Origin of the sequence: Pseudoxanthomonas winnipegensis (assembly GCF_004283755.1) — a bacterium.
Lineage (GTDB): Bacteria > Pseudomonadota > Gammaproteobacteria > Xanthomonadales > Xanthomonadaceae > Pseudoxanthomonas_A > Pseudoxanthomonas_A winnipegensis.
The window spans coordinates 1-57,671 of record NZ_SHMH01000005.1; the positions used below are offsets into that span (position 1 = coordinate 1).

The 57,671-nt window shown below is 68.5% G+C and carries 44 protein-coding genes and 2 pseudogenes (1 of these 46 running past the window's edge); 33 read left to right on the forward strand and 13 right to left on the reverse strand.

Translation table 11 applies throughout. The features are described from left to right. Window positions 1-132: 132 nt before the first annotated feature. The 3 genes and pseudogenes from EAT51_RS10385 to EAT51_RS10395 form a co-directional block, all read left to right on the forward strand. A pseudogene (locus tag EAT51_RS10385) lies at window positions 133-990 on the forward strand (3'-5' exonuclease); the annotation flags it as partial. A gap of 418 nt (window positions 991-1,408) precedes the next feature. After that, window positions 1,409-2,008 carry an XAC0095 family protein gene (locus EAT51_RS10390; RefSeq protein WP_130561592.1) on the forward strand — a complete coding sequence of 200 codons (600 nt, stop codon included), beginning with the start codon at window positions 1,409-1,411 and terminating at the stop codon, window positions 2,006-2,008. Between the two features lie 406 nt (window positions 2,009-2,414). Continuing rightward, the gene (locus tag EAT51_RS10395) at window positions 2,415-5,087 is read left to right on the forward strand and encodes a M1 family metallopeptidase (RefSeq protein WP_130561593.1); all 2,673 of its coding nucleotides are present in this window, start codon (window positions 2,415-2,417) and stop codon (window positions 5,085-5,087) included. Window positions 5,088-5,721: 634 nt separating this feature from the next. On the opposite strand, the gene EAT51_RS10400 is transcribed toward EAT51_RS10395, so the two are convergent. After that, complete coding sequence (locus tag EAT51_RS10400; protein WP_130561594.1) at window positions 5,722-6,048, reverse strand: BON domain-containing protein; 327 nt, start codon at window positions 6,046-6,048, stop codon at window positions 5,722-5,724. Between the two features lie 136 nt (window positions 6,049-6,184). Between EAT51_RS10400 and EAT51_RS10405 the strand changes: the two genes are divergently transcribed. The 8 genes from EAT51_RS10405 to EAT51_RS10440 all read left to right on the forward strand — a co-directional run bounded on the left by EAT51_RS10405 (window position 6,185) and on the right by EAT51_RS10440 (window position 15,314). Beyond that, window positions 6,185-7,642, forward strand: a complete 1,458-nt coding sequence (locus tag EAT51_RS10405; RefSeq protein ID WP_228257890.1) for a glycoside hydrolase family 30 protein — start codon at window positions 6,185-6,187, stop codon at window positions 7,640-7,642. 388 nt (window positions 7,643-8,030) lie between these two features. Further along, window positions 8,031-8,498 carry an REP-associated tyrosine transposase gene (locus EAT51_RS10410; protein WP_130561595.1) on the forward strand — a complete coding sequence of 156 codons (468 nt, stop codon included), beginning with the start codon at window positions 8,031-8,033 and terminating at the stop codon, window positions 8,496-8,498. 558 nt (window positions 8,499-9,056) lie between these two features. After that, complete coding sequence (locus EAT51_RS10415; protein WP_130561596.1) at window positions 9,057-10,730, forward strand: FAD-dependent oxidoreductase; 1,674 nt, start codon at window positions 9,057-9,059, stop codon at window positions 10,728-10,730. Between the two features lie 10 nt (window positions 10,731-10,740). After that, window positions 10,741-11,043 (forward strand): UBP-type zinc finger domain-containing protein, encoded by a 303-nt coding sequence (locus EAT51_RS10420; RefSeq protein ID WP_130522851.1) that lies wholly within the window; start codon window positions 10,741-10,743, stop codon window positions 11,041-11,043. A gap of 82 nt (window positions 11,044-11,125) precedes the next feature. After that, entirely contained in the window at window positions 11,126-11,764 is a 639-nt protein-coding gene (locus EAT51_RS10425) for an anthrone oxygenase family protein (RefSeq protein ID WP_130517703.1), read from the forward strand. Between the two features lie 55 nt (window positions 11,765-11,819). Beyond that, complete coding sequence (locus tag EAT51_RS10430; protein WP_130517705.1) at window positions 11,820-13,199, forward strand: DUF763 domain-containing protein; 1,380 nt, start codon at window positions 11,820-11,822, stop codon at window positions 13,197-13,199. Beyond that, window positions 13,196-13,780: a GIY-YIG nuclease family protein gene (locus EAT51_RS10435; protein ID WP_130561597.1), complete on the forward strand. Its 585-nt coding sequence runs from the start codon at window positions 13,196-13,198 to the stop codon at window positions 13,778-13,780. Before EAT51_RS10430 ends, EAT51_RS10435 begins: the two co-directional genes overlap by 4 nt. A 103-nt stretch (window positions 13,781-13,883) precedes the next feature. Beyond that, the gene (locus EAT51_RS10440; RefSeq protein ID WP_130517709.1) at window positions 13,884-15,314 is read left to right on the forward strand and encodes an MFS transporter; all 1,431 of its coding nucleotides are present in this window, start codon (window positions 13,884-13,886) and stop codon (window positions 15,312-15,314) included. A 656-nt stretch (window positions 15,315-15,970) separates the two neighbouring features. Here the strand turns inward: EAT51_RS10440 and EAT51_RS10445 are convergent. Next, on the reverse strand, window positions 15,971-18,739 hold the full coding sequence (locus EAT51_RS10445) for a TonB-dependent receptor (protein WP_130517711.1): 2,769 nt from the start codon (window positions 18,737-18,739) through the stop codon (window positions 15,971-15,973). A gap of 316 nt (window positions 18,740-19,055) precedes the next feature. Beyond that, complete coding sequence (locus tag EAT51_RS10450; RefSeq protein WP_130561598.1) at window positions 19,056-20,663, reverse strand: alpha-glucosidase family protein; 1,608 nt, start codon at window positions 20,661-20,663, stop codon at window positions 19,056-19,058. Window positions 20,664-21,054: 391 nt separating this feature from the next. Between EAT51_RS10450 and EAT51_RS10455 the strand changes: the two genes are divergently transcribed. Both EAT51_RS10455 and EAT51_RS10460 read left to right on the forward strand, forming a co-directional pair. Next, a complete protein-coding gene (locus EAT51_RS10455) occupies window positions 21,055-22,542 on the forward strand; it encodes an MFS transporter (protein ID WP_130517715.1) in 1,488 nt (495 codons plus the stop codon). Further along, complete coding sequence (locus EAT51_RS10460) at window positions 22,539-24,191, forward strand: alpha-amylase family glycosyl hydrolase (protein WP_130517717.1); 1,653 nt, start codon at window positions 22,539-22,541, stop codon at window positions 24,189-24,191. The genes EAT51_RS10455 and EAT51_RS10460 overlap by 4 nt, the downstream gene beginning before the upstream one ends. Window positions 24,192-24,234: 43 nt before the next feature. On the opposite strand, the gene EAT51_RS10465 is transcribed toward EAT51_RS10460, so the two are convergent. From EAT51_RS10465 to EAT51_RS10475, 3 genes are all read right to left on the reverse strand, one after another. After that, window positions 24,235-25,272 (reverse strand): LacI family DNA-binding transcriptional regulator, encoded by a 1,038-nt coding sequence (locus EAT51_RS10465; RefSeq protein ID WP_228257892.1) that lies wholly within the window; start codon window positions 25,270-25,272, stop codon window positions 24,235-24,237. A gap of 163 nt (window positions 25,273-25,435) precedes the next feature. After that, the gene (locus EAT51_RS10470) at window positions 25,436-26,626 is read right to left on the reverse strand and encodes a BaiN/RdsA family NAD(P)/FAD-dependent oxidoreductase (RefSeq protein WP_130517722.1); all 1,191 of its coding nucleotides are present in this window, start codon (window positions 26,624-26,626) and stop codon (window positions 25,436-25,438) included. 2 nt (window positions 26,627-26,628) lie between these two features. Continuing rightward, complete coding sequence (locus EAT51_RS10475; protein ID WP_130517724.1) at window positions 26,629-27,177, reverse strand: YaeQ family protein; 549 nt, start codon at window positions 27,175-27,177, stop codon at window positions 26,629-26,631. Between the two features lie 506 nt (window positions 27,178-27,683). Between EAT51_RS10475 and EAT51_RS10480 the strand changes: the two genes are divergently transcribed. The 3 genes from EAT51_RS10480 (at window position 27,684) to EAT51_RS10490 (ending at window position 30,732) form a co-directional block, all read left to right on the forward strand. Then, a complete protein-coding gene (locus EAT51_RS10480; protein WP_130517728.1) occupies window positions 27,684-27,893 on the forward strand; it encodes a cold-shock protein in 210 nt (69 codons plus the stop codon). A gap of 689 nt (window positions 27,894-28,582) precedes the next feature. Continuing rightward, complete coding sequence (locus EAT51_RS10485) at window positions 28,583-30,139, forward strand: protein adenylyltransferase SelO (RefSeq protein WP_130517730.1); 1,557 nt, start codon at window positions 28,583-28,585, stop codon at window positions 30,137-30,139. A 62-nt stretch (window positions 30,140-30,201) separates the two neighbouring features. Beyond that, complete coding sequence (locus tag EAT51_RS10490) at window positions 30,202-30,732, forward strand: adenine phosphoribosyltransferase (protein WP_130517732.1); 531 nt, start codon at window positions 30,202-30,204, stop codon at window positions 30,730-30,732. 256 nt (window positions 30,733-30,988) lie between these two features. On the opposite strand, the gene aptA is transcribed toward EAT51_RS10490, so the two are convergent. Further along, window positions 30,989-32,299 (reverse strand): omega-aminotransferase AptA, encoded by a 1,311-nt coding sequence (gene aptA, locus EAT51_RS10495; protein WP_165421938.1) that lies wholly within the window; start codon window positions 32,297-32,299, stop codon window positions 30,989-30,991. A 203-nt stretch (window positions 32,300-32,502) separates the two neighbouring features. Here aptA and EAT51_RS10500 point away from each other — a divergent pair, with 203 nt between their 5' ends. After that, a complete protein-coding gene (locus EAT51_RS10500) occupies window positions 32,503-33,051 on the forward strand; it encodes a cupin domain-containing protein (protein WP_130517736.1) in 549 nt (182 codons plus the stop codon). Window positions 33,052-33,185: 134 nt separating this feature from the next. On the opposite strand, the gene EAT51_RS10505 is transcribed toward EAT51_RS10500, so the two are convergent. Beyond that, window positions 33,186-33,665: a VOC family protein gene (locus tag EAT51_RS10505; RefSeq protein ID WP_130517738.1), complete on the reverse strand. Its 480-nt coding sequence runs from the start codon at window positions 33,663-33,665 to the stop codon at window positions 33,186-33,188. Window positions 33,666-33,875: 210 nt separating this feature from the next. Here EAT51_RS10505 and dapA point away from each other — a divergent pair, with 210 nt between their 5' ends. The 3 genes from dapA (at window position 33,876) to EAT51_RS10520 (ending at window position 37,146) form a co-directional block, all read left to right on the forward strand. Beyond that, on the forward strand, window positions 33,876-34,775 hold the full coding sequence (dapA, locus tag EAT51_RS10510; protein WP_130517740.1) for a 4-hydroxy-tetrahydrodipicolinate synthase: 900 nt from the start codon (window positions 33,876-33,878) through the stop codon (window positions 34,773-34,775). Between the two features lie 121 nt (window positions 34,776-34,896). After that, the gene (gene fdhD / locus EAT51_RS10515; RefSeq protein ID WP_130518723.1) at window positions 34,897-35,673 is read left to right on the forward strand and encodes a formate dehydrogenase accessory sulfurtransferase FdhD; all 777 of its coding nucleotides are present in this window, start codon (window positions 34,897-34,899) and stop codon (window positions 35,671-35,673) included. Window positions 35,674-35,859: 186 nt separating this feature from the next. After that, a complete protein-coding gene (locus tag EAT51_RS10520; protein ID WP_130517742.1) occupies window positions 35,860-37,146 on the forward strand; it encodes an MFS transporter in 1,287 nt (428 codons plus the stop codon). 4 nt (window positions 37,147-37,150) lie between these two features. Here the strand turns inward: EAT51_RS10520 and EAT51_RS10525 are convergent, their stop codons facing one another. The 3 genes from EAT51_RS10525 to EAT51_RS10535 all read right to left on the reverse strand — a co-directional run bounded on the left by EAT51_RS10525 (window position 37,151) and on the right by EAT51_RS10535 (window position 40,357). After that, a complete protein-coding gene (locus EAT51_RS10525) occupies window positions 37,151-37,612 on the reverse strand; it encodes a bacteriohemerythrin (protein ID WP_130517744.1) in 462 nt (153 codons plus the stop codon). A gap of 95 nt (window positions 37,613-37,707) precedes the next feature. Continuing rightward, window positions 37,708-39,003 carry an NAD(P)/FAD-dependent oxidoreductase gene (locus EAT51_RS10530; protein ID WP_130517746.1) on the reverse strand — a complete coding sequence of 432 codons (1,296 nt, stop codon included), beginning with the start codon at window positions 39,001-39,003 and terminating at the stop codon, window positions 37,708-37,710. Then, window positions 38,993-40,357: a glutamine synthetase family protein gene (locus tag EAT51_RS10535; protein WP_130517748.1), complete on the reverse strand. Its 1,365-nt coding sequence runs from the start codon at window positions 40,355-40,357 to the stop codon at window positions 38,993-38,995. The genes EAT51_RS10530 and EAT51_RS10535 overlap by 11 nt, the downstream gene beginning before the upstream one ends. 187 nt (window positions 40,358-40,544) lie before the next feature. On the opposite strand from EAT51_RS10535, the gene EAT51_RS10540 reads away from it, so the two are divergent. From EAT51_RS10540 to EAT51_RS10595, 12 genes and pseudogenes are all read left to right on the forward strand, one after another. Next, window positions 40,545-41,309, forward strand: coding sequence for a gamma-glutamyl-gamma-aminobutyrate hydrolase family protein (locus EAT51_RS10540; RefSeq protein WP_130517750.1), 765 nt, complete (start codon window positions 40,545-40,547; stop codon window positions 41,307-41,309). Then, window positions 41,306-42,691: a glutamine synthetase family protein gene (locus tag EAT51_RS10545; RefSeq protein ID WP_130517752.1), complete on the forward strand. Its 1,386-nt coding sequence runs from the start codon at window positions 41,306-41,308 to the stop codon at window positions 42,689-42,691. The genes EAT51_RS10540 and EAT51_RS10545 overlap by 4 nt, the downstream gene beginning before the upstream one ends. Window positions 42,692-42,925: 234 nt before the next feature. Then, window positions 42,926-44,290: an aspartate aminotransferase family protein gene (locus EAT51_RS10550; RefSeq protein WP_130517754.1), complete on the forward strand. Its 1,365-nt coding sequence runs from the start codon at window positions 42,926-42,928 to the stop codon at window positions 44,288-44,290. A 108-nt stretch (window positions 44,291-44,398) separates the two neighbouring features. Continuing rightward, entirely contained in the window at window positions 44,399-45,526 is a 1,128-nt protein-coding gene (locus EAT51_RS10555) for a polyamine ABC transporter substrate-binding protein (protein WP_130517756.1), read from the forward strand. Between the two features lie 140 nt (window positions 45,527-45,666). Further along, entirely contained in the window at window positions 45,667-46,809 is a 1,143-nt protein-coding gene (locus EAT51_RS10560) for an ABC transporter ATP-binding protein (RefSeq protein WP_130517758.1), read from the forward strand. Next, on the forward strand, window positions 46,806-47,756 hold the full coding sequence (locus EAT51_RS10565) for an ABC transporter permease subunit (RefSeq protein ID WP_130561599.1): 951 nt from the start codon (window positions 46,806-46,808) through the stop codon (window positions 47,754-47,756). The genes EAT51_RS10560 and EAT51_RS10565 overlap by 4 nt, the downstream gene beginning before the upstream one ends. Next, on the forward strand, window positions 47,753-48,610 hold the full coding sequence (locus EAT51_RS10570; protein WP_130517763.1) for an ABC transporter permease subunit: 858 nt from the start codon (window positions 47,753-47,755) through the stop codon (window positions 48,608-48,610). Before EAT51_RS10565 ends, EAT51_RS10570 begins: the two co-directional genes overlap by 4 nt. 155 nt (window positions 48,611-48,765) lie before the next feature. Beyond that, the gene (locus EAT51_RS10575) at window positions 48,766-49,974 is read left to right on the forward strand and encodes an HlyD family secretion protein (RefSeq protein WP_130517765.1); all 1,209 of its coding nucleotides are present in this window, start codon (window positions 48,766-48,768) and stop codon (window positions 49,972-49,974) included. Next, window positions 49,971-51,548 (forward strand): MDR family MFS transporter, encoded by a 1,578-nt coding sequence (locus tag EAT51_RS10580; protein WP_130517767.1) that lies wholly within the window; start codon window positions 49,971-49,973, stop codon window positions 51,546-51,548. The genes EAT51_RS10575 and EAT51_RS10580 overlap by 4 nt, the downstream gene beginning before the upstream one ends. Then, window positions 51,535-53,064, forward strand: coding sequence for an efflux transporter outer membrane subunit (locus tag EAT51_RS10585; protein ID WP_130517769.1), 1,530 nt, complete (start codon window positions 51,535-51,537; stop codon window positions 53,062-53,064). Before EAT51_RS10580 ends, EAT51_RS10585 begins: the two co-directional genes overlap by 14 nt. A 288-nt stretch (window positions 53,065-53,352) precedes the next feature. Then, window positions 53,353-54,714, forward strand: a complete 1,362-nt coding sequence (locus EAT51_RS10590; protein ID WP_130517771.1) for an NAD-dependent succinate-semialdehyde dehydrogenase — start codon at window positions 53,353-53,355, stop codon at window positions 54,712-54,714. An 80-nt stretch (window positions 54,715-54,794) separates the two neighbouring features. Then, window positions 54,795-56,055 (forward strand): annotated as a pseudogene (locus EAT51_RS10595) (FAD-dependent oxidoreductase). Window positions 56,056-56,386: 331 nt separating this feature from the next. Here the strand turns inward: EAT51_RS10595 and EAT51_RS10600 are convergent. Next, window positions 56,387-56,815 carry a type II toxin-antitoxin system death-on-curing family toxin gene (locus EAT51_RS10600; protein WP_130517773.1) on the reverse strand — a complete coding sequence of 143 codons (429 nt, stop codon included), beginning with the start codon at window positions 56,813-56,815 and terminating at the stop codon, window positions 56,387-56,389. Window position 56,816: 1 nt separating this feature from the next. Further along, window positions 56,817-57,038 (reverse strand): AbrB/MazE/SpoVT family DNA-binding domain-containing protein, encoded by a 222-nt coding sequence (locus EAT51_RS10605; protein WP_130517776.1) that lies wholly within the window; start codon window positions 57,036-57,038, stop codon window positions 56,817-56,819. Window positions 57,039-57,162: 124 nt separating this feature from the next. On the opposite strand from EAT51_RS10605, the gene lexA reads away from it, so the two are divergent. Continuing rightward, window positions 57,163-57,671, forward strand: partial view of a transcriptional repressor LexA gene (gene lexA / locus EAT51_RS10610; RefSeq protein WP_130517777.1) — the 5' portion only. It continues 97 nt past the right edge of the window; only the first 509 of its 606 coding nucleotides appear in the window; the start codon lies at window positions 57,163-57,165; the stop codon falls past the right edge of the window.

Genomic DNA, 57,671 nt, shown 5'->3' on the forward strand with positions numbered 1-57,671 from the left:
ACTACATCGAGATGTTCTACAACCCGATTCGCCGGCATGGTTCCGCTGGCGGCATGTCACCGGTAGAGTTCGAAAAGCGCTACGCGCAGAGCGGCGACTGAGTGTCTATGGAACTCTGGTCGGTCCAAGGAGCAATTGAAGCAGGCCGGCAAGATCACTGCGGCCGAGATGTTTGCCAAGCTGGTGGGGGCCATGCCGAAGCGCAAGCATCCTGTATTCGATTACATCGTGGTGGACGAGGCGCAGGACATCGGCGTGCAGCAATTGCGTTTCCTTGCGGCGATCGCCGGCGACCGCGCCAATGCCCTATTTTTTGCCGGCGATCTAGGCCAGCGCATCTTCCAGACGCCGTTTTCGTGGAAAGTCCTGGGTGTGAACGTGCGGGGTCGCTCGCGCACGCTCAATATCAACTATCGCACCTCGCACCAGATTCGCTCGCAGGCTGACCGGCTTCTCGGCCCTGAAGCCTCTGATGTGGACGGAAATGTCGAAAGCCGCAAGGGCACGATTTCTGTATTCAATGGGCCAGAGCCGACCATTTGCAGCTACGCCGATGCCGAGGCGGAAAGCCAGGCCGTCGGCGTATGGTTGCAGCAATGCAGTGCCAGCGGTGTGCTGCCGCAGGAAATTGGCGTCTTCGTTCGATCCCACAGCGAACTGTCACGCGCACAGGCGGCAGTCAAGGCCGCAGGCTTGCAGGGGCGGGTGCTCGGTAAGGACATGGCGACAGAAGAGGGCTTTGTCAGTATCACCACCATGCACTTGGCCAAGGGCATGGAGTTCCGCGTGGTTGCGGTCATGGCCTGCGATGATGAAGTCATCCCTTCACAGGTCCGCATCGACACTGCTGCTGACGAGGCCGAGCTGACCGAAATCTATAACACCGAGCGCCAGCTGCTGTACGTAGCTTGCACCCGTGCCCGCGATCAATTGCATGTCTCAGCGGTGGAGCCTGAATCAGAGTTCCTTCGGGACTTGCTGCAAAAGTGATCAGCCGTTTTCTAGTCTCGGTACGGTAAGCAGGCAAACCCACCTTCTCGGCGATAAGAATCAGGGATGCTGATGCAGCAGTGGCTATGCTTATCACTGCCCATCCGACCTTGTAGCCCAGGCTAGGGACCTCACTTCTGCTGCCCGTCGTCTTGACTCATCTGAATTTCAGTAGCAGTCTGATTGCACGGAGCCTCGAAACTCCCCGAACAGCGGTACCCACCTCCGAAAAACCGGTGGGTTTTTTGTGCCTGCATGTTTTGCAGGCGCAGCCGACGCGATGCCTGCGTCGGGAGGGCGGTGAATACAACACCCGCAAGGGGAATAAGCCCGCCGGCTGTTCGCGGTTTCGAGCCTCCCGACTTCCCGTCCGCCGTTGCACGGCGGGCGGCTCCGTTCATGGAACGAGGAGGCACCGATGTCGTACGACCGTTTGGACGAAGAAGACGGCCCCGGCTATTTCCTGCCGGTGGAGGGCCAGGTGCGGTTGGCGCGCTTGGGCGATCACGTCAGGTTTCTGGCACGGCTGCTGGCGCCGCGCACGCAGGCGGAGGAGGACGCGGCCGCACGTGGGGTGCGCATGGGCGAGGTGGCGTTCTGCCTGGAGCTGTTGGCCGATCAGGTGGGGCAGGTGCTGGAGGCGTTGTCGTGGCCGGCGCAGCGCCCTGGGGATGCGGCTGATGGCCTGCCCGATTTCGATGGTGACGGAGCAACGGATGCGGGAGGCGCTGCCTTTCGCGTCACGTTGGCGCAGATCGACCGGCTCAATCTGCTGATCGAGAGTGCCTCGGCGCATGCGAGGGTGGTGGCGGTTGGCGATGCGAGCGGGCGGGCTGGGCGTGCGTTGCCTGAGGTGGGCGAGACGCTTTGCGCGGCGGTCGATGAGGTGCGTGCGTTGCTGGGGCAGGTCGAGCGTCAGCCGCTGCGTGCCGCGTCGTCGGCTCGGGTGCGCGAAGAACAGGCGGTCTATAGGGTGAGGCCGGTGGCACAGGCTGACGAACGCGGGTGGATGCACTGAGCCTCAAGGGAAATGGGTCGGGGCAGCGAGGCTCCGCTTTTGTTGGGGTCGGTTGGAAAAGTCCCTGGATCCCCGCGTTCGCGGGGATGACGACGTGGTGGTTGGAGGAGGTGACCATAGATGGCGCGAAGTCAGCTGGGATGGGCGGCTGGCGATGGGCGTTCTGGCGGGCCTGGTCATGCAAAACAACGGGTTATGGTCAATGTTCCGTATTCCGGAATATGGAATGCGCCGCCCGCCCGCTCCAATGGCAGGTCGCCTTCGCGACACGCGGTAGCGCGGTCTTCACGCTTGAGGGGCTACCTGACAAAACCGACATGACTTTCGGGGGGCGCCGGGCCCGGTGGGGGAGAGGATCATCCGCGGCTTCGGCGCGGGGACGCGCCAGCCACTTCAAGGAATCCGCATGCGCAAGACCCTGGTGACCGCCATCACGCTGGCCCTGGCCGGCACGAGCCTGGCGGCGTCGGCCCAGTCCACCCCGGCCACGCCCGCCGCGCAGGTCGCCGACAGCGCCGCGCAGGTGACCACGCAGCTGCCGCGCACCGCGCGCCCCAGCCACTACGCGGTGCAGATCACCCCGCACGCGGACAAGATGACCTTCGATGGCAAGGTCAGGATCGATGTGCAGGTGCTGGAGCCGACCCAGACCCTGGTGCTGCAGGCGGCCAACCTGACTTTCGGCACCAGCACGCTCAGCGCGGGCAAGGGCAAGCCGCTCACCGCCAAGGTCAGCACCGATGCCGATGCGCAGACGGCGAGCTTCGCCTTCGACAAGACGCTGGCGCCGGGCAAGTACGTGCTGTCCATCGACTACAGCGGCATCATCAACACCCAGGCCAATGGCCTGTTCGCGCTGGATTACGCCACCGCCGACGGCCAGAAGCGCGCGCTGTACACGCAGTTCGAGAATTCCGATGCGCGCCGCTTCATCCCGTCCTGGGACGAGCCGGATTTCAAGGCCACCTTCGACCTCAGCGTGACCGTGCCGGCCGCGCAGATGGCGGTGAGCAACATGCCGATCGCCTCGTCCAAGGACGCCGGCAACGGCATGAAGCAGGTGGTGTTCGCCACCACGCCGAAGATGTCGACCTATCTGCTGTTCTTCGGCCTGGGCGACTTCGACCGCGCCACGCTGGCCGGGCCCAATGGCACCGAAATCGGCGTGATCGCGCAGAAGGGCAAGGTGGACCAGGCCAAGTTCGCGCTGGAGTCCGGGCGCGACGTGCTGAAGGAATACAACGCCTACTTCGGCGTGAACTATCCGCTGCCCAAGCTGGACAACATCGCCGCGCCCGGCCAGAGCCAGTTCTTCAGTGCGATGGAGAACTGGGGCGCGATCTTCACCTTCGAGTACTCGCTGCTGCTGGACCCGGCCGTGTCCAACGTCAACGACGAGCAGCGCGTGTTCACCACCGCCGCGCACGAGATCGCCCACCAGTGGTTCGGCGATCTGGTGACCATGGCGTGGTGGGACGACCTGTGGCTCAACGAGGGCTTCGCCACCTGGATGGAGGGCCGCACCACGGCCAAGCTGCATCCGGAATGGGACATCGACAAGACCGAGGCGGCCTACACCAGCCGCGGCGCGATGGGCCGCGACGCCTACGCCACCACCCATCCGGTGGTGCAGCACGTGGCCACGGTGGAGCAGGCCAGCCAGGCCTTCGACGGCATCACCTACGGCAAGGGCTCGGCGGTGATCGGTATGCTGGAGGACTATGTCGGCTCGGACAACTGGCGCAGCGGCGTGCGCAGCTACATCAAGGCCCACGCCTACGGCAACGCGGTCACCGACGAGCTGTGGCGCGAGGTCGACAAGGCCGCGCCGGGCAAGGACTTCATCCAGGTCGCGCACGACTTCACCCTGCAGCCGGGCGTGCCGCTGATCAAGGCCAATGCGGTCTGCTCCAGCAACAGCACCACGGTGACCCTGGAGCAGGGCGAATTCACGCTGGACCGCCCCAACAAGACGCCGCTGCGCTGGAACGTGCCGGTGACCCTGCGCGGTGCCGACGGCAAGGAAACGCGCGTGCTGGTGCAGAACGGCAGCGCGCGCGTGACGCTGCCGGGCTGCCAGCAGCCGGTGGTGATCAACGCCGGGCAGAAGGGCTACTACCGCACGCTGTATGCGCCGGCGATGTTCCAGGCGCTCAGCGCCAAGTTCGCCACGCTGCCGGTGGTGGACCAGCTGGGCGTGATGATGGATGCAGGCGCGCTATCCAGCGTTGGCCTGCAGCCGGTCGCCGACCAGCTGGACCTGACCGCCAAGGTGCCGCTGGAGGCCTCGCCTGACCTGTGGCTGCAGGTGGCCAGCGTGTTGGACGGCGTCGATGGGCTGTTCGATGGCGATGCCAAGCAGCAGGCGGCGTGGCGCAAGTACGCCATCGCGCGCCTGTCGCCCAAGTTCCAGCAGCTGGGCTGGGACAACCGCGAGGGCGATCCGGCGCGGGTCAAGCAGCTGCGTTCGAGCCTGATCGGCGTGCTCAGCAACATGGGCGATGCGCAGGTCATCGCCGAGGCGCGGCGTCGCTTCGCGGCCTTCCAGGCCGACCCGAAGTCGCTCTCGCCGGATCTGCGCCGCACCGTGCTGGGCATCGTCGCGCGCAACGCCGATGCGGCCACCTGGGACACGCTGCACGCGATGGCCAAGAAGGAGACCTCGTCCATGGTGCGCGACCAGTACTACTCGCTGCTGGCCTATGCCAAGGACCCGGCGCTGGCCCAGCGTGCGCTGGACATGGCGCTGACCGATGAGCCGGGGGCGACCAACGCCGCCAGCATGATCGGCGCGGTGGCCGAGGAGCATGCCGACCTGGCGTTCGACTTCGCCGTCAGCCATCGCGAGAAGGTCGACACGCTGGTCGATTCCACCTCGCGTGCACGCTACTACCCGGGCCTGGGCAGCAGCGCGGACGACCTGAAGATGGTGGACAAGATCAAGGCCTATGCGGACCAGTACATCGCCCCGACCTCGCGCCGCGCGGCCGAGACGGTGATGACCAGCATCCAGACCCGGGTCAAGCTGCAGGCCGAACGCCGTCCGCAGGTAGTGGCGTGGCTGAAGCAGCAGAAGTAAGCGCTGTCTGAGGCATGCCAGGGACTGAGGCGTGTAAGAAGGAAGAGGCCCCGCGATGCGGGGCTTCTTTTTTGTCCCTCGCCGGGGTACGGCGATGCGGGCCACTTGGTGAAGCGCGTGAATGTGCGCCACGCCGCTTGTGGTCGGTGAGCGCTACTTCGGCAAGCGGCCTCGACCCGGGCGGGCACGGCTCCTCGGCTCGGTCCGCCCTCCATGGCGGACTCGCCGCCGCGGGCCATCCTAAGGCCCGCTCTCCGCGCGCCCGCCCGGGTCGAGGCCCTGCGGTGTATGGATCAGGACTTCTTCAAACTTCAAGGCCTCGAGCAGCGCTCTGCCCCCTCCCTTTCGCCGCAGGCGAAGGGGAGGGCCGGGGTGGGGTGCTTTTGCTTCGGTAGCTTTCCCGGTAAAGCCCCGACCCCTCCCCAGCCCTCCCCTTCGCCTATGGCGAAAGGGAGGGGGCCTCAAGTCGATAGTTTCCTGTCACTGATCGTGGTGCGCGCGAGGCAGGGGGTTCGAGTACCCCCTGCGACCCGGAGCCCTATGACCTGACGTGCCCCCACCGAAGTTCCGGCGCTCAGACGCAGTGCTCCCTGGATCGGGCGAAGCTCACTTGTCCGAGGTGTGTCCGGATCTATCACCCATCCTCACGCAGATCAGCCTCTGCCGCCGATCCCGGACCCCCTTCATGGTCCCCATCTCGCACGGCCTGGCCCGGCGGCCCGAAGGACGCGCTGCCGTCGTCGTAGCGGATCAGGTCGCGCACGCCGACCACGCCCTCGATCTGGCGCACACAGGCCACGGCGCGCTGCTTCATGTCGCGCTCGGGCACGTTGCCGGTCAGCGTGACCTGGCCGTCCCGGATCTCGACCAGGATCTCGCCGGCCTCGATGTCCGGCTGCTGCGCCAGGGTGCGGACCACATCGTCGCCGATCAGCTGGTCGGAGCGGGCAGGGGTGCTCATGGTGGAAGTCCTTGTAGTGGGTGAGGCGATGCTGCGCCCGCGCAAGTGAGCGCACCGCCAAGAGCGCGCTCGATGAAGGGCGCGCCCGCCGGTACGCGTATGCTTGTGGGGATTTCGGTTCGCCTGGGAGGGCACGATGAAACAGACGATGCGGGTGTCGCTGATGGGCGCGCTGCTGGCGGCGGCCAGTGCGCAGGGGGCGGAGGTCACAAGCGCGGCCTACACGCCGAGCGGCGGCGCGGTGACGGTCTACACCTCGGCCTCGGGCGCGCCCGCGCAGATGGTGCGCAGCGAGGTGGCCGCCCTGCAGCCCGGTCATGCCCTCACCGAGCGCGAGAACTCGATCTTTGTCGACCCGACCCGGCGCTTCCAGACCGTGATGGGCGTGGGTGGGGCGATCACCGATGCGGCGGCCGAGACCTACGCCAAGCTGAGCAAGGCCAAGCAGGCCGAGTTCATGAAGGCCTATTACGACCCGGACGCCGGCATCGGCTACAGCTGGGCCCGCACCACCATCCACAGCTCGGACTTCTCCAGCGCCAGCTACACCTACATCAAGGAAGGCGACAAGGACCTCAAAACCTTCTCCATCGCGCACGATCGCAAGTACCGCATCCCGATGATCAAGCAGGCGATCGCCGCGGCCGGCGGCACGCTGCCGATGTTCGCAAGCCCCTGGAGCGCGCCGGCCTTCATGAAGGACAACAAGAGCATGCTCAAGGGCGGCCACCTGCTGCCCGAGTATGCCGATGCCTGGGCCAACTACTACGCCAAGTTCATCGCGGCCTACGAGAAGGAAGGCATCCCGATCTGGGGCATCAGCATCCAGAACGAGCCGATGGCGGTGCAGATCTGGGAGTCGATGCAGTTCTCGGCCGAGCAGGAGCGCGACTTCCTCAAGGACCACCTCGGCCCGACCATGGCCAAGGCCGGCTACGGCGACAAGAAGATCATCGTGTGGGACCACAACCGCGACATGATGGTCCACCGCGCCAACGTGCTGTTCGACGACCCGGAGGCGGCCAAGTACGCCTGGGGCATGGGCTTCCACTGGTATGAGACCTGGGCCGGGTTCGACCCGATGTACGACAACGTGGCCGCCGTCTCGCGCGCCTATCCGGACAAGCCGCTGCTGCTGACCGAGGCCTCGATCGAGAAGTTCGACTTCGACCGCATCCAGGACTGGGCCCACGGCGAGCGCTACGGCGCCTCGATGATCCACGACTTCAACAGCGGCGCGGTGGCCTGGACCGACTGGAACATCCTGCTGGACGAGCATGGTGGCCCCAACCATGTGGGCAACTACTGCTTCGCCCCACTGCAGGCCGACACGCGCACCGGCGAGCTGATCTACACCCCGCCGTACTGGTACATCGGCCATTTCTCCAAGTTCATCCGCCCGCAGGCCCAGCGCGTCAGCGCCGCCAGCAGCCGCAGCAATCTGATGACCACCGCGTTCCTCAGCCGGGACAACCGGCTGGCGACCGTGGTGATGAATGGCAGCGACCAGGCGATCACCTACAACTTCTATGTCGGCGAGGCCTCCACCCAGGTGGAGATCCCCGCGCACGCGATCCAGACGCTGGTGTACTGAGCCGGCGCGTCATCCCCGGCCTCTTCGATCGGCATGATCGAAGAAGACGCCCCGCATCCGCGGGATCTCCTGCTTTGGCCGTGGTGTCCACCTTGTAGAGCGGAGCTTGCTCCGCTAGACCGTCCCCGGCGACCCGACCGAAGGGCAGCGGAGCAAGCTCCGCTCTACGGTTCCGGCGACCCGAACGAAAGGCAGCGGAGCAAGCTCCGCTCTACGGTGCCGGTGACCCGACCGAAGGGCATCGGAGCAAGCTCCGCTCTACGGTTTCGGCGATCCGACCGAAGGGCAGCGGAGCAAGCTCCGCTCTACGGTGGGTTGCGATTTTTCCGATGCGATGTCGGGCGAGCTCCTGATGCATTGCGCGAGGCGCGCCGCTCAGGCTGTGGGCATGGCAAGCCCTGCGCTACACATTGGACGGTACTCGGTGATCGGCGCTGTCTATGGGGTGACGACGGTGACGCTTCTGCGTCGTCCCCTCTTCGCCAACCCGGTCGCCGCGCAAGCGATGGCTTCTGAATTGCGTGGGTCGGATGCGTCCGGCGATAGCGACTCCATTGCCTGGGTCGTCATGCCGGATCACGTGCACTGGTTGTTCGAATTGCGGGCCGAGAGCTTGAGCCGCGTGGTGCAGCGATTGAAGTCGCAGGCTGCGCGTGACATCAATATCGCGTGCGGAACACGCGGTGCATTCTGGCAGCCAGGGTTCTACGACCGTCAGATGCGCGGTGACGAGGATCTGCTGACGCAGGGGCGCTACATCCTCGGGAATCCTGTGCGACGTGGATTGGCTGGGGGTTTGGGTGAGTATCCACATGCCTGGTGCCGATATGGCAACGACCTATCGCTGGCGCCATGACCCTGCCCTGTAGAGCGGAGCTTGCTCCGCTGGAGCATTCCAGGCGATCTGATCGAAGGGCAGGGGAGCTTGCTCTGCTGGAGCATTCCAGGCGATCTGATCGAAAAGCAGCGGAGCAAGCTCCGCTCTACAGAGGGTTTGAATTTTTCGGCGCCATGTCGCGTGATGTGCTGATCGCTTGCGATCGCTCGATGATCTGTGCGTTCGGCGATCTGGCAGGTAGCGATATCTGTTGCGCTGGGCATCTTCGGTGATCTGGCCGAAGGGCAGCGGCCATGTAGAGCGGAGCTTGCTCCGCTGGAGCATTCCAGGCGATCTGATCGAAGGGCAGTGGGGTTTGCTTCGCTGATCATTTCCGGGTGATCGGACCGAAAGGCAGCGGAGCAAGCTCCGCTCTACAGAGGGTTTTTGAATTTTTTGGCCCCATGATGCGGGGCAGGCCTTGGGCTTGCCTTGCGTGGTCCGCCGCGCCGCGCAGGCATGCGGTCCCGGATCGACCCAAGATGGTAGAAAGGGCGTTCGGCGGCGGGGTCTGCCGCCTGGACACCGAGCATTCGCATGGCACTGATCGATACCCGGCATCACCAGATGTACCCGGCGCTGGATGCGGCCCAGCTGGCCACGGCGCGGCGGTTCGCCAGCGGGCCGGCGCGGCGGTTCGCGCCGGGCGAGGAGGTGTTCGCCGTCGGCGACCACCCGGCGCCGGTCTGGCTGGTGCTGGAGGGGAGCATCGTCGTGTCGCGTCGCGACGGGTTGGGCCATGAGGAGGTCATCCACGAGCACGGCGTGGGCAGCTTCACCGGCGAGGTCAGCCAGCTGGCCGGGCGTAGTTCGCTGGCCGGTGGCGTGGCCGGTGCGCAGGGCTGTACGGCCGTGCCCCTGGATGCCGCGCATCTGCGCGCCCTGCTGATCGGCGCGGCCGAGCTGGGCGAAATCGTGATGCGCGCGCTGATCCTGCGCCGCGTGGGCCTGATCGAAAGCGAGGCGGTCGGCTCGGTGCTGGTCGGCCAGCCGGGCGAGGCCGAGCTGGTGCGGCTGCAGGGCTTCCTCACCCGCAACGGCTATCCCAACACGCTGCTGGACGCGACCCAGGACGCGCAGGGCCAGGCCCTGGTCGAGCGCCTGGGCATCCACGCCGAAGAACTGCCGCTGATGATCTGTCCCAACGGCACCGTGCTCAAGCGCCCGACCAACCTGGCCGCGGCCAGCTGCCTGGGCATGACGCCGGAGCTGGATCCGGCGGTGGTCCACGACGTGGTCGTGGTCGGCGCGGGGCCGGCGGGGCTGGCGACGGCGGTCTATGCGGCGTCCGAGGGGCTCTCGGTGCTGGTGCTGGAGCAGCGCGCCATCGGCGGGCAGGCCGGTGCGTCTTCGCGCATCGAGAACTATCTGGGCTTCCCCACCGGCATCTCCGGCCAGGCGCTGGCCGGGCGCGCCTACAACCAGGCGCTGAAGTTCGGCGTGGAACTGGCGCTGCCGCTGGATGTGCGCACCCTGCAGTGCGAGGCCAAGGCCGAGGATCCGCATGCGCCGCTGCAGCTGAGCCTGGACAACGGCCAGGTGGTGCAGGCGCGCACGGTGGTGGTCGCTTCCGGGGCGCGCTACCGCCGGCCGGAGGTCGCGCAGCTGGCGCGCTTCGAGGGCAGCGGCGTGTCCTACTGGGCCTCCCCGATCGAGGCGCGCATGTGCGCCGGCGAGGAGATCGCGCTGCTGGGCGGCGGCAACTCGGCCGGGCAGGCGGTGGTCTACCTGGCGCCGAAGGTGAAGAAGCTGCATCTGGTCATCCGCGGCAAGAGCCTGGAGGCGTCGATGTCCAGCTACCTGATCGAACGCATCCAGGCGCTGCCCAACGTGGAGCTGCACACCAATACCGAGCTGCTGTCGCTGGAGGCCGACGATCATGGCGCGCTGTCCGGTGCGACCTATCGCGATCGCACGAGCGGCCAGTCGCACCGTTGCTCGCTGCGGCATCTGTTCCTGTTCATCGGCGCCGACCCCAATACCGATTGGCTCAAGGGCTGCGTGACGCTGGACCCGGCCGGCTTCGTGGTCACCGGTGCCAACGGCGCGGCCTTGCTGGAGACCGACCGGCCCGGCGTGTTCGCCATCGGCGATGTGCGCGCCGGTTCGGTCAAGCGCGTGGCCGCCGCGGTGGGCGAGGGGGCGGCCGTGGTCGCGCAGATCCATCAATACCTGGCGGCCCTGGAGCCGCGTCCTGCCGCAGAGCCCTGAAGGAGCCATCATGTCCCGTTGCACGCATCTGCATGACATCGCCGAGGTCACGCCCAGCGCCAAGGGCTGCGAGGATTGCCTGGCCATCGGCAGCCCGTGGGTGCATCTGCGCCTGTGCCGGATCTGCGGCCACGTGGGCTGCTGCGACGATTCGCCGCACCGCCACGCCAGCGCGCATTTCCACGCCACCGGCCATCCCATCATCGAGGGCTACGACCCGCCCGAAGGCTGGGGCTGGTGCTACGTGGACAGGACCGAGGTCGATCTGCCCGATCAGACGCCGCAGCTGGGGCCGATCCCGCGCTACGTGTAGCGCGGCCGCGGGGCGGCGGTCGAGCGATGCCGAGGCCGCCGGGTCCGGTACGATGCGGTCACCGCAGCCTGAAGGACCGTGCATGTCCAGCCCGAGCGTGGTGCCCGCTTCGCCGTGGCGTCAAAGGATCGTGCGTGGCGCGCTCTGGTTCGCGGCGATCGCGTGGGGCGTCCTGCTGGGGGCCAAGGTCTTCGACCTGGTGGTCCTGGCGGGCGCCTGGAGCGCGGCGCCGCCGGCCTCGTTGCGGCTGTTGCCCTACGGGGCCGCGTATCCGGTCAATACCGGTGATTTCTTCATTCCGCCTTCGGCCTTGCTGCTGGTCGCCACATGGATCGCTGTCTTCGCCGGCTGGCGCACCCCGATGCGATACCGCCGCTGGCTGCTGGCATCGGCGCTGACGATCCTGGTCGTGCTGGTCTTCACCGTGGCGTCGTTCTGGCCCATGAATGCCGCGCTCTGGGCCGTCGCCAAGGGCGCGCCCGGCGCGCTGCAGGATCAGGCAGGTATCGAGGCGCTGGTGCATGCCTGGCTGCGCAACGACTGGCTGCGCGTGATCGCCGCGACGGTGGGGTTTCTCAGCACCCTGCGTGCGATCAGCCTGCCGTTCCCCGACGCACAGGTCATGACCGGCCCCGCATCGCGCGCAAGCAGGCTCGCGTATGCGGGCTGTGTCCTCCTGCTGCTGGCGTTCGTGGCGTACTTCGTGTCCGAGCTGCTCTAGCGGTCTCACACGCTGAGATGGGCGCGTGGCAGGCTGGTGCGGTGAGGCAGGTTCCATGACCCGACGCGGCGGCAGCGCCGATCTTCCCCTGCATGGCGGGCGCGTACCGGCGTGGCTGGGCCAGCGCATGACCCGGCTGGGTGCGGTGATGTGCCAGGCCATCGTCCACAGCTATGGGCGCGACGAGCTGCTGCGGCGGCTGGCCCATCCGTTCTGGTTCCAGTCCTTCGGCGCGGTGATGGGCATGGACTGGCATTCCTCTGGCATCACCACCAGCGTGATCGGCGCGCTCAAGCGTGGGCTGACGCCGCTGTCGGGCGAGCTGGGCATCCATGTCTGCGGCGGGCGCGGCCGGCATTCGCGCGCCACGCCCGACGAGCTGCTGGCGGTGGGTGAGCGCACCGGCGTGGACGGCGCGGCGCTGGCGCGCGCCAGCCGGCTGGTGGCCAAGGTGGACAGCGCGGCGGTGCAGGACGGGTTCGACCTGTACCTGCACGGTTTCATCGTCGGCGACGACGGCCAGTGGGTGGTGGTGCAGCAGGGCATGAACACCGCCAGCAGGCAGGCGCGTCGCTATCACTGGCTGTCCGAAGGGCTGAAGGACTTCGTCGATGCGCCGCATGCGGCCATCGAGGGCCCACGCCAGGGCGCGATCGTCAACCTGGCCGATCGCCGCGCGGCCGGCGCGCGGGCGGCGCAGGTCTCGCTGCTGCAGACGTTGGGCCCGCAGGAGATCGCGCGCGAATACGGGCGCCTGGCGACGCCGACGGCGGCGACGGCCAAGCGCTTGGCCCGCGCGCGGACCGAGGCCGCCTGGCCCGTCACCGGCGACCTGTTCGCCGAGCCGGCGGCGGAGGCCCCCGGTCCGCAGGCCTGGAATCCGGCCTCGCAGCCGCATCTGTTGCTGCCGGACCATCACGATGTGCGCGCGCAGGACATCGTCCTGCGCCGGCTGCACGGCAGCCTGGCCGCGGCGGCCGAGCAGGGGCCGAAGGATTTCACCGCGTTGTTGCAGGTGCCCGGCGTGGGCGCGCGCACCGTGCGCTCGCTGGCGATGGTGGCCGAGGTGCTGCACGGCACGCCGTGCCGCTTCAGCGATCCTGCGCGGTTCTCGCTGGCCCATGGCGGCAAGGACCGGCATCCCTTTCCGGTGCCGACCCAGGTGCTGGACCACACCATCGGCGTGCTCAAGACCGCCGTGCGCCAGGCCCGGCTGGGCAACGAGGAAAAGCTCGAGGCGATCCGCCGCCTGGATGCGCAGGCGCGGCAGCTGGAGGCGCAGGCCGAAGGTCCGTCGCTGGAGGCGTACCTGGAAGAGGAGCGCCGCCAGTCGCATCGCTACGCCGGGCGCAGCGTGTTCGGCTGGGAGCCGGCGCCGGATGAGGCGGCCGGAGTTCCTCCCGCGCCGGCCGCCCCGCAGCGCGCCGCATCATGAGCCGCGCCGCCGAGGCGGCGGTCCCGATCGACGGGCGCTGCTTCACCTATGTCTTTCCGTGCGCCTGGGAGGACTTCTGCAAGATCGGGTTCTCGCGCGATCCGCTGGGGCGGATCGGCGCGCTGCATCCGCGCTGGTTCGAGTTCTTCGACCTGCACAGCGGCGTGCTGATCGAGACCGAGACCGTCCGCGATGCCCGCGACCTGGAACTGCGGCTGCGCGGGCCGCTGCGTGCCCATCGCGCCCCGATGCCGCTGACCATCCGCGATGCGGCCGGCGGCCAGACCGAGTGGTTCCGCGGCGTGGCCGCGCCGCTGGCCACGCATGTGGCCGAGCTGGCGCAGGGCGGTTATCGCGTGCTGCCGCTGCACGGCTGGCTGCGGGCGGCGGCCCTGTCGCGGATCGACCGGCTCTACGACTGGGCCGATGCCCAGCTCAGCGTCGAGGAACGCGAGGGCCTGATCGCCCGCACGCCGGCCGGGCGGGCGCTGGGCGATGTGCTGGACGGCTATCGCAGCCTGGACATCGATCTCACCGATCAGCTGTCGCCGGTGATTGCGCGCTGGTACGGCAAGGTCTGAGGTCGGCGAGTGCCGGTCAGCGGGCCGGGCCGGGCCGCGGCTCACGCGCGAGCAAGGGCGTTTGAGCGAAAATCACCGCTCCCGCTGTCGCCCCACCGGTCCATTGAAGCCCGAACGCCTGCTGCCGCTGATCGTCGCCACCGCCTTGTTCATCGAGAACATGGACTCCACGGCGATCACCACCTCGCTGCCGGCGATCGCCACGGACTTGGGCGTGGAGCCGGTGGCGCTGAAGCTGGCCCTGACCACCTACCTGCTGGCGCTGGCGGTGTTCATCCCGATCAGCGGCTGGGTCGCCGACCGCTTCGGCGCGCGGCCGACCTTCATGACGGCCATCGCGGTGTTCCTGCTCGGCTCGCTGGGCTGCGCGGCCTCGACTTCGCTGGAATGGATGGTCGCCGCGCGCTTCGTCCAGGGCATGGGCGGGGCGATGATGGTGCCGGTCGGGCGGCTGGTGCTGTTGCGCAGCGTGGCCAAGGCCGAGCTGGTGCGGGCGCTGAGCTGGCTGACCATCCCCGCGCTGCTGGGGCCGATCCTGGGCCCGCTGCTGGGCGGTCTGATCACCACCTACAGCCACTGGCGTTTCATCTTCCTGATCAATCTGCCGATCGGCGCGCTGGGCATGTGGCTGGCGTGGCGGCATATCCCGCTGCTCAAGGAGCCGGTGCAGCCGCTGGACTGGACGGGCTTCGCGCTGTCGGGCGTCGGGCTGGCGCTGACGATGTTCGGGCTGGCCACGCTGGGGCGGCACATGGTCAATATCGGCCTGGCGCTGGGATGCGTGGCGGTGGGCGCGGCGGTGATGGGCGTCTACCTGTGGCATGCGCGCCGGGTCGCGCATCCGCTGATCGATCTGAGCCTGCTGCAGCTGCCCACCTACCGCATCGGCGTGCTGGGCGGGTCGGTGTTCCGCATCGGCATCGGTGCGATCCCGTTCCTGCTGCCGCTGATGCTGCAGCTGGGCTTCGGTCTCAATCCGCTCCAGTCCGGTGCGATCACCTTTACCTCGGCGGCCGGCGCGATGTTCATGAAGACGCTGGCGGCGCGCATCCTCAAGCGCTATGGCTTCCGTAAGGTGATGGTGTTCAACGCGGTGGCGGCGTCGCTGATGCTGGCGACTTATGGCTTCTTCCGGCCGGGGACGCCGTATCTGCTGATGGTGACGCTGCTGCTGGTCGGCGGCTGTTTCCGCTCGCTGCAGTTCACCAGCCTCAACGCGATCATCTATTCGGAAGTGGATCAGGCGCGCATGGGGCAGGCGACCAGCCTGGCGGCGATGATCCAGCAGATCTCGCTGGCCCTGGGCGTGACGGTCGGCGGCTATGCGCTCAGCCTGGCCAGCCTGGCCACCGGTCAGCCGACCGGGGTGCCGATCAACTTCACCTTTGCCTTCCTCACCATCGGCCTGATCTCGGCCAGCTCGGTGATCGCCATGCGCAAGCTGGCGCCCGACGCCGGCGCGGAGATGGCCGGCCGCGCCAAGCCGGGCGAGGAAGTGCACGAGCCCAAGGTCGTTGCGCGGCCGGGGACCTGAGTCGACGAAGGTTCTTGGCCTGATCTTGGATCACGCTGCGATGGACCGTGATGCGTGGGCGTCTTCACTTCGGAACGGCAGCGGTCCGGCAGGCGGTGTCCGCTTTTCCCTTCATCAGGGCATCCTGCCCTGAGTCGGGCGCTCGGCGTCCTGCCTCGCTAGGCGCGGCCACCGCCCGCCGGCCCGCTGCCGCGCGCGTTGAGCACATGGGCTTCGGCTCAAAGATGGACCGCGGCGGCGCGCCTGGTGCTCGCCGGCTCCCACTTGTAGAGCGGAGCTTGCTCCGCTGGGGCTTTCCCTGCGAACCGAACGAAGAGCAGCGGAGCAAGCTCCGCTCTGCAACGAGGCTGCGATCTGAGAGACAGCTGCTCGCAGCGCAGCATGAAACCCACTCAGGCCTTTTCCATCCAGACGCCGGCCTTCCAGGAATCAGCGAGCCGAGGCGCCGCGCCCTGCCGGCCCGCCACCCCTCCCAAGAAGCTCGACACGCGCATGCGCCAATCGATCAGTCGAGAGAAGCGACAAAAATGGGCTGCGGTCCATCAGTCGAGAGAAGCAGCAAAAGAAGGGCGCCGGTCCATCAGTCCAGAGAAGCAACAAAAAAGGGCGCCGGATGCGATCCGGCGCCCTTGCTTCATCTTCTCAGGCGAGCCGGGTCAGAACTTGTAGTTCACGCCCAGCACGATGGTGCGGCCCCACTCGATGTACTCCAGCGGGCGGTCCTTGCTGCCGGCGTAGGTGCGGTAGGGGGTGTTGGTGAGGTTGCTGGCCTGCAGCAGCAGGCTCAGGCCATCCAGCCGGCCGCTGCCGAAGGTGTAGCTGACCTGGGCGTCGGTGATGTTCTCGCCGACCACGTAGCGCAGGGTGCGGTTGCCGTTGAAGTTGCCGATCTCGCCGATGAAGTCCGAGCGGCGGCGCTGGCTCACGCGCGCCTCGAAGCCGTTGCGCTCGAAGTAAGCGGTGAGGTTGTACACGCGGTCGGACAGGCCGGGCAGGCTGATCGCGCCGTCGCCGACGCTGGAGGCGCTCTCCGGATCCTTGATCTTCACATCGCTGTCGTTGAACGTGGCGCTGGCCTGGATGCCGAAGCCCTCCAGCGGCGCGAACACCATGTCCAGCGGCAACGAAGCGGTCAGTTCCAGGCCGCGCAGCTTGCCGCCCTTTCCGTTGAACGGCGCGCTGAAGGTGCCGGTGGTCTGCACCGGCACGGTCATGCCAGGCGGGCGCACGTAGCCGGCGACCAGGTCGCTGAAGTCGTAGTTGTCGCGGGTCTGGGTGTAGATATAGCTCTTGAGATCCTTGTAGAAGAACGCGGCGGCCACATAGGCTTTCTCGCCGAAATACTTCTCGTAGGAGATGTCCAGCGCATTGGCGCGCCACGGATCGAGCATTGGATTGCCGCCGCTGGCGCCGGGCTTGCCGGTGGAGGTATCCACGCCGAACTCCAGCGAGGCGCGCATCTGGTCCACGCGCGGCCGCGCGACCTGCTTGGCCAGGGCGAAGCGCAGGGTCTGGTCGGCGGGGAACTGGAAGGCCAGGTTGAGGCTGGGCAGCCAGTCGTTATAGGTCTTGCCGTCGTCGATGGGGCGCACTTCGCTGCCCGCCGGCTGCGAGCCGTCCCAGTAGTTGGCCTGCGAGGACTGATCGGTGTGCTGCAGCTGCACGCCCAGGTTGCCGCGCACGCCCACCTCGCCCCACTGGGTGTCGATGTCCGCGCGCATCCAGGCGGTGGTGATCTTCTCCAGCACGGTCCAGGCCTTGGACACCAGGTAGGAGGCGTCCTCGTTGGGCGAGAACTGCATGTAGCGATCCACCGCGCCGGGCACGTTCCAGGCCGGGATGTAGCCGATGCCGGCGAAGCCCAGGTTGACCGGCGCGTACTGCAGATCGGGGGCGATGGTGGTGTCGCCCTGCGGACCCAGGTTGATGTTGCCTTCGGGCTGGTGCTTGGTCTTCTCGCGGCGGGCGTAGTTGACGCCCACGTCCAGGTCGGAGAACCAGCTCAGCGCCTCGGGCATGGGCAAGCTGGCCTGCAGGCGCGCGCCCTTCAGCTCGTCCTCCACCTGCGGCACCTTGCCGTAGCCCGAGCCGTAGATGGTGTTGGTGATGAACAGCGACTCGGGGTTGGAGTAGTTCAGCCCCGGCGAGATCTGCGAGAAGTCGTTGTTGCGATAGGCCAGGCCGACCGTGTCCAGCTGCGGCATCGGCGTGAGCTGGAGATTGCTCTCCAGGTTTAGCTCCTTGCGGGTGGCCTTGGAGTAGTTGAGGTCGGCGTTGACCTTGACCGCACCGACGTTGAAGGCGTTGTTCCAGCCGAAGGCGTCGATCTTGTCCTTGCGCTTGTTGTACATGCCGCGCACCAGCGGATAGACGCCGCTGGCGGTGCCGCCGGTGAAGGTGTCGTTGCCGTTGACCTGCGGGTTGGCGATGTTCAGGCCCGGGGTGTAGCCGCCGTTGTAGTTGCTGAGGTTGACCTCGAACTGGTTGGCGGTGTCGACCTGCTCGGCCTCGGTGTGGAAGGCGTCCAGCGTGCTGGTCCAGGCGTTGGACGGGCGGTACTGCAGGGTCGCCATCACGCCGTCGCGCTTGGAGTTGCCGGTGCGGCGCAGGGCCTTGATGCCGTCGGAGAAGTAGGTGCCCGGCGCCACGCCGGGGCGGTTGCCACTGTCGGTGTTCTGCGTGCTCCACGGCTCGTACAGGCCGACCTGGTTCTCCTGGATCGGCGTGTCGGTATGCGCATAGCCGATCGACAGGCCCAGGGTCTTGTCGAAGAACTGATCGATGTAGCTGGCGCTGAAGCGGTTGCCGTAAGGATCGACGTTGGCCGCCTTGCCCAGCGAGTTGCGCTGGTAGCGGCCACCGAGCGCGATCACGCGCTCGCCGAAGCTCAGCGGGCGCACGGTCTGCATGTCCACCGTGCCCGACAGGCCCTGGCCGACCAGGCCGGCGTCGGGCGTCTTGTACACGGTCACGCCGTTGACCAGCTCGGACGGGTACTGGTCGAACTCCACGCTGCGGTTGTCGCCGGTGCTCACCACCTCGCGGCCGTTGAGCAGGGTGGTGGAGAAGTCGGGCGAGAGGCCGCGCACGCTGATCACCTGCGCGCGTCCGGCCACGCGCTGCGCGGCCAGGCCGGGCAGGCGGGCCAGCGACTCGGCGATGCTCACGTCGGGCAGCTTGCCGATGTCTTCGGCCGAGATCGCCTCGACGATCGAGGTGGCGTCCTTCTTGACCGAGATCGCGCCCTCGATGCCGCGGCGGATGCCGGTGACCTTGACCCGGTCCAGGTCAGTGGCGTCGGTCTTGACCGCGGCCGGATCGGCCTCGGTGTCGGTCGGCGTGCTCTGGGCCCAGGCCTGGGCGGTGGCCATGCTCATGGCCACGGCGATGGACAGGCACAGCAGGTTGCGCTTGGGAGTCAACATTTTCCCCTCCAGTCAATGTTGGTACTGCATTCGAGTTGATCCGGTGTCCCCCTCGACACCGGCGATTCGCGAAGGCCCGGAACAGCGCCTTGCTTGAATGGGCGGCCATGGTAGTGCGCGTTCCCGCATGTGCATGGGCCTGCATACGTATTCATGGCGGTGCGCTTGCAACGACGTCATCGGACGGGCGATGCCGCGGCCTGCGTCTTCGCTCGCGCGAGCGAAAACGGCTTGGAAACAAGGGTTCTCCGACGGTCTGCGGCGTCCGTGCTGCAGCGCAGGAACGATTCCGCGCAGCCGCCGACATCACGCTCGATCACGCCACGACACCGAACCAGCTGCCGCGCGCGGGCAGGGCGAGCGTGCGTCCTTCCAGTGGTGCGCCCGGCAGGCCGTGATCCTCCAGCGCGGTGGCGGCAAGGCCTTCGGGCAGGGTCCAGTGCTGCGCCTGGGCCGAGAGGTTGAACACCACCAGCACGCGCTGGTCTTCGTGTTCGCGCAGGAAGGCCAGCACCGGCTCGTTGGTCTGCAGGAAGGCGATCGTGCCCAGCACCAGCGCCGGATGCCGGCGCCGCCAGCGCAGGAAGCGGCGCACGTGCTGCAGCACCGAATCCGCATCGGCCTGCTGGGCGGCGATGCTGCGCGCACGGTGCTCGGCCGGCACCGGCAGCCACGGCTGGCCGCTGGTGAAGCCGCCGGCATCGGCATCGCGCCACGGCAGCGGTGTGCGACAACCGTCGCGGCCCTTGAAGTTGGGCCAGAAGGCCTTGCCGTAGGGGTCCTGCAGCAGCTCGAAGGGCACCTGCGCCTCGCTCAGCCCCAGCTCCTCGCCCTGATACAGGCACACCGAGCCGCGCAGCGAGCACACCAGCGCCACCAGCTGCGCGGCGAAGGCATCGTCGCCCGCGCCGCCCCAGCGCGAGACCGCGCGCGGCACGTCGTGGTTGGAGATGGCCCAGCACGGCCAGCCATCGTCCATCGCCGCCTCCAGCCGGGCGACGGTGTCGCGGATGTAGCCGGCGCTGAAATCCTCGACCAGCAGCTCGAAGCTGTAGCCCATGTGCAGGCGCTTGCGACCGGTGTACTCGGCGGTGGTGGCCAGCGAATCCTCCGAGGAGATCTCGCCCAGCGCGGCCACGTCCGGATAGCGGTCCATCAGCCCGCGCAGCCGCTCCAGGAAGGGCAGCATCTCCGGGCGGGTGTTGTTGTAGTAGTGGTACTGGTAGGCGTAAGGGTTGTCCGCGCTGAAGCCGCGGCCCATGCGCTGGTCCTTGGGCTTGGGCGGGTTGTCGCGCAGCTGCGCGTCGTGGAAGCAGAAGTTGATCGCGTCCAGGCGCATGCCGTCCACGCCGCGATCCAGCCAGAACTGCACATTGTCCAGCGTCGCCTGCTGCACGGCCGGGTTGTGGAAGTTCAGATCCGGCTGCGCGCCGAGGAAGTTGTGCAGGTAGTACTGCTCGCGCCGCGGCTCCCAGCGCCAGGCCACGCCGCCGAACAGCGACATCCAGTTGTTCGGCGGCGTGCCGTCTTCCTTCGGATCGGCCCAGACGTACCAGTCGGCCTTGGCGTTGTCGCGGCTCAGCCGGCTTTCCTGGAACCAGGCGTGCTGGTCCGAGCAGTGGCTGAGCACCTGGTCGATCATCACCTTCAGGCCCAGCGCATGCGCCTTGGCCAGCAGGGCGTCGAAGTCGGCCAGCGTGCCGAACAGCGGATCGACATCGCGGTAGTCGGCGATGTCATAGCCGAAGTCGGCCATGGGCGACTTGAAGAACGGCGAGATCCAGATCGCGTCCACGCCCAGGCTGGCGATGTAGTCTAGGCCTTCGACGATGCCGGGCAGGTCGCCCACGCCATCGCCATTGGTGTCCTTGAAGCTGCGCGGATAGACCTGATAGATCACCGCGCCGCGCCACCAGTTGTTCATTGCCGTTCCCCGAAGTAATCCGGCCCGGGCGCCGCGAGCGGCCCTGGGCGAAGCGGGCGCCACTATTCCACGCATGACCCGGCGCGTCCTCGCGCAACGCCGGGGCGAGGCCATGAATACGTATGCAGCGGGCTGCGATGTGTGAGTCGACGAAGGGGCTTCGCGCGGGGTGCATCGATCACGCGGCGCATCGCTGAAACCGCTTGAAAACAGGCGTTTCGAACGTGTCGCGTGCATTTGCAGGCCGCGACTTTGACATCGCAGCGCATGCACACACTTGGTTGCACTGCAGCATGGAAAGCGCGACGGCAACGGTCACCATGTCGCCCGGCGAACCGCGGCCGTGATTCGACACGGCCGCGCGGTGTCGCAAGGGGATCGATCGCGCGTGATGAGCCAAACCCGCACCCTGTCGTTCTGGCAGATCTGGAACATGTGCTTCGGCTTTCTGGGCATCCAGTTCGGCTTCGCCCTGCAGAACGCCAACGTCAGCCGCATCTTCCACACCCTGGGCGCCTCGGTGGACGAGATCCCGGTGCTGTGGATGGCCGCACCGCTGACTGGGCTGATCGTGCAGCCCATCGTCGGCTATCTGTCCGACCGCACCTGGACGCGGCTGGGCAGGCGTCGCCCGTATTTCCTCATCGGCGCGGTGCTGGCCACGCTGGCGCTGCTGGCGATGCCGCACTCGCCCGCGCTGTGGATCGCGGCTGGCCTGCTGTGGGTGCTGGACGCCTCGATCAACATCTCGATGGAGCCGTTCCGCGCCTTCGTCGGCGACCTGCTGCCCACCCGTCAGCGCGCCTCGGGCTATGCGATGCAGAGCTTCTTCATCGGCATCGGCTCGGTGGTGGCCAGCCTGCTGCCGTGGCTGCTGGCGCAGGCCGGCGTGGCCAACACCGCCGGTGCAGGGGAGGTGCCGGACACCGTGCGCTATGCATTCTACTTCGGTGGCGCAGTGCTGCTGCTGACCATCCTGTGGACCGTGCTCACCACGCGCGAGGATCCGCCGGGCCAGCTGGCCGGCGAGCGCGAAGCGCCGGAGGCGGAGGTCGCGCCGGCGCTATCGGCATCCCCGCCCGCGCTGCGTCTGCGCCTGGGCACCGCTGCGCTGGTGCTGGGCCTGATCGGCTGCGCGCTGGTCGCGCTGTTGGACCTGGACAAGCAGCTGTATGTGCTGGGCGGCGGCGCGGCCGTGTTCGGCGCCCTGCTGCTGGGCCGCGGCCGCGTGCGCGGTGGCATGTATGCGGCCATCGTCGACGATCTGCTGGACATGCCGCCGACCATGCGCCGGCTGGCGGTGGTGCAGTTCTTCTCCTGGTTCGCCCTGTTCGCGATGTGGATCTACACCACCGATGCGGTCACCGCCACGCACTTCGGCACGCGCGACACCACCTCGGCCGCCTACAACGACGGGGCCAACTGGGTCGGCGTGCTGTTCGCCGCCTACAACGGCTTCGCCGCGCTGGCCGCGATCGTGATCCCGCAGATGGTGCGGGTGCTGGGGCTGCGCTGGAGCCATCTGCTCAATCTGTGCCTGGGCGGAGTGGGGTTTCTGTCGTTCCTGCTGATCCGCGATCCGCACTGGCTGCTGCTGTCGATGGTCGGCGTGGGCTTCGCCTGGGCCTCGATCCTGTCGCTGCCCTATGCGCTGCTGTCCGACAGCGTGCCGGCGCGCAAGATGGGCCTGTACATGGGCATCTTCAATTTCTTCATCGTCATCCCGCAGCTGGTGGCCGCCTCGATCCTGGGCCTGCTGGTCAAGACCGTGCTGGGCGGTGCGCCGATCAACGCGCTGGCCGTCGGTGGCCTGAGCCTCTTGTTGGCCGGCCTGTGCACGCTGCGCGTGCGGGACGCCCGTCCGGAAGCCCACGCATGAGAACGTTCTGCCTTTCGCTGTTGGCCCTGTCCCTGGCCGTGCCGGCGCGCGCCGACGAGCTGTACGGCACGCTGGAGCCCTTCGCCAGCAAGGCGATCTACTTCGTGATGACCGACCGCTTCGTCAACGGCGATCCGTCCAACGATCATCGCGACCAGGGCGGCCGGCACCGCACCTTCGACCTGCCCACGCCGGGTGCGCCGGCCGGGCAGAGCGACAACATCGGCTACCTCGGCGGCGACTTCAAAGGCATCGTCGACAATGCCGGCTACATCCACGACATGGGCTTCGGCGCGGTGTGGGTGACGCCGATCGTGGACAACCCGGATGAGGCCTTCACCGGCGGCGAGCCGGTGCGCTGGGGCAGCGCGATGACCGACCGGGGCAAGACCGGTTATCACGGCTACTGGGGCGTGAACTTCTACAAGCTGGACGAACACCTGCCCAGCAAGGGCCTGGATTTTGCCGGCTTCACCCGCGCCATGAAGGGCCAGCAGCTGGACGTGGTGCTGGACATCGTGGCCAACCACGGCTCGCCGGCGTACTCGATGCCCAAGGCGCAGCCCAAGTTCGGCCAGATCTTCGACAGGGACGGCCGCAAGCTGGCCGACCACCAGAACCTGGACCCGTCCCAGCTGGATCCGAAGCACAACCCGATCCACGCCTTCTACAACACCGGCGGCGGCCTGGCCCAGCTGTCGGACCTGGCCGAGGACAACCCGGCGGTGCTGGACTATCTGGCCGGCGCCTACGAGCAGTGGATCGAGCAGGGCGCGGCGGCGTTTCGCGTGGACACGATCGGCTGGATGCCGCACCGCTTCTGGAAGCAGTTCGCCGACCGCATCCGCGCCAGGCATCCGGGCTTCTTCATGTTCGGTGAGGCCTTCGACTATGACGCGGCCTTCATCGCCGCCCACACGCTGGAGCGCAACGGCCACTACAGCGTGCTGGACTTCCCGCAGCGGGCCAGGCTGTCCAAGGTGTTCGGCAAGGAGGGCGGTGGCTACGAGGACCTGGAGCGCACGCTGTACCTGGAGGACGGCCCGTACGCCAACCCCTACGACCTGGTCACCTTCTACGACAACCACGACATGGCGCGGCTGGATGCCAGCGATGCGGGCTTCATCGACGCCAACAACTGGCTGTTCACCGCGCGCGGCATCCCGGCGATCTACTACGGCTCGGAGACCGGCTTCATGCGCGGCGCGGCCGAGCATGCCGGCAACCGCAACTACTACGGCCAGCAGCGCATCGATGCCGCGGGCGACAGCGGCATCTACCGCAACCTCAAGCGCATCGCCAACCTGCGCCGCGAGTCGGTCGCCCTGCAGCGCGGGCTGCAGCTCAACCTGGTGCTGAAAGGCGACACCGGCGCCTTCTATCGCGTCTACGAGCATGCCGGGCAGGCGCAGACCGCGCTGGTCCTGCTCAACAAGGCCGACACGGCCTCGACCATCGCGCTGGAGACGCTGCTGCAGGCCGGCACCTGGCGCGATGGCTTCGACGGCGGCCAGGTGCGGATCGACGGGCGCGTGGCGCTCGAGGTGCCCGCGCACGGCGTGCGCGTGCTGTTCTACGACGGCGCGCTGACCAATCCCGAGCTGCGTGCGCGCCTGACCGAAGACATGGGCCACCGCCTGCGCGACTGAGCGGGCGGCGCCTGCTTTGGCGTGCGGCGCCTCCCGCCGCGCCTCAGGCGCAGCGCGTGGAACCGCGCAGCGCCAGCCTGACCGGAATGGTCTGGCTGTCCACCGGCTGGCCGTGCAGCTGCTGCAGCAGCGCGTCGACCAGCAGCATGCCGGCCTGGCGCGTGTCCTGCTGCACGGTCGACAGTCCCGGGGTGACGAAACCCGCCAGCGGGATGTCGTCGAAGCCGGCCACCGCCACCTGCTCGGGGATGCGCAGGCCGGCCTCCAGCAGCGCCTTCATCGCGCCGATGGCGATCAGGTCGCTGGCGCCGAACACCGCATCGAAGGCCACGCCACGCGCCAGCAGGATGCGCGCCGCGGCGTAGCCGGACTGCTCGCTGGTCTCCGCGTCCACCTGCAGCGTGGGCTCATGTTCCAGTCCCGCCGCATCGAGCGCCGCGCACACGCCACGATGGCGCTCCTGGAACTCGGGGTAGTGCGCCGAGGCATGGCCGAGGAAGGCGATGCGCCGCCGGCCCTGGGCGATCAGGTGCGCGGCCATGTCGTGCCCGCCCTGGAAGTTGTCGCAGCCGATCGACACGCCCGGCTGGCCGGGCAGGGCGGCGCCCCAGCGCACGAAGCGGATGCCCTGCTGCTGCAGCTTTTCCAGCCGCACCCGCGACTGCAGATAGTCGCCGTAGCCCAGCAGGATGAGCCCGTCGGCCTTTTTGCTGTCGGCGTAGTCGGCTTGCCAGTCGGTGGAGAGGTTCTGGAAGGAGATCAGCAGGTCGTAGCCATGCAGCGCGCAGGCGCGCGTGATCGAGCCCAGCATCGACAGGAAGAACGGATTGATCGCCGATTCGTCCGGCGTCGGGTCTTCGAAGAACAGCAGCGCCAGCGTCCCGGTGTGCTGGGTGCGCAGGTTGGAGGCGTTCTTGTCGACCTTGTAGTGCAGCTGCTCGGCGATGGCCAGGATGCGCCGGCGGGTGTCCTCGTTGACCATCGGGCTGCCGCGCAGGGCGCGCGACACCGTGGGCTGGGACACGCCGGCCAGGTGCGCGATGTCGAGCGAGGTGGCCTTGCCCTTGATCGAATGCTGCACGGAACACCATTCCTGTATTGCGGTGCGCGCGATCATGCCACGCGGCCTTGGGAGGGCCGTGCTGCAATGCCGCATCGATTGCGCTTTGGAGGTGCGGGCGTCGGGTCAAACGCGACGGCCATGCCGGCTCGGGCGCCGTTCGCCGCCGTCCTGCAGCCTTCCGCTATACCGCTTCGCCTGCGGCGTGGCCGCTGGCCCAGGCCCACTGGAAGTTGTAGCCGCCCAGCCAGCCGGTGACGTCCAGCACCTCGCCGATGAAGTGCAGGCCGGGCGCGCGCCTGGATTCGAACGTGGCCTGCGACACTTCGCGCGTGTCCACGCCGCCCAGCGTGACCTCGGCGGTGCGATAGCCCTCGGTGCCGCTGGCCACCAGCGGCCAGGCGCGCAGCAGATCGGCGGCCTGGCGCAGCTGCGGCTCGTTGAACTGCTTCATCGGCCGGTTGGGCAGCCAGTGTTCGCACAGGCGCTGGGCGAAGCGGCGTGGCAACAGATCGCCCAGCACCGTCTTCAGCTCGGCGGCGGGGCGCGCGGCCCGCTGCGCCTGCAGCACAGCCAGCGCGTCCTGCCCCGGCAGCAGGTCCAGGTGCAGCGGCTGGCCCGGCTGCCAGTACGAGGAGATCTGCAGGATCGCCGGGCCGCTGATGCCGCGATGGGTGATCAACATGGCGTTGTCGAAGGCGATCTTGCCGGACGCCGCGCGCACCGGCAGCGACACGCCGGCCAGGTCGGCCAGCTGCTCCTGCGGGCGGCCGCTCAGGGTCAGCGGCACCAGCCCCGCGCGCGTGGGCAGTACGGTGAGGCCGAACTGCCGCGCCAGCGCATAGCCGAAGCCGCTGGCGCCCATGGAAGGAATCGACAGCCCGCCGCTGGCCACCACCAGCGAGGGCGCGGCGAACACGCCCTGCGCGGTGTGCACCGCATAGCCGCCACCCTCGCGCGCGACCACGCGCTCAACAGCGCAGCCGGTGGCGATGCGCACGCCGGCCGCTTCGCATTCGGCGACCAGCATGGCCACGATCTGCTTGGACGAGTCGTCGCAGAACAGCTGGCCCAGCTCCTTCTCGTGATAGGCGATGCGGTGCTTCTCGACCAGCGCGATGAAGTCGCGCGGCGTGTAGCGCGCCAGCGCCGAACGGCAGAAGTGCGGGTTGTCCGACAGATAGTTGGCCGGCGAGGTGCCGGTGTTGGTGAAGTTGCAGCGCCCGCCGCCGGACATCAGGATCTTCTTGCCCACGCGGTTGGCGTGCTCGATCACCAGCACCGAGCGCCCGCGCGCGCCGGCGGTGGCCGCGCACATCAGCCCGGCCGCGCCGCCGCCGATGATCAGGACATCGTGGGTGAAGCCGGCCAGCACCTTCAGTCCTGCGGCGCGTGGCGGACGATGGGGACCACCACCAGCTGCAGATCGTCGCCCATCAGCTGGACTTCGCCGTCCTGGATCAGCACGTCCAGGCGCAGGGTGCGCACGAGCTTGGCCGCCAGTTCCCGGATCGCGTCCTGCGGCAGGTCGATCACGGTCAGCTGCTTCATGCGGCGCAGCGAGGCGGCGTGCTTGTGCCACCACACATCGCCGGCGTGCCCGGCGTAGCCGACCACCACCACCTCGCGCGCGCGGCCGGCGGCCTTGCGCAGGCGGCTCTCGTCGGGCTGGCCCAGTTCGATCCACTGTTCGATCTGGCCGCTGTAGTCGCGGCGCCACAGGTCGGGCTCGTCCTCGTTGCTCAGGCCGCGGCCGAAGGCCAGGCGTTCGTCGGCATACAGGACGAAGGCCAGCACGCGCGCCACCAGGCGCTCGTCGGTCTCCGAGGGGTGCTGGGCCAGGGTCAGGCTGTGGCTGGCGTAGTGGTTGCGGTCGAGGTCGCTGATCTGCAGCTCGACCTTGCGGATCGTGGCGGAAAGGGCCATGGCTCAAGACAAGGAAGTGAGAACAAACGCGCCCCCGCGCAGGCATGCGGCGCGGGCGGTCACGGGAAGGAGGGGGCAGGGAGGATCCCGCGCAGGACAGGGCCATCCCAGGCCTGGAGCCGGCGCGAACGCCCGCTGCACTGCTGCAGCGCAGCATCCGCTGGCGCCACCGGCGGTGACTTGGGGCACCTGCCGGACGGCGTATGCTACTACCTAGCTGTTTGTTTTGAAAGGGATTTCGTGGCTTGTTGAACGATCGGGTTTGGAAATGTCGGGGCCTGGTCCGCGAATTTCCTGGATCGGCCGGCGATTGTGTTGGCTTTTTCACCGCAACCTGCGTATCGTGCGGCCCACTGTGCTTGCCAGGGTCACCGTGGTTCGTGAGCCTGATGCGGTAGATCGACAGATCGGCTACATCGTTTGCGTTTTTCCTACGCCTGCAAACCCAGTCTCGGCCCGGAATCCCGGCGCCGCGATTACCCATCATGTTTTCAGGAGTAGTAAAAATGAGCGATCGTCAGACCGGCACCGTCAAGTGGTTCAACGATGCCAAGGGCTTCGGCTTCATCACCCCGCAGAGCGGCCCGGACCTGTTCGTGCATTTCCGCGCGATCCAGGGCAACGGCTTCAAGTCGCTGAAGGAAGGCCAGCAGGTCACCTTCGTGGCCGTGCAGGGTCAGAAGGGCATGCAGGCCGACCAGGTGCAGGCGCTGTAATCCAGCCCCCACCGCGTCAACACGCATGAAGAACGCCGGGCTTGTCCCGGCGTTTTTTTTTTGGCTTTTTCCCCGCCGAGGGGAAGCTGACGGCGGCGCCTCGTGGCCTCGCCCCCTTCGGGCGCTGCGGAGAGCAGGCCAGGATGGCCAGCGGGCACGCGCAGTGCCATCAGTTCTTTCGGAACACCAACTCCATACCGTGGGAGCCGCCCTTGTGGCCTTTTCGGCCAATGGCGGCGATGAGGCTCTACCAGCAATGGCTGTGTCGCCATGGGGCTTTACCGGGAAAGTCCCATCGCCGCCATTGGCCGAAAAGGCCACAAGGGCGGCTCCCACCTGTAGAGCGGAGCTTGCTCCGCTGGGGCCTTCCCCACGAACCGAACGAAGCGCAGCGGAGTCCTCAAGAGGGGGATAGCCACAAGCTCCGCCCTACAGGCATGCTGCTGCGAGAGTTGAGGACACAGTTGCTCCCACAAAAGCATGAGTGGCTCCCAGCGAAGCATGAGGTGCGCTCAACCTCTTCCCGTCCAGAATGAGCCAGGTGGGCTGATGGGCCGAGAGGAGCTGCGCCTGGTCGAGTCGAGGCGGTGGGCCAGGCATGTCCACCGTCACTGCACTCCGCGAAGCTTTTTTATGCCGGCGTCGACTCCATATCAGGAGCCACACGGCGCAAATCCGAGGCGGGCTCCATGCAGTTGAACTTCGACAACCGATTCATCGCCGAGCTGCCGGGCGATCCGGTCACGGGGCCACAGGCGCGCCAGGTCGAAGGGGCGCTGTGGTCTTCGGTCGCGCCGACGCCGGTGGCCGCGCCGCGCATGCTCGCCTGGTCGCCGGAGGTCGCCGCGATGCTGGGTTTGCAGGCCGAGGACATCGCCGAGCCGCGCTTCGCGCAGGTGTTCGGCGGCAATGCGCTGGCGCCGGGCATGGCGCCGTTCGCCACCAACTATGGCGGGCACCAGTTCGGCCATTGGGCGGGGCAGTTGGGCGATGGGCGGGCGATCTCGCTGGGCGAGGCCATCGCGGTGGACGGGCGCCGCCAGGAGCTGCAGCTCAAGGGCGCCGGGCCCACGCCGTATTCGCGCTTCGCCGATGGCCGTGCGGTGCTGCGCTCGTCGATCCGCGAGTTCCTGTGCAGCGAGGCCATGGCGCATCTCGGCTTGCCGACCACGCGTGCGCTGTGCCTGGTCGGCACGGGCGATGCGGTGGTCCGCGACATGTTCTACGACGGTCACGCCGCGCCGGAGCCGGGGGCGATCGTGTGCCGGGTGGCGCCCTCGTTTCTGCGCTTCGGGCATTTCGAGCTGCCGGCGGCGCGCGGCGATGTGGCGCTGCTGCGCCGGCTGGTGGACTTCACCATCGCGCGCGACTTTCCCGAGTTCGACGGCCCGACCGGTGAAGCGCGCGATGCGGCCTGGTTTGCGCAGGTGTGCACGCGCACGGCCGAACTGATGGCGCACTGGATGCGGGTGGGCTTCGTCCACGGGGTGATGAACACCGACAACCTGTCGATCCTGGGCCTGACCATCGACTACGGTCCGTACGGCTGGATCGACGACTTCGATCCGGACTGGACGCCCAACACCACCGACCGTCAGGGCCGACGCTATCGCTACGGCTGGCAGCCGCAGGTGGCGTTCTGGAATCTGAGCCGGCTGGCCGGCGCGCTGTCGCCGCTGTTCGCCGATCCGGCGCCGCTGCAGGCCGGGCTGCAGGCATATGCGGATGCGTTCGCGGCCTGCGAGCGCCGCGATACGGCGGCCAAGCTGGGGCTGGCGCAGTACACGCCGGCCGATGCTGCATTGATGGCCGATCTGTGCGCGCTGCTGCACGCGGCCGAGGTGGACATGACGTTGTTCTTCCGCGAACTGGGCGAGCACGCTCCCGGTCCGCAGGCGCTGGAGGCGCTGCGCGAGACGTTCTACGACGCCGCTAAGTTCGAGCTGCACGCGGCTGCGTTCACCGACTGGCTGACGCGCTATGCCGCGCGTTGCGCGCAGGACGGCGACGAGGCCGCGCGGCGTGCGCGCATGCGCGCGGTCAATCCCCGCTACGTGCTGCGCAACTATCTGGCGCAGGAGGCGATCGATCGCGCGCATGACGGCGACCTGGGCGGCATCCACACGCTGCTGGAGGTGCTGCGCCGTCCCTACGAGGATCAGCCGGGGCGCGAGGCCTTCGCCCGCAAGCGCCCGGACTGGGCGCGCGATCGGGCGGGCTGCTCGATGCTGTCGTGCAGCTCTTGAGCACGGCAGCGTGCGGCGCGGTGCAGTAGCATCGCGCTTTACCCAGGACCACGAGCGTGTCGATGTCCGTGCAAACCGAATGGGCCGCGCTGATCCGCGATGTGCCCGATTTCCCCAAGCCCGGCGTGCTGTTCAAGGACATCACGCCGGTGCTGGCCGATGCGGCTGGGTTCGCTGCGGCCACGGCCGCGCTGGCCGATCCCTGGCGCGAGGCCGGCGTGCAGGCGGTGCTGGGCATCGAATCGCGCGGGTTCATCCTCGGCGCGGCGCTGGCGCGTGCGCTCAAGTGCGGATTCGTGCCGGTGCGCAAGCCGGGCAAGCTGCCCGCTTCGGTGCTCAGCGTCGAGTACGGCCTGGAATACGGCAAGGACACCTTGCAGATGCACCGTGACGCGCTGCCGCCGGGCACGCGCGTGCTGATCGTCGACGACGTGCTGGCCTCGGGCGGCACGCTGCACGCGGCGCTGTCGCTGGCGCGGCAGCAGGGCTGCGATGTGCTGGGCGCGGCGGTGCTGATCGAGCTGCAGGCGCTGGGCGGGCGTGGGCGCTGGCAGGCGGATCTGCCGCTGACCGCGGTGCTGCGCTTTCCGTGAGGGCGACAAGCGTCGGTGGAGCCGGCGTCTTGTGGCATCTTCGGTTTTCGACGTGCGGGAAGGTTTGATGCGGCGGGTGCTTTGGACGCCTGAGCCAGCGTTTACCGCGGCCTGATCCAACCCCCTCCCGGCCTCCCCCTGCTGCGCAAGGGGAGGGGCGAAGCGCTTGCTCGTCATCCCCGCGAACGCGGGGATCCATGGACGTTAGCCGGGCACTGCGAGAAGCAGGCCGTCGCCCCGCGCGCGATCTCCCGCCTCAGCCCGTCGCCCTGATCACGTCGGCCAGCACGTTGAAGATCCGGTCGATGTGCGCCTTCTCGACGATCAGCGGCGGCGACAGCGCGATCACATCGCCCGTCACGCGGGTGAGCATCTGGCCGTCCTCGAAGGCGCGGCGGAACACCTCGAAGCCGCGCGCACCCGGCGCGCCCTCGCGCGGGGCGAACTCGATCGCACCGATCAACCCGAAGTTGCGCAGGTCGATCACATGGGGCAGACCCTTGAGCGAATGCAGGCCCTGCTGCCAGTAGTCGCCCAGTTCGACCGCCTTCTCGAACAGATTCTCCTCGGCATAGGTGTCCAGCGTGGCCAGCGCGGCGGCGCAGGCCAGCGGATGGCCCGAATAGGTATAGCCGTGGAATAGGTCGATGGCGCTGTCCGGCCCCTGGTCGAAGGCCTCGAAGATGTCCTCGGACACGAACACCGCGCCCATCGGCACGCAGCCGTTGGTGATGCCCTTGGCCGCGGTGATGATGTCCGGCGTGACGCCGAAGCGCTGCGAGGCGAAGGCCTTGCCGACGCGGCCGAAGCCGGTGATCACCTCGTCGAAGATCAGCACGATGCCGTGCCGCGTGCAGATCTCGCGGATGCGCTTGAGATAGCCCTCCGGCGGCAGGATCACGCCGGCGCTGCCGGAGATCGGTTCGATGATCACCGCGGCGATGGTGGATGGATCATGCAGCGCGATCACGCGCTCCAGCTCCTCGGCCCACTCCAGGCCATGCGGCGGCAGGCCCTGCGAGAAGCCGTTGCGCGCGATATCCAGCGTGTGGCGCAGATGGTCCACGCCCGGCAGGCCGGGTCCGAACCACTTGCGGTTGTTGGGCAGCCCGCCCACCGAGATGCCGCCGAAGCCGACGCCGTGGTAGGCCTTCTCGCGGCCGATCAGGCGCGTGCGCTGGCCTTCGCCGCGCGCGCGCTGGTAGGCCAGGGCGATCTTCAGCGCCGTGTCCACCGACTCGGAGCCCGAGTTGGTGAAGAACACGTGGTTGAGGTCGCCCGGCGTCAGCGCGGCCAGGCGCTCGGCCAGCACGAACGGCAGCGGCGAGGACATCGAGAAGTTGGGCGCGAAGTCCAATGTGCCGATCTGCTGGCGCACGGCATCGACGATGCGCGGCCGCGCGTGCCCGGCGTTGACGCACCACAGCCCGGCGCAAGCGTCCAGGATCTGCCGGCCGTCGACGTCGATGTAGTGCATGTCCCTGGCGCTGGCCAGCAGGCGCGGCTTGGCCTTGAACGCACGGTTGGCGGTGAACGGCATCCAGAACGCGTCCAGCGAATCGGGCATGTGCGCGCCCAGCTCGGCGTAGTGGGCCGCGTAGCCATCGCGCGGGGAGAGGGAATCGGCGCTCATGCAGGCCTCGCAGGGGACGGGAAAGGGATCGGCGCTAGCCTAGCGCGTTGAAGAAACTTTACAACTTGCGGCCGAAACGGCTCAATGCGGCTTTGCGTGTCAAGAATCCGCAACAGATGGGCAGCCAGGGAGCCACCATGGACATCGGAGCGCGGTTGCAGCAGGTGCGCACCGCCAAGCAGCTCAGTCAGCGCGAGCTGGCCAAGCGCGTGGGCGTGACCAACAGCACGATCTCGCTGATAGAGCAGAACAAGGTCAGCCCTTCGGTCGGCTCGTTGAAGAAGGTGCTGGACGGCATCCCGATCTCGCTGGCCGATTTCTTCACCCTCGACCTGCAGCCGGGACCGCCGGACAGCCCGTTCTACACGCTGGCCGACACGCCCGATGTGGGCAGCAACGGCGTGCACTATTTCCTGGTCGGACAACGCGTGGCGCGACGGCAGATGTGCATCCTGCGCGAGGTGATGCCGCCGGGCACCGACACCGGCCCGACCCTGCTGGTCCACGCCGGCGAAGAGGGCGGGGTGGTCGTGGCCGGCGAGGTGGAGATCACCGTTGGCGAGCAGGTGCGCGTGCTGCGCGCGGGAGAAGGCTATTACTTCGAAAGCCGCGTGCCGCATCGCTTCCGCAACCTTGGGGAGAGCGACGCGGTGATCGTCAGCGCGAACACGCCGCCGACGTTCTGAGAGCGACGCCGGCGTCGCAGCCCTGCGAGCGATGGGCTGCGGAGCGTGCAGGGCATCGCGCGGCAGCCAGACAGCCGCTTCTCTTTGCAGCGCGAAGCAGCAGCGAGATCAGACGCCGGAAAGTCTCCGTGGGATCAGCCCCGGCGCGCCGCATCGATCGCGGCCACATCAATCTTGCCCATCGTCATCATCGCCTCGAACACGCGCCTGGCCACCGCGGGATCCGGATCGGCCATGCCTTCGGTCAGCGTGCGCGGCGTGATCTGCCAGGACAGGCCCCACTTGTCCCTGCACCAGCCGCAGGCGCTCTCCTGCCCGCCGTTGCCGACGATGGCGTCCCACAGGCGGTCGGTCTCGGCCTGGTCATCGGTGGCGATCTGGAACGAGAACGCCTCGCTGTGCTTGAACGCTGGCCCGCCGTTGAGTCCGATGCACGGCACGCCGCACACGGTGAACTCCACGACCAGCACGTCGCCGGCCTTGCCGGAGGGGAAGTCGGACGGCGCGCGCCGCACGGCGCCGACCTGGCTGTCGGGAAAGGTCTGCGCGTAGAACTGCGCGGCTTCCAGCGCGGTGCCGTCGTACCAGAGGCACAGGGTGTTCTTCGGAATCATGGGGTGTTTCCTCCTGGGTGGTGATCGACGCGGCGGGACTGCCGCGTCCTTATACGGCCCCGACGCGCGAAGGCGATGAAGATCGACACGTAAACCAACGGACTCCGAGCGCGATGGTTGCAGGCGACACCGCTTGCGGCGCGCCCGCGGCCGCGCCGTGCCGCTTAGAATCGACGGCTCCCTCCATTCCATTCCGCAAGCCCTGCCTTCATGACCACTTCTCACGCCCCCCTGCGCGGCAGCATCGTCGCGCTCGTCACCCCCATGCACCAGGACGGCAGCGTCGACTATGCCGCCCTGCGCAAACTGGTGGACTGGCACGTGGCCGAAGGCACCGATTGCATCGGCGTGGTCGGCACCACCGGCGAGTCGCCTACGGTCGACGTGGAGGAGCACTGCGAGATCATCCGCGTGGCGGTCGAGCAGGCCGCCGGCCGCGTGCCGGTGATGGCCGGCTGCGGGGCCAATTCCACCGCCGAGGCGATCGCGCTGGCCAGGTTCGCGCGCGAGGTCGGCGCCGACAGCCAACTGCAGGTGGTGCCTTACTACAACAAGCCCGGTCAGGAAGGGCAGTACCGCCATTTCGCCGCCATCGCCGAGGCCACCGGCGATCTGCCGATCGTGCTGTACAACGTGCCCGGCCGGACCGCGGCCGACCTGGCGCACGACACCGTGCTGCGCCTGGCGCGGCTGCCGGGCATCGTCGGCATCAAGGAGGCCACCGGCAATATCGAGCGCGCGCAGTGGCTGATCCGCGAGGCGCCGGAAGGCTTTTCCATCTACTCCGGCGACGACGCCACAGCCGTGGCGCTGATGCTGTGCGGCGGCCATGGCAACGTCAGCGTCACCGCCAATGTCGCCCCGCGGCTGATGCGCGAGCTATGCGCGGCGGCGCTGGCCGGCGATGTCGCCACCGCAATGGCGATCCAGCGACGCCTGCTGCCGCTGCACAAGCAGCTGTTCGTCGAGGCCAACCCGATCCCGGTCAAGTGGGCGGTGTCGCGCCTGGGCCACTGCGGCGGCACGCTGCGCCTGCCGATGACCGAACTCGAACCGGCCAACCAGGCCAAGGTCGAGGCGGCGCTGCGCGAAGCCGGCCTGCTGGGCTGACGCCGATGTCGCCGGCGCCGCGCACAGCTCGTGCAGCCACGCGCCGGATCGCAGGCCTGCGGCCTTGAGCGATCCGACGCGGCCGGCTTCGACCGAAGACGCCGGCAGTGTGCGGCGCGAGATGGTGCGCGTGCGCGGCGAAGTCGCCGAGGCACGCGCGGACGAGATCGCCGAGGAAGTGCCGGTGGCCTTCGTCTACAACGACGCGCCGTTCGCCGTGATGATGGCCACGCCCTGCGACCTGGTCGATTTCGCCCAGGGCTTCGCGCTCAGCGAGGGCATCGTCGAGGCCATCGAGGATGCGCATGTCGAGTCGATCGAATACCTGCTCGAAGGCGTGGAGGTGCGCATGCGCATCCCGCCGCAACGCGAGCAGGTGCTGCAGCGCCGCCGCCGCAGCATGAGCGGGCGCAGCGGCTGCGGCGTGTGCGGCAGCGAACTGCTGGAGGCGGCCCTGCGCGATCCCGCACCGGTCGGCCCCGGGATCGTCGTGACGCCCGCCGCGCTGCAGCGCGCCTTGCGCGAGCTGCGCGCCGCCCAACCGCTGGGCGCCCGCACCGGCGCCACCCATGCCGCCGGCTGGGCGCTGGCCGACGGCGAGATCGCCTTGGTGCGCGAAGACGTGGGCCGGCACAACGCGCTGGACAAGCTGATCGGCGCCATGCATCGCGCCGGGCTCGATCCCCAGGCCGGTTTCCTGGTCGTCACCAGCCGGGCCAGCTACGAAATGGCGATGAAGGCCGCCAGCGCCGGCATCGCCTTCCTGGCCGCCATCTCCGCCCCGACCGCCCTGGCCCTCGCGCTGGCCCAGCGCACCGGCCTGACCCTGCTGGGCTTCGCCCGCGAGGACGGCTACGCGCTCTATACCCACCCGCAGCGGCTGGACGCGGCGGGCTGAGCGACTGTTCACGGTTGCCCAATGACAGACCGTTCGAGGCGTGCTGCGCCGCCGCAGCACCGCCGCACCCATGCCGCGACCGGTGTCCTTTGCGTTGCTGGAATCGTCTCGCCGGCAACCGTCGTCACCACGTACGGTCAAACATGACAGAATCCGCCGGCTTTTGTTCCGGAACGCGACCTGAAGATGTCCTCGACCACCGCCGCCCCGCCCGTCAACTCTCCGGCCCGCGTCCTGCTGGCCAGCCTGATGGGCACTACGATCGAATTCTTCGATTTCTACATCTACGCCACCGCCGCGGTGCTGGTGTTCCCCAAGCTGTTCTTTCCGCAGGGCGATCCGGTGGCCGCGCAGCTGGCGTCGCTGGCGACCTTCGCGGTGGCGTTCGTGGCGCGGCCGTTCGGCTCGGCGCTGTTCGGCCATTTCGGCGACCGCATCGGACGCAAGGCCACGCTGGTGGCGGCGCTGCTGACCATGGGCATCTCCACGGTGGTGATCGGCCTGCTGCCCAGCTATCACAGCGTTGGCCTGCTGGCGCCGGTGCTGCTGACGCTGTGCCGCTTCGGTCAGGGCATCGGCCTGGGCGGCGAGTGGGGCGGGGCGGTGCTGTTGGCCACCGAGAACGCGCCGCCGGGCAAGCGCGGCTGGTACGGGATGTTCCCGCAGCTGGGCGCGCCGCTGGGCTTCCTGCTGTCGGCCTCGACCTTCCTGATCATGGGCGCGCTGCTGTCGCCGGAGCAGTTCCTGGCCTGGGGCTGGCGCGTGCCGTTCCTGGCCTCGGCGCTGTTGGTGCTGATCGGCCTGTGGGTGCGTTTGTCGATCCGCGAGACGCCGGCCTTCCAGCAGGCGATCGAGCGTAACGAGCGTCTGCGCGTGCCGTTCCGCGCGGTGTTCTCCCAGCATCTGGGACCACTGGTGCTGGGCACGCTCGGGGCGCTGGCGACCTTCGTGCTGTTCTATCTGATGACGGTGTTCGCGCTGGGCTACGGCACCGTGACGCTGGGGTATTCCAAGCAGGAATTCCTGCTGATGCAGATGGTGGGCATGCTGTTCTTCGCGGCCGGCATCCCGATCTCGGCCAAGTTCGGCGACCGCACCTCGGCGCGCCACGCGATGATGGTGGCCAGCGTGGGCATCCTGCTGTTCGGGCTGGTGTTCCCGACGCTGTTCACCGCCGGGCATCCGGCCTTCGTGCTGGTGTTCCTGTGCCTGGGCCTGTTCGTGATGGGCTGGACCTATGGCCCGGTTGGCACGCTGCTGTCGGAGGTCTATCCGACCGAGGTGCGCTACACCGGCTCGTCGCTGTCCTTCAACCTGGCCAGCGTGCTGGGCGCCGCGCCGGCGCCGTACGTGGCGACCTGGCTGGCCGGCAAGTACGGCGTGCAGCCGGTGGGCTTCTACCTCAGCGGGGCGGCGCTGATCACCATCCTGGCCCTGCTGGCGGTGCGCCGCCACGCCAGCGTCACGCTGTAGGCCTTCAGCGGAACAGGCGCGCCATGGTGCGCGCCAGCCAGCCGCCCTGCTGGTGGTGGCGGCTGAACTGGTCCAGGTGCCGGCGCACGGTCTCCGAATAGGCCTTGTCGTCGCTGCGGATGTGGTTGAACAGCCAGCGCGCCAGCATCTGCTTGAGTTCCTCGGTGACGTCCTCGCCGGCCTCGAAGCGCAGGCGGTACTCGCTGACGCGGCGGGTGAACACCTCGTGCACCCGCTTGTGCGCGGCGCAGAAGGGATAGCCGGCTTCCTCCATCAGCTCTTCCTCGAAGGCGAAGTGCGAGAGGGTGTAGTCCACCAGTTCGGCGATCACGTCGCCCACGGCCAGCCGCTGGCCCTGCTGCTGGGTCTGATGCAGGGTGTTGATCATCTCGACGATGCGCCGGTGCTGCTGGTCGATCACCCCGATGCCGGTGTCCAGATCGTCCTGCCAGATCAGAAGTGCCATCGCGTGTCCCGTGCGGTTGCGGGCCCTGAGGCCCCATGCCCGCAGGCTGGCATCGGCCGATCGCGGCGGCATTGATCGCAGTCAATGTCGGGCGGTCACCACAGCGCGTCGCGCAGCTTGTACCAGCTCATCGCCGCCACCAGCAGCGGCGTGCGCAGCGCCTGTCCGCCAGGGAAGGGCGCGTGCCGGATCCTGGCGAACAGGTCCAGGCGAGCGGACTGGCCGGCGATGGCCTCGGCGATCAGCTTGCCGGCCAGGCCGGTGGCGACCACGCCATGACCGGAGAAGCCTTGCGCGAAGTAGAGGTTGGGCTGCAGGCGACCCCAGTGCGGGGCGCGGTTGCGCGAGATGTCCACCAGGCCGCCCCAGACGTGGTCCAGTGCGACTTCGCCCAGCTGCGGGAACACCTCCGCGATGCGCCGGCGCATGATCGCCGCGAGATCGCGCGGGGGGCGCCCGGAGTAACTGGCGCGCCCGCCGAACAACAGGCGGTGGTCGTGGCTGAGGCGGTAGTAGTCCAGCGCCCAGGCCGTGTCGGCCACGGCCATGTCGTTGCCGATCAGCGCGCGTGCGCGTTCCTCGCCCAGCGGGACGGTGGCGGCGATGTAGGTGCCGACCGGCATGATCCGCGCCTCGAGTTCCTGCGCGATGCCGTGCAGCAGGGCATTGCCGGCGAGCACGCCGAAGTCGCAGTGCACCTGCCCGCGTGCCGTGCTGAACACCGGCCGCGCGCCGCGCTGCAGGCGGGTCACCGCGCTGGTCTCGAAGATGCGTACGCCGGCGTCCAGCGCCGCGCGTCCCAGGCCCAGCGCATAGGCCAGCGGATGCAGGTGGCCGCTGATCGGATCGTAAAGCGCGCCCAGGTAGCGCTCGCTGGCCAGGGTGGCGCGCAGGCGTTCGCGGTCCCACCACTGCACCGGATGCTCGTAGTGGGTGTGGAAGCGTTCGACCATGGCCTGCACTTCGCGCTGCTGGCGGGCTTTCAGCGGCACGGTGGCGTGGCCCGGGCGCCAGTGCGCCTGGATGCCGTGTCGGGCCAGCCGCGCGTGCAGCCAGGCCAGGCCTTCGCGGGACAGATCGAACATGCGCCGCGCGTCGTCCAACCCCACCAGCGCCTCGAGCTTCTCCTCGCCGCAGCCGAAGCCGACGATGGCCTGGCCGCCGTTGCGGCCCGACGCGCCCCAGCCGATCCGCTGCGCTTCCAGCACCACCACGCGATAACCGGCCTCGGCCAGCTCCAGCGCCGCGGACAGGCCGGTGTAGCCGGCGCCGAGGATGCAGACATCGCAGTCGATGCGCCCCTCGAGCGCGGGCTGGGCGGGCAGGGGCGTGGTGCTGGCCGCGTACCAGCTGTCGGGGTAGGCGCCGGGCGTGCCGGGCTCAGACCGCACGCAGGTACCAGGCGTAGTCCAGGTCGGTGACCTGGGTGTCGAAGCTGCGCTGTTCCTTGCGCTTCTGCTGGCCGTAGAGGTGGCGGAAGCGTTCGCCGAAATGTTCGGCGATGAAGGCGCTGCCCAGGAAATCCTCGATCGAACCGCGCCAGTGCGGGCTGTGCTGCTCGGTCTGGGCGTAGGCGTTGCCGACGATGGGCGGGCCGGGATCGAGGCGCTGTTCCAGTCCATGCAGCATTCCGGCCAGCACGGCGGCGCAGGCCAGGTAGACATTGGCGTCGGCGCCGGCGATACGGTGCTCGATGCGCGTGTTGGCCGCGTCGCTGTGCGGGATGCGCATGGCCACGGTGCGGTTGTTGTAGCCCCAGCTGCGGCCCAGCGGGACGAAGGCGTTGGGCACGTAGCGGCGGTAGCTGTTGGCATGCGGGGCGAACAGCAGCATGGTGTCGGCCGCGCTGGCCTGCAGGCCGCCGATGGCGTGCAGCAGCGCCGCGGCCGGCGCCTGCGCGGTGCCGGCGAAGACATTGCGGCCCTGCGCGTCGAGCAGGCTCACGTGCACGTGCAGGCCGCTGCCGGCCTGGTCCACCAAGGGCTTGGCCATGAAGCTGGCTTGCAGGCTTTGTTGCTGTGCCACGGCCTTGATCGCGCGCTTGAGCATCACCGCGTCGTCGCAGGCCTGCAGCGCATCGGCGCGATGCTTGAGGTTGATCTCGAACTGGCCCGGCGCGTACTCGGCCACGGCGGTGTCGGCGGGGATGTCCTGTGCGCGGCACACGGCCGCGACCGCATCGATGAAATCGCGGTTGTCGTCCAGGTCTTCGATCGAATAGACCTGCGTGCTCGTGTTGCGCGTGCCGGTGTTGGGGTTGATCGCCGGCTGCGGGCGGCCGTGCGCGTCGGGCAGGCGGTCGAACAGGTAGAACTCCAGCTCGATGGCCACCACGGGGGTCAGGCCGAGGTCGGCGAAGCGCTGCACCACCCGGGCCAGCACCTGCCGCGGATTGGCCTCGAACAGGCCGCCGGCGCCGTCCTCCATCGCCAGCAGCAGCTGTGCGGTGGGGCGCGGTGTCCATGGCACCGGTCGCAGCGAGCCTGGCACAGGCCGGCAGATGCGGTCCTCGTCGCCGATGTCGTAACCCAGGCCGGTTTCCTCGACGGTATTGCCGGTGATGTCGGTGGCGATCAGCGACATCGGCAGGCAGATGCCATCGGCGAACACCTTGTCCAGCGCCTGGCGCGTGACGCGCTTGCCGCGCAGCAGGCCGTTCATGTCCGGCAGCAGCAGGTCGATGGCCTCCAGGTCAGGCAAGGCGGCCAGGGTGGCGGCGTCGCGGGCGTCGGACAGGGCGGTCATGGCGGGCTCTTGGCGGCGTTGGAGACAGCCTAGCAGGCGTGTTGTTGTCAAGAATACTCAACGCCGCCGCCGCGCGAGTTCATGAATCTGGCCTGCAGGACAGCAACTGACGGCTCGCACGCGGTGCGTGTTGTAAAAATAAAACGGCCACGCTAGCTTGCTTCAACGCCCTGAGGAGCCGTCCTGCATGGCCAGACCGCCGCTGGTCGGTGTGCCGACCGACCGCAGACCGATCGGATCGCATCCCTTTCTGATGGTGGGCGAGAAGTACCTGCGGGCGATCGTCGAGGGCGCCGGCTGCGTGCCGCTGCTGTGGCCGTCGCTGACGCCGGCCTTGCCGGTGGAGGTGTTGCTGGACACGGTCGATGGCCTGCTGCTGACCGGCGCGATCAGCAACATCGAGCCGCATCACTATTCGGACGAACCGAGCTGGGAAGGCAACCCGCACGATGCGGCGCGCGACGGCACCGCGCTGCCGCTGGTGCGTGCGGCGCTGGCCGCCGGCGTGCCGATCCTGGCGATCTGCCGGGGCTTCCAGGAGGTCAACGTCGCCCTGGGGGGCACGCTCCACCAGAAGGTGCACGCGGTGCCGGGGCTGATGGACCATCGCCAGGAGACGAGCGCGCCGCTGGAGGTGCAGTACGGCCCGGCCCATCCTGTGACGCTGGCGCCGGGCGGGCTGCTGGCGTCCTTCGGTGAGGACGCGCCGTGGGTCAATTCGCTGCATGGTCAGGGCGTGCGCCGCCTGGCCGAGGGCCTGGTGATCGAGGCGACCGCGCCCGACGGCCTGATCGAGGCCTTTCGACATGAAGGCGTGAGCTTTCTGCTCGGCGTGCAATGGCATCCGGAGTGGCGGGTGACCGAGCAGCCGTTCTACGCCGGCATCTTCCACGCCTTCGGCCAGGCCTGCCGTGCCCGCGCCACCCGCCGCCAGGAGGTCGCCTTCGCATGAGCCGCCGCAAGACCCAACCCGACACGCCCGCCGAGCCGGCCGACAATTCGCTGCGGCGCTGGCTCAAGGAGCGGCGCATCACCGAGGTCGAGTGCCTGGTGCCGGACATCACCGGCATCGCACGCGGCAAGATCATTCCGGCCGACAAGTTCAGCCACGACTACGGCACGCGCCTGCCTGAGGGCATCTTCGCCACCACGGTCACCGGCGACTATCCGGACGACTATTACGAGCTGACCAGTCCCTCGGACTCGGACATGTTCCTGCGCCCGGACCCGGGCACCGTGCGCATGGTGCCGTGGGCCGCCGATCCCACTGCGCAAGTGATCCACGACTGCTGGACCAAGGACGGCGAGCCGCACGATCTGGCCCCGCGCAACGTGCTGCGGCGCGTGCTCAAGGCCTACGAGGAGGCCGGCCTGCAGCCGGTGGTGGCGCCGGAGCTGGAGTTCTTCCTGGTGCAGAAGAACACCGACCCGGACTTCCCACTGCTGCCGCCGGCCGGGCGCTCGGGCCGGCCGGAGACCGCGCGCCAGTCGTACTCCATCGATGCGGTCAACGAGTTCGATCCGATCCTGGACCTGATGTACGACTACTGCGATGCGATGGAGCTGGACGTGGACACGTTGATCCACGAATCCGGCGCGGCGCAGCTGGAAGTCAACTTCACCCACGCCGACGCGCTCAGCCGCGCCGATCAGGTCTTCCTGTTCAAGCGCACCATGCGCGAGGCCGCGCTGCGCCACGGCATCTACGCCACCTTCCTGGCCAAGCCGATGGAGAACGAGCCCGGCAGCGCCATGCACATCCATCAGAGCCTGCTGGATCGCAGGACCGGCACGAACGTGTTCGCCGGCAAGGAGCTGGGCAAGGAGCGCAAGACCTTTCTGCACTACATGGGCGGGCTGCAGAAGTATGCGCCGATGACCATGGCCTTTTTCGCGCCCAACGTGAATTCCTACCGGCGCCTGGCCATCGGCCAGGTGGCGCCGATCAACGTGCAGTGGGGCTACGACAACCGCACCTGCGGGCTGCGCGTGCCCAAGGACACGCTGGAGAACACGCGCGTGGAGAGCCGCTTCGCTGGCTCCGACGCCAATCCGTATCTGGCGATGGCGGCGACCCTGGCCTGCGGCCTGCTGGGGCTGCAGGAGAAGCTGCAGCCGACCAAGCCGCTGGCCAGCAGTGCGCAGGACATCGGCTTCGAACTGCCGCGCTCGCTGGGCGAGGCGCTGGACGAACTGGAAGGCTGCGCGCCGCTGCGGGCGCTGCTGGGCGAGCGCTTCGTGCGCGCCTATATCTCGGTCAAGCGCAAGGAGTACGAGACGTTCTTCCGGGTGATCAGTTCGTGGGAGCGGGAGTTTCTGCTGTTGAATGTCTAGGCGCGTGCCACGCGGCGCTGTGGAAACGGCCGATGATTCCCGTCGTCGTCCCCGCGAAGGCGGGGACCCATGGACGTGGACTCTGCGCGCGAAGGTCCATGGATTCCCGCTTTCGCGGGAATGACGGTTTTTTGAGGTCGCGCAGATGAAGGATTCTGTGGGCTGCTCCAGCCGCTAAGAGAAACCAACGCAAGTAAGACACGCCACCGTGTAACAAGCGAGAAGCACAAGTCCATGGATGCCCATCAAGCCCGCACCCTGCAAGACCTCGATGCCGCCCACCATCTGCATCCTTTCAACGACAACGCGGCGCTGGCCGCCAAGGGCACGCGCATCCTGACCCGCGGCGAGGGCTGCTACGTCTGGGATGCCGAAGGCCACAAGCTGCTCGACGCCTTCGCCGGGCTGTGGTGCGTCAACATCGGCTATGGCCGCGCCGAGCTGGGCCGGGCCGCCGCGCGGCAGATGGAGCAGCTGGCCTACTACAACAGCTTCTTCCAGTGCACCACCGAGCCGACCATCCGCCTGGCGGCCAAGCTGGCCGAGCTGACGCCGTACGATCTGGATCACGCCTTCTTCGTCAACTCCGGCTCCGAGGCCAACGACACCATCCTGCGCCTGGTGCGGCACTACTGGGCGGTGCAGGACAAGCCGCGCAAGAACGTCTTCATCGCCCGCCACAACGGCTACCACGGCACCACCGTGGCCGGCGCCAGCCTGGGCGGGATGAAGCGCATGCACGGGCAGGGCGGCCTGCCGATCCCGGACATCGTCCATGTCGATCCGCCGTTCTGGTTCCACGATGGCGGCGAGCTTTCAGAAGACGAGTACGGCCTGCTCGCCGCGCGCCGGGTGGAGGACAAGATCCTCGAACTGGGTCCAGAGCGCGTGGCCGCCTTCATCGGCGAACCGGTGATGGGCGCCATCGGCGTATACATCCCGCCGCGCACCTACTGGCCGGAGGTGGAGCGCATCTGCCGCCAGTACGACGTGCTGCTGGTGGCCGACGAGGTGATCACCGGCTTCGGCCGCACCGGGGAATGGTTCGGCGCGCAGACCTTCGGCTTCCGGCCCGATGTGATGACCATCGCCAAGGGCATCACCTCCGGCTACATCCCGCTGGGCGCGGCGATGTTCGGCGAGCGCGTGGCCGGCCTGCTGAAGGCGCAGGGCGGCGAGCTGGCGCACGGGGCGACGTACTCGGGCCATCCGGTGTGCGCGGCGGTGGCGCTGGAGAACATCCGCCTCCTGCAGGAGGAGCGGATCGTCGAGACCGCGCGCGATCACATCGCGCCCTATCTGGCCCAGCGCTGGGCGGAGCTGGGTGAGCATCGGCTGGTCGGCCAGGCGCGCATCGTCGGCCTGATGGGCGCCCTGGAGCTGGTCCCGCACAAGGGCCGGCGCACTCTGTTCGAGGAACGCGGCAAGGTGGGGGCACTGTGTCGCGACAACGCGCTGCGCCACGGGCTCATCCTGCGCGCCACCTATGACGCGATGCTGCTGTCACCGCCGCTGGTGATCGAGCGCGCGCAGGTGGACGAACTGTTCGACAAGACCTGGAAGGCGCTGGACGACACCGCCGCGGCGCTGGGGATCTGAGGCGTGATGCCGGCCAGCACAGCCCATCAACCCGGGCCGCACGCAGGCTGCGACGGGTACAGTCTGACCAACGACCGCCGCGGTGGCGGACCAGGGTGGAGAGTGGCGATGAAGGTGCGGGTGTTCGGAGTGATGGTGGCGATGGCCGGCCTGGCCGCCTGCGGCGGCGGGGACGGTGCGGCAGCGTCGGGCGAGGCGGGCGGCGGCAAGTCCAGGAACGTCAACGTCTACAACTGGTCGGACTACATCGCCCCGGACACCAATGCCGACTTCGAGAAGGCCACCGGTATCTCGGTGACCTATGACGTGTTCGACGGCAACGAGGTGCTGGAGGCCAAGCTGCTGGCCGGCTCCAGCGGCTACGACGTGGTGGTGCCCACGCTCAACTTCCTGGGGCGGCAGATCCAGGCGGGCGTGTTCCAGCCGCTGGACAAGGCCAGGATCCCCAACCTGGCCAACCTCGATCCGCAGATGATGCAGAAGATCGCCAAGCAGGATCCCGGCAACCAGTACGCCGTGCCCTATATGTGGGGCACCACCGGCATCGGCTACAACGTGGACAAGGTCAAGGCGGCCTTCGGCAATACCGAGGTCACCAACAGCTGGGATCTGGTGTTCAAGCCGGAGAATCTGGCCAAACTCAAGGACTGCGGTGTCACCTTCCTGGACACCCCGTCCGAGCTGATCCCGATCGCGCTCAACTACCTGGGCGAAGACCCCAACAGCACCGACCCGCAGGTCATCGACAAGGCCGGCGCGCTGCTCAAGACGATCCGCCCGTACATCGGCCAGTTCCATTCCTCCGCCTACATCGATGCGCTGGCCAATGGCGATACCTGCCTGGTGGTGGGCTGGTCGGGCGATGTGATCCAGGCGCGCGAGCGCGCGGCCGAGGCCGGCAACGGCGTGCACATCGCCTATTCGATCCCCAAGGAAGGCGCGCCGCTGTGGTTCGACATGCTGGCCATCCCCAAGGACGCCAGGAACGTGGACAACGCCTACGCCTACATCAACTACCTGCTCGACCCGAAGGTGATGGCCAGCGACTCGGACTTCGTCCGCTATCCCAACGCGGTGCCCAAGGCCAAGGCGCTGATGGACAAGGCCATCACCTCCGACCCGACGATCTATCCGCCGCCGGAGGTGGAAGCCAAGCTGTTCACCTTCGCCATCATCCCGCCGGAGGTGGACAAGCAGTACACCCGGCTGTGGACCGATCTGAAGACCGGCCGGTAGGCGGCGACGGGGCGGGGTGCATGGCCTGCATCGTGGCGCGGCGCTGCGGCAGAATCCACGCGTGATCCGCCCGTCGCCTGCATGATCCACCCACGGCGGCCGGTACCGCGCAGGCATCCAACAGCGACGAAGGCAGCGAGATGGCGGCAGGGGAACAGCAGGTGGTCGCGTCGGGATCCGGCCCTGCGCCGGGGGCGGAGGGCTATCTGCGCCTGGAGGGCGTGCGCAAGGACTTCGATGGCGTCCTGGCCGTGGACGAGATCGACCTGTCCATCCGCAAGGGCGAGCTCTTCGCCCTGCTGGGCGGCTCGGGCAGCGGCAAGTCCACGCTGCTGCGCTGCCTGGGCGGGTTCGAGACGCCCAGCGCCGGCAGGATCTTCCTCGATGGCCAGGAGCTGGGCGCGCTGCCGCCGTACGAGCGGCCGATCAACATGATGTTCCAGTCCTATGCGCTGTTCCCGCACATGACGGTGGAGCAGAACATCGCCTTCGGCCTCAAGCAGGACCGCATCCCTAAGCGCGACATCGCCCGGCGCGTGGAGGAGATGCTCGCGCTGGTGCAGCTGGACGACCTGGCCAGGCGCAAGCCGCACCAGCTCTCCGGCGGGCAGCAGCAGCGCGTGGCGCTGGCGCGCTGCCTGGCCAAGGGGCCCAAGCTGCTGCTGCTGGACGAGCCGATGGGCGCGCTGGACCGCAAGCTGCGCACGCAGATGCAGCTGGAGCTGGTGTCGATCATCGAGAAGACCGGCGTGACCTGCGTGATGGTCACCCACGATCAGGAAGAGGCCATGACCATGGCCACCCGCATCGCGCTGATGGAGGCCGGCCGCATCCGCCAGGTCGGCACGCCCGATGAGATCTACGAGCAGCCGGCCAGCCGCTTCGCCGCCGGCTTCATCGGTTCGGTCAACATGATCGAGGCGGTGATCGACCAGGACCACGCCGAATTCGTCACCCTGCGTGCGCCGCAGCTGGCCACCGACATCTACGTCGGCCACGGTATCTCCGGCTTCGCAGGCCAGGCGGTGGCCTTCGTCGTGCGGCCGGAGAAGCTGGGCATCGCCAAGGAGGAACCGGCGCAGCCGTACAACAAGGCCCACGGCGTGATCGAGGACATCGCCTACTACGGCAGTCATTCGGTCTATCACGTCAGGCTGCCCAGCGGCCTGGTCGTCCTGGCGCACTTCGCCAACGTGCAGCGCTGGGCCAGCGAGGGCCTGACCTGGGGCGATCCGGTCTGGGTGTGGTGGGGCGACCACGATGGCGTGGTGCTGACCCAATGAGCGTGCCGGCCTGGCTGACGCGGCTGCGCCAGCGCACGCCCGGCCCGCGCTGGGGCGTGATCGGCCTGCCGTATCTGTGGCTGCTGGTGTTCTTCGCCGTTCCGTTCCTGATCGTGCTGAAGATTTCCTTCGCCAGGCTGGCCATCGCCATGCCGCCGTACACGCCGATCCTGGACATGGACGGTGCGCAGGTTGCGCTCAGGCTCGACCTGTCCAACTATCTGCAGCTGGGCGCGCTGCGCAACGGCTATATCGCCGCCTACTTGAGCTCGCTGAAGATCGCCGCCATCGCCACGCTGCTGGCGCTGCTGATCGGCTATCCGATGGCCTATGTCATCGCCCGCTTGCCGCCGGCCTCGCGCCACATCGCGGTGATGCTGGTGGTGCTGCCGTCGTGGACCTCGTTCCTGGTCCGCGTCTATGCCTGGATCGGCCTGCTCAAGAGCAGCGGGCCGGTCGGACGGCTGCTGGAGCAGCTGGGCGTGATCGATGCGTTGCAGGCGATGGGCTGGATCGAGGGCCGGCAGATCCTGTACACGCCGCTGGCCGCCTACATCGGCATCGTCTACTGCTATCTGCCCTTCATGGTGCTGCCGCTGTACACCAACCTGGTCAAGCACGACCCGCGGCTGCTCGAGGCGGCCTACGACCTGGGCGCGCGTCAGTGGAAGGCGTTCGTCAGGATCACCCTGCCGCTGTCGCGCGCCGGCATCGTCGCCGGTTGCATGCTGGTGATGATCCCGGCGGTGGGCGAGTTCGTGATCCCCGAGCTGCTCGGCGGCCCGGACACGCTGATGATCGGCCGGGTGCTGTGGAACGAGTTCTTCGCCAACCGCGACTGGCCGCTGGCCTCGGCGGTGGCCATCGCGATGCTGGCGCTGCTGATGATCCCGATCCTGATCTTCCACCGCGTCCAGCAGCGCCAGCTCGAGGGCCGGCTGACGTGAGCGCGGTCGGTCGCGCGCGCTGGCCGGCCCGGATCGTGCTCGGACTGGGTTTTTCGTTTCTCTATCTGCCGGTGCTGCTGCTGGTGCTGTGGAGCTTCAACCGCTCGCGTCTGGCCACGGTGTGGGCGGGGTTTTCGTTCAAGTGGTATGGCGAGCTGCTGGGCGACGCCTCGATCCTGGAGGCGGCCTGGGTGAGCCTGCGCATCGCCTTCTGGACGGCCACTGCCGCGGTGGTGCTGGGCACGCTGGCCGCGCTGGCGATGACGCGCCTGCGCCGCTTTCCGGGCAGGACGCTGTTCGGCGGGCTGATCGCCGCGCCGCTGGTGATGCCCGATGTGATCATCGGCCTGTCGATGCTGCTGATGTTCGTCTCGCTGGGCGAGGTGTTCCATTTCCAGCCCAAGGGCATGGTCTCGATCTGGATCGCGCACACCACCTTCTCGCTGGCCTTCGTCGCCGTGGTGGTGTCCTCGCGCATGGCCGAGCTGGACAGGTCGCTGGAAGAGGCGGCGATGGACCTGGGCGCCAACCGGATCCAGGTGTTCTTCCTGATCACCTTGCCGATCATCGCCCCGGCGCTGGTCTCGGGCTGGCTGCTGGCCTTCACCCTGTCGCTGGACGATGTGGTGATCGCCAGCTTCGTCTCCGGCCCCGATTCGACCACGCTGCCGATGAAGGTGTTCTCCTCTGTGCGGCTGGGGCTGAGCCCCAAGATCAATGCGCTGGCGACGCTGTTGATCGTGGCGGTGTCGCTGTGCGCGTGCCTGGGCTGGTGGCTGATGTCGCGCGGCGAACAGCGCCGCAAGCGGGACCGGCAGCTGGCGCTGCGGGGCGGGGACGACGGCCGGAGTTGACATTAAGTGGGACTCCGGGTTTCACTTTCACGGCGTCGTGAGGCCCCGGTGCTCTAGCCTCCACGCAGACGTGCACGGCCCCGAGCGCTTGCGCCGCAGATCGCGGGTGCAAGCGCCTGGGGCATGGCCCCCACCTTCGCGCGCAGGAACCTGCCTTGAGCCAACACGACGATCCCGACCGCGGCCAGGACGGCCGTGCGCAGCCCCCCGCCGACGGGGACGATCCGCAGGGCCGGCAGGATCCGCCCAAGCCTTCGCCGCTGAAGAATCCCAAGGTGCGCTGGACGCTGATCCTCATCGGTGTGGTGGTGCTGATCGCGCTGATCGTCTGGCTGGTCTATCACCTGCTCATCGGGCGCTACCTGCAGGAGACCAACGATGCCTATCTGCAGGCCGATGCGGTGGCCGTGGCGCCGCGCGTCAACGGCTATGTCACCAAGCTGCTGGTCGAGGACCACGCCTGGGTCAAGGCGGGGCAGCCGCTGATCGAGATCGATGGCCGCACCTACACCGCGCAGCTGGAGCAGGCGCAGGCCGCCGTGGCAGTGCGCCAGGCCGACATCGCCGCCGCGCAGGCGGCCATCGAGGGCCATCGCGCACAGCTGGTGCAGGCGCGCAGCCAGGCCGCCTCGGCGCAGGTGCAGCTGAAGTTCGCCAAGGCCGAGGTGGCGCGCTTCACGCCACTGGCCGCCTCCGGTGCCGATACCCACGAGCATCTGGAGAGCCTGCGTCAGCAGCGCGATCAGGCCCAGGCGCAGTTCGATGCCGCCCAGGCGCAGATCGTCGGCGCGCAGAGCCAGATCGCCGCGGGCGAGGCGCAGCTGGAGCAGGCCAAGGCCGGGCTGCAGCAGGCCCAGGCCAATGTCGACCAGGCCAACGTGGCCGTGGGCGATACACATCTGAAGGCGCCCATCGACGGACGCGTGGGCGATCGCACCGTGCAGGTCGGCCAGTTCCTGGCCGCCGGCACGCGCACGATGACCATCGTGCCGGTGGAGTCGCTGTACCTGACGGCCAACTTCAAGGAGACCCAGGTCGGGCTGATGCGCCCGGGCCAGCCGGTCGAGATCGAGGTCGATGCGCTGTCGGGGGTGACCCTGCATGGCCACGTGGAGAGCCTGTCGCCCGGCACCGGCTCGCAGTTCGCGCTGCTGCCGCCGGAGAACGCCACCGGCAACTTCACCAAGGTCGTCCAGCGCGTGCCGGTGCGCATCCGCGTGGACGCCGGCGAGCAGGCGCGCAAGGTGCTGGTGCCCGGCATGTCGGTGATCGCCACGGTCGATACGCGTTCGGCCAAGGGCGCCAAGGACCAGGCGCAGGATGAGGCCGACCGCCTCGACGCCCGGGACACCTCCAAGCCGTGAGCGCCACCGGCGCCAGCGCGGGCGCTCGGCCGGCCGGCGCGCAGAAGGCCGACGCCGGGGCATGGCTGGCGGTGGCCGCCGGCACGATCGGCTCGTTCATGGCCACCCTGGACATCTCCATCGTCAACGCGGCCCTGCCGACCATCCAGGGCGAGGTCGGCGCCAGCGGCACCGAGGGCACGTGGATCTCCACGGCGTATCTGGTCAGCGAGATCGTGATGATTCCGCTGACCGGCTGGTTCGTGCGCACGCTGGGGCTGCGCAACTTCCTGCTGATCTGCGCGCTGGCCTTCACCGCGTTCTCGGTGATGTGCGGGCTGTCGACCTCGCTGCCGATGATGATCCTCGGCCGCGTCGGCCAGGGCTTCGCCGGCGGCGCGCTGATCCCCACCGCGCTGACCATCGTCGCCACGCGCCTGCCGCCGTCGCAGCAGACCATGGGCACGGCGCTGTTCGGCATGACGGTGATCATGGGCCCGGTGATCGGGCCGCTGCTGGGAGGCTGGCTGACCGAGAACGTCAGCTGGCACTACGCCTTCTTCCTCAACGTGCCGGTCTGCGCGGGCCTGGTGGCACTGCTGCTGCTGGGGCTGCAGCACGAGCAGGCGCGTTGGGCCGGCCTGCTGGAGGCCGACTGGCTGGGCATCTTCGGCCTGACCGCCGGCCTGGGCGGGCTGACGGTGGTGCTGGAGGAGGGGCAGCGCGAGCGCTGGTTCGAATCGGAATTCATCCTGTGGCTGTCGGCGCTGTCGCTGGTGGGTTTCGCCGCGCTGCTGGCGACCCAGTTCCTGCGGCACGAGCCGGTGATCCAGCTCAAGGTGCTGCTCAATCGCAGCTTCAGCGCGGTGTTCGTGATGATGCTCGCGGTGGGCATGATCCTGTTCGGCGTGATGTACATGATTCCGCAGTTCCTGGCCATGGTCTCGGGCTACAACACCGAGCAGTCCGGCTATGTGCTCCTGCTGGGCGGCGTGCCCACGGTGATCCTGATGCCGTTCATGCCCAAGCTGCTGGGCACGGTGGACGTGCGCGTGCTGGTGATCGGCGGGCTGCTGTGCTTCGCCGCGGCCTGCTTCATCAACATCGACCTGACCTCCTACAGCGTGGGCAAGACCTTCGTCGCCGGTCAGCTGCTGCAGGGCTGCGGGCTGGCGCTGGCGATGATGGCGCTCAACCAGGCGGCGATCAGTTCGGTGCCCAAGGACCTGGCCGGCGATGCCTCGGGCCTGTTCAACGCCGCGCGCAACCTGGGTGGCTCGATCGGCCTGGCGCTGATCTCCACCTTCCAGGAGCGGCGCATGACCTATCACACCCAAGTGCTGGGCAGCTCGGTCACGGCCAACTCGCCGCTGGGCCAGGACTACGTGCACCAGCTCACCGGCGCCCTGCACGCCGCCGGTGGCGATGCCTCGATGCAGGCCATCGGCGCCCTGGCGCGGATGGTGCAGCTGCAGGCGCTGGTGATGACCTACAACGACCTGTTCTGGATCTTCGGCGTCATCGTGGTGTGCTCGATCCCGCTGGCCTTCCTGCTCAAACCGCTGCCCAAGGGGACGCAACTTGCGATGCATTGACGCCCGCCGCGCCGCGCGCGCATCCCTGGCCGTACTGGTGCCGGCCCTGCTGGCCGGCTGCGTGCTCGGCCCCGACTATGTTCGCCCGGAGGTGGCGCCCGAGGCCGTGCAGGCGCCGCGCCTGCATCGCGCCGACGCGACCGGGGTGGTCAGCGCGCCGCCGCCCAGCCAGTGGTGGCGCGAACTGCACGATCCGCAGCTGGACTGGCTGATCGACACCGCGCTGCGCCAGAGCCCCAACCTGCGCGCGGCCGATGCGCGGGTGCGGGCCTCGCGCGGGCTGTTCGCCCAGCGCCGCGCCGAACGCCTGCCGCAGGTCGGTGCGATGGGCGCCTACGCCCACGTCAAGGCGCCGGATTCGATCCAGCACGACATCCGCGACGGGGCCGCCGGCATCGCCCAGGCCACCGACCCGGCCACCGGCGCGGCGGTCGAACAGGCCGCGCGCGACCTCGATCTGGACAGCGATCTGTACCTGGCCGGCTTCGACGCCAGCTGGGAGCTGGACTTCTTCGGCCGCCGTCGTCGCGCCGCCGAAGGCGCGGCGGCGCAGGCCGAGGCCGCGCAGGCTCAGCTGGCCGATGCGCAGGTGCGCCTGGCCGCCGAGATCGCGCAGGTCTATCTCAACTATCGCGGCCTGCAGGCGCGTATCGCCCTGGGCCAGGACGCCGTGCGCGATGCGCAGCAGGCGCTGGACCTCACCACCCAGCGCCGCGCGCACGGGGCGGATTCGGACCTGCAGGTCGAACGCGCCCGTGGCCAGCTGCAGCAGGACCAGGCGCGGCTGCTGCCGCTGCAGGCCCAGCGCAGCGAGGCGCTGGACCAGCTGGCCTTGATGGTCGGGCAGGTGCCCGGTTCGCTCGATGCGCGCCTGGCGCCGGTCGTGCCGCTGCCCGCGCTGCCGGCGCAGGTGAAGGTGGACGACCCGGCCGCGATGATCCGTCGCCGCCCGGACGTGCGCCAGGCCGAGCGTGAGCTGGCCGGCGCCAACGCCCAGATCGGCGAGGCGCTGTCGGGCTATTTCCCGCAGGTCACGCTGATGGGCAACCTGGCCGCGGTGGCGACCAAGCCCAGCGAGCTCAATGCCGATTCGGCCGCTACGCTGGTGGCGCCGTTCCTGCGCTGGTCGATCTTCGATTTCGGCCGCATCAAGGCCCAGGTCGCCCAGGCCCGCGCCGGCACCGAAGGCCGCGCCGCCGCTTACGAGAACACCGTGCTGGCCGCGCTGCAGGACGCCAACACCGCGCTGTCCAACTTCGGCTCGGCGCGCCAGCAGCTGCTGGTGGCGGTGCAGGCCCAGGCCTCGGCCGACCGCGCCGCTGCGCTGATGCAGCAGCGACGCGCGGCGGGCGCCTCCTCGCAGATCGACCTGCTGGACGTGCAGCGCCAGCAGCGCAGCGCCCGCGACAGCGCGGCCCAGGCGCAGGTGCAGCTGCTGGTGGACTACGTGGCCCTGCAGAAGAGCCTGGGCCTGGGCTGGCAGGACGCACCGCAGCCGGGCATCGCGGCGCGCTGAGTCGCGGGGATGCTGGGTGGGAGCAACTGTCTCCTCAACTCCAGCAGCCGTCCGTTCGTAGAGCGGAGCTCGCTCCGCTGCTCTTCGTTCGGTTCGTGGGGAAGGCCCCAGCGGAGCAAGCTCCGCTCTACAGGGGGGAGCTGCCATGGCGGCGATGGGGCTTTACCGGTAGAGCCCCATCGCCGCCATGGCGGCTCCCACCAGGAGTGGAGCAAAGCAGCGGCGACGGCTGGGTAACGCGCATCGGCGGATGATGGCGCGCTGTCTTGATGCTTCGCGGAGTCGCGCATGTCTACTGAAGTCCCCAATCCCTACACCGGCCAGGTCGAGCATCGTCAGACGCTGATGGGCTCCAACACCGTGGAGGCTGCGCTGCACGCGGCCCAGGCCGCGTTCCCCGAATGGGCCCAGCGCTCCATCGAGGCGCGGGCTGACGTCCTGCATGCGGTCGCCGCGGCGTTGCGCGAGCGACGCGAGACCTTCCAGGCGCTGATGACGGCCGAGATGGGCAAGCTGAAGAAGGAAGCCCTGGCCGAGGTCGACAAGTGCGCCGACGCCTGCGACTACTACGCCGACCACGCCGCGCACTACCTGAAGCCCGAGCCGATCCAGACCGAGGCGCGCTCCAGCTACGTGCGCTACGAACCGATCGGCTGCGTGTTCGCGGTGATGCCGTGGAATTTCCCCATCTGGCAGGTGTTCCGCTTCCTGGCGCCGACCCTGATGGTCGGCAACACCGCGCTGCTCAAGCACGCCACCAACGTGCCGCGCTGCGCCGATTCCATCGCCGAGGCGCTGCGCGCCGGCGGCGTGCCCGAGGGCGTGTTCGGCGTGCTGCACATCGACAACGATCAGGCCGCCCAGGTCATCCGCGATCCGCGCGTGGCCGCGGTCACGCTGACCGGCTCCGAGCGTGCGGGCCGCTCCATCGCCGCCACCGCCGGCAGCGTGCTGAAGAAGTGCGTGATGGAGCTGGGCGGCAGCGATGCTTTCGTCGTGCTCGACGATGCCGACCTGGACAAGACGGTCGCCGCGGCGGTGAAGGGCCGCTTCGACAACGCCGGCCAGACCTGCATCGCGGCCAAGCGCTTCATCGTGGTCGATGCGATCGCCGAGCGCTTCGTGCAGCGCTTCGTCGAGGCCGCCGGCCAGCTGCGCACCGGCGATCCCAACGACGAGGCCACCACGCTGGCGCCGATGGCGCGGCAGGATCTGCGCGACGAACTGCACAAGCAGGTCGCCGCCAGCGTCGCCGATGGCGCCACCGTGCTGCTCGGCGGCCAGCCCGGGCCGGGTCATGCCGAGTACCCGGCCACCATCCTGGATCACGTCAAGCCCGGCATGCCCGCTTACGCGGAAGAGTTGTTCGGTCCGGTGGCCAGCATCCTGCGGGTGCACGACGAGGCCGAGGCCGTGCGCGTGGCCAACGACACCAGCTTCGGCCTGGGCGGCAGCGTGTGGACGGCCGATGCCGCGCGCGGCGAGCGCGTGGCCCAGCAGCTGCAATGCGGCGCGGCCTTCGTCAATGCCATCGTCAAGTCCGACGTGCGCCTGCCGTTCGGCGGCACCAAGCACTCGGGCTTCGGTCGCGAACTGGCCAACCACGGCATGCATGAGTTCACCAACATCAAGAGCATCTACGTGAGCTGATCCGGCGCGGTGCCCGCATGCGATGATCGCGGGCACCAAGCACGTCGGGAAAGTGGGGCACGCCAGGGAACAGGCACCAGATCGCGGTGATCGGCTATGGCACCGCCGGCCAGGCGGCGGCCGCATTGCTGGCCGCGGACGGGCATCAGGTGCATGTCTTCGAACAGGCGCCGGTGCTGGGGCCGGTGGGCGCCGGCTTCCTGCTGCAGCCCACGGGGCTGCAGGTGCTGTGGGAGATGGGTCTGTTGCCGCAGGCCCTGGCGCATGGGCGCCGCATCGATCGTCTGTATGGCGAGACGCCGGCGGGGCGCGCGGTCATGGACATGCGCTATGCGCATCTGGATCGGCGTTTGTTCGGGCTGGGCATGCAGCGCGGGGCGCTGTTCGCGCTGCTGGCGCAGGCGTGGGACGGTTACGGCGGCGTGCACTGCGGCACGCGCATCGTCGAGATCAGCCAGGACACGCGCCGCGTGCGCGAGGCCTCGGGCCAATGGCATGGGCCGTTCGATCTGGTGATCGCCGCCGATGGCGCGGGCTCGGCGCTGCGCCGGCACACGCAGGGCGTGCGCTCGGAGGCCGCCTATCCGTGGGGCGCGCTGTGGTGCCTGGTGCCGCAGGACGACTGGGCCTGGCCGCATGAGCTGCGCCAGCGCTACGTGGCCGCGCGCAAGATGATCGGCATGCTGCCGGTCGGGACGCGTCCGGGCGATGACACGCCGCGCCTGAGCTTCTTCTGGAGCCTGCCGGCCGATGGATTCGCGGCCTGGGAACAGGCGGGGATGCCGGCCTTCCGGCAGGAGGTCGCGGCGCTGTGGCCGCAGGCCGATGCGCGACTGCACCCGCTTGAGGCCTGTGGCCAGCTGGCGCGCGCTGGCTATCGCAATGCCGTGGTCCACACCTGGCATCGGGACCGTCTGCTGCTGATGGGCGATGCGGCGCACGCGATGAGTCCGCAGCTGGGGCAGGGCGTCAACATGGCGCTGATGGATGCCGCCGCGCTGCGCGATGCCTTGCGCCGAAGCCGACCTTCCCGCCGCGCTGGCCCGCTATCAGCAGCGCCGTCGTGCGCATGTGGGCCTCTATCAGTTCTGGAGCCGCTGGCTGACGCCGCTGTTCCAGTCCGACCGCGACCGGGTGGCCAGGCTGCGCGATCTCGCCTTCCTCCGGCTGGGCCGGATGCCGGGCGGGCGCGGCCACATGCTGCGCGTGCTCAGCGGCCTTCAGCATGGCCTGTTCGGGAAGCTGACTTTGCCCGACGCCTTTCTGCTGGCGTTGGCGGGCGATGGATTGCAGGTGGTATCGGAAGCGCTTTCTGGCTTGGAACTGGCCGACGGCGGCTGAGTTCCGCTGAAAACCTCCTACCGTCATTCCCGCGAAGGCGGGAATCCAGTGGCTTCTCATCTACAGCTGAAGACATTGGCTTTGCCGGCGCTCACAGCGCGTGGGCGTTCTGTCTTCGGAGGGGCAGCGGTCCGGCGGGCGGTATCTGCTTTTCCCTCGGTCAGGGCATCCTGCCTTGCCTTAAGGCGCTCGGCTCCTGCCTCGCTCGTCGCGGCCACCGCCCGCCGGCCCGCTGCCTCGTGCGTGGCGTCGGAAGACTTCGGGTCGAAAGTCAAAGAATTCCCGATCCATTCTTCGCGGAGCCTCGCCCCGGCCGGGTACTGCGTGGTCATCAACCGCCGTAACGCGCCTCAGGCTCGTGGAGCTGGCTGCCGGGCTTGGGCGTCAGGTGCTTGCGGATCCAGTCGGCGAAGGCGGCTTCGGCCAGGGCGCCATCGGCCAGGCCGAGCATGGCGATGTACTTGTCTTCGTCGCGGGCCTGCAACTCCACGCCGTTGAGGACCAGGAACACGCGGTAGCAGACATGGGCGGTGCGCTTGTTGCCGTCCACGAACGGGTGGTTGCGGGCCAGCCCGAACGCCAGGCTGGCGGCCAGCGCGGCCAGGTCCGGAGGTGGATCGCCGTAGCCGAACAGCTGCTGGGGGCGGGCCAGGGTCGCATCGAGCAGGGCGTCGTCGCGCACACCGCCGCTGCCGCCGTGCTCGGCCAGTTGGCGGTCGTGGATGGCCAGCACCAGGGCCCGGGTCATCCAGACGATCATCTCACTGCGCCAGTTTGTGCAGCACCGTGCGGTCCTCGCGCATGATCCGCTCGGCCACTTCCATCTGTGCGGCCAGGGTCGGGTCGAAGACGGTGAGCTTGATGCCGTCCGGAGTTTCCAGGGCGTAGAGCGTGTCGCCCTTTTCCAGGCGCAGGCGGGCCAGCAGGTCCTTGGGCAGGATGACGCCGGCCGAATTGCCGACGGTGGTGATCTTGAGCTTCATGGTTGTGCGCTCGATGTTATAACGATGGTTATATTCCGATAGATTCACATAGGAACGCAAGGCCAAGCGAGGACTTTGCCGTATCTCGCCCCGTGCGACGCGGGAGGTGTACAAATGTCCACCCATGGACCCCCTGACCCCTCAACGCGCCGCCGTGCTGGCCTATCTGAAGGCCCAGGCATTGCGCGGACACGCGCCCAGCCTGGCGGAGATCGCGGCTGAATTCGGCTTTGCCTCGCGCAATGCCGCGCACAAGCACGTCCAGGCACTGGCCGAGGCGGGCCTGATCCAGCTGCGCGCGGGGCAGAAGCGCGGAATCCGGCTGCCCGAGGCCGTGCGCCGCGATGCGCTGCTGGCGCTGCCGGTGCTGGGCCGGGTCGCCGCCGGCGTGCCGATCGGCGCGGATATCGGCCTGGACGAGCAGCTGCTGCTGGATGCCGGCGTGTTCTCGCTGCGGCCGGACTATCTGCTGCGCGTGCAGGGCGATTCGATGATCGACGACGGCATCCTCGACGGCGACCTGGTCGGCGTGCATCGCAGCGCCGAGGCACGCGACGGGCAGATCGTGGTGGCGCGCATCGAAGGCGAGCTGACCATCAAGCGCCTGGAGCGCGGCCGGCACCAGCTGCGCCT

Bases quoted from the DNA above. Each gene is read 5' to 3' on its own strand.
- EAT51_RS10550 (WP_130517754.1), top strand. From the start codon at position 42,926: ATGGATGCCCATCAAGCCCGCACCCTGCAAGACCTCGATGCCGCCCAC.
- EAT51_RS10535 (WP_130517748.1), bottom strand. From the start codon at position 40,357: ATGACCGCCCTGTCCGACGCCCGCGACGCCGCCACCCTGGCCGCCTTG.
- EAT51_RS10500 (WP_130517736.1), top strand. From the start codon at position 32,503: ATGGACATCGGAGCGCGGTTGCAGCAGGTGCGCACCGCCAAGCAGCTC.
- EAT51_RS10545 (WP_130517752.1), top strand. From the start codon at position 41,306: ATGAGCCGCCGCAAGACCCAACCCGACACGCCCGCCGAGCCGGCCGAC.
- EAT51_RS10525 (WP_130517744.1), bottom strand. From the start codon at position 37,612: ATGGCACTTCTGATCTGGCAGGACGATCTGGACACCGGCATCGGGGTG.
- EAT51_RS10450 (WP_130561598.1), bottom strand. From the start codon at position 20,663: ATGAACAACTGGTGGCGCGGCGCGGTGATCTATCAGGTCTATCCGCGC.
- EAT51_RS10460 (WP_130517717.1), top strand. From the start codon at position 22,539: ATGAGAACGTTCTGCCTTTCGCTGTTGGCCCTGTCCCTGGCCGTGCCG.
- aptA (WP_165421938.1), bottom strand. From the start codon at position 32,299: ATGCCCGATTCGCTGGACGCGTTCTGGATGCCGTTCACCGCCAACCGT.
- EAT51_RS10565 (WP_130561599.1), top strand. From the start codon at position 46,806: ATGAGCGTGCCGGCCTGGCTGACGCGGCTGCGCCAGCGCACGCCCGGC.
- EAT51_RS10410 (WP_130561595.1), top strand. From the start codon at position 8,031: ATGGCAAGCCCTGCGCTACACATTGGACGGTACTCGGTGATCGGCGCT.
- EAT51_RS10600 (WP_130517773.1), bottom strand. From the start codon at position 56,815: ATGATCGTCTGGATGACCCGGGCCCTGGTGCTGGCCATCCACGACCGC.
- EAT51_RS10555 (WP_130517756.1), top strand. From the start codon at position 44,399: ATGAAGGTGCGGGTGTTCGGAGTGATGGTGGCGATGGCCGGCCTGGCC.
- EAT51_RS10420 (WP_130522851.1), top strand. From the start codon at position 10,741: ATGTCCCGTTGCACGCATCTGCATGACATCGCCGAGGTCACGCCCAGC.
- EAT51_RS10395 (WP_130561593.1), top strand. From the start codon at position 2,415: ATGCGCAAGACCCTGGTGACCGCCATCACGCTGGCCCTGGCCGGCACG.
- dapA (WP_130517740.1), top strand. From the start codon at position 33,876: ATGACCACTTCTCACGCCCCCCTGCGCGGCAGCATCGTCGCGCTCGTC.
- EAT51_RS10435 (WP_130561597.1), top strand. From the start codon at position 13,196: ATGAGCCGCGCCGCCGAGGCGGCGGTCCCGATCGACGGGCGCTGCTTC.
- EAT51_RS10485 (WP_130517730.1), top strand. From the start codon at position 28,583: ATGCAGTTGAACTTCGACAACCGATTCATCGCCGAGCTGCCGGGCGAT.
- EAT51_RS10430 (WP_130517705.1), top strand. From the start codon at position 11,820: ATGACCCGACGCGGCGGCAGCGCCGATCTTCCCCTGCATGGCGGGCGC.
- EAT51_RS10605 (WP_130517776.1), bottom strand. From the start codon at position 57,038: ATGAAGCTCAAGATCACCACCGTCGGCAATTCGGCCGGCGTCATCCTG.
- EAT51_RS10405 (WP_228257890.1), top strand. From the start codon at position 6,185: ATGAAACAGACGATGCGGGTGTCGCTGATGGGCGCGCTGCTGGCGGCG.
- EAT51_RS10475 (WP_130517724.1), bottom strand. From the start codon at position 27,177: ATGGCCCTTTCCGCCACGATCCGCAAGGTCGAGCTGCAGATCAGCGAC.
- EAT51_RS10505 (WP_130517738.1), bottom strand. From the start codon at position 33,665: ATGATTCCGAAGAACACCCTGTGCCTCTGGTACGACGGCACCGCGCTG.
- fdhD (WP_130518723.1), top strand. From the start codon at position 34,897: ATGGTGCGCGTGCGCGGCGAAGTCGCCGAGGCACGCGCGGACGAGATC.
- EAT51_RS10415 (WP_130561596.1), top strand. From the start codon at position 9,057: ATGGCACTGATCGATACCCGGCATCACCAGATGTACCCGGCGCTGGAT.
- EAT51_RS10400 (WP_130561594.1), bottom strand. From the start codon at position 6,048: ATGAGCACCCCTGCCCGCTCCGACCAGCTGATCGGCGACGATGTGGTC.
- EAT51_RS10445 (WP_130517711.1), bottom strand. From the start codon at position 18,739: ATGTTGACTCCCAAGCGCAACCTGCTGTGCCTGTCCATCGCCGTGGCC.
- EAT51_RS10520 (WP_130517742.1), top strand. From the start codon at position 35,860: ATGTCCTCGACCACCGCCGCCCCGCCCGTCAACTCTCCGGCCCGCGTC.
- EAT51_RS10425 (WP_130517703.1), top strand. From the start codon at position 11,126: ATGTCCAGCCCGAGCGTGGTGCCCGCTTCGCCGTGGCGTCAAAGGATC.
- EAT51_RS10455 (WP_130517715.1), top strand. From the start codon at position 21,055: ATGAGCCAAACCCGCACCCTGTCGTTCTGGCAGATCTGGAACATGTGC.
- EAT51_RS10590 (WP_130517771.1), top strand. From the start codon at position 53,353: ATGTCTACTGAAGTCCCCAATCCCTACACCGGCCAGGTCGAGCATCGT.
- EAT51_RS10480 (WP_130517728.1), top strand. From the start codon at position 27,684: ATGAGCGATCGTCAGACCGGCACCGTCAAGTGGTTCAACGATGCCAAG.
- EAT51_RS10390 (WP_130561592.1), top strand. From the start codon at position 1,409: ATGTCGTACGACCGTTTGGACGAAGAAGACGGCCCCGGCTATTTCCTG.
- EAT51_RS10560 (WP_130517758.1), top strand. From the start codon at position 45,667: ATGGCGGCAGGGGAACAGCAGGTGGTCGCGTCGGGATCCGGCCCTGCG.
- EAT51_RS10490 (WP_130517732.1), top strand. From the start codon at position 30,202: ATGTCCGTGCAAACCGAATGGGCCGCGCTGATCCGCGATGTGCCCGAT.
- EAT51_RS10540 (WP_130517750.1), top strand. From the start codon at position 40,545: ATGGCCAGACCGCCGCTGGTCGGTGTGCCGACCGACCGCAGACCGATC.